Source organism: Desulfosporosinus sp. OT, from assembly GCF_000224515.1.
Lineage (GTDB): Bacteria > Bacillota > Desulfitobacteriia > Desulfitobacteriales > Desulfitobacteriaceae > Desulfosporosinus.
Map to the genome: position 1 here is coordinate 1 of NZ_AGAF01000008.1, position 49,414 is coordinate 49,414.

Below are 49,414 nucleotides of genomic sequence, written 5' to 3' on the forward strand. Positions count from 1 at the left end.
ATTGTTAATATTGGTCTAATACTAATACCATCCGTAGGGATATGGGGCATAGGCGTAAGGGTACGAGGATGGGTAATAGCGAGGTCTCGCAATAGTAGCCCCTAAACCTAAACCCAGAGCAAAGGGAAAAAATCCAAAACCAAACATGAGATCAACTCCTTTCATACGTTATACTCCATAATATGGAAAATACATATATCTAGTGCATGAAGAAATTGTTGATCTCTACTTTGGGCCAAATGCAAAAATCCTCGAAAACAAAAAACCTGCCGCTGGCATCGGCCCCTTAAACAACCCCCATATTGTCGCTCAAAAAGGAGTTTTCACAGTATTTCCTCATGACAAAGTGATTGTCCCGCTGAATCTTTTCCCGTATGCATCAAACTATCTCGTTGAGATCTGTGTTGCCGCTGAAAAAATTCCTGAAATCCTTATGGAACTTGAGCGTTATGACGTGACAAGATTCTCACTCTACCCGGATATCACTCAAGTTAAGGAGCAAATTAACTTGGAAGTCCAAGAGGAAGGCCAGTTGCCTTCGGTTACCCCCAGTTCGATTGTGAAAGTTCCAAAGTCACTGTAAATTTATCCAATTAACCACCTAATAACAATGCACCCCTTTGTTTCGCGAGGGGGTGCATTGCAATAATTTGTCATTAAGTAGGTTCCTAATTATTAACAAAAAGCATCCTGTCGTTATCCAGTGTGTTTTTGCTCTGCTGGGAAAACAACTCCATCAGGCGGGGAACAGTCATATCTGCCCGCTCTTGTCCTGAAATATCCAGAATTATTTTTCCGCGGTCCAGCATAATGGTTCGCGATCCAGTTTTAAGCGCGGACTGGATATTGTGGGTGATCATCATAGTGGTGATACTTTCCTGACTGACTATGTTTTTGGTGATCAGCATAATCTTTTCGGCAGATGCAGGATCTAAGGCTGCAGTATGTTCATCAAGCAATAAAAGCCGCGGAGTACTAATGGTAGCCATGAGCAGGGACAACGCCTGCCTCTGACCACCGGAAAGTAGACCAACTTTGGTTTTCATGCGGTTTTCGAGTCCCATGTTAAGTTGCGCGATTTTCTCGCGGAAAATTTGCACGTCTTTGTGATGCACACCGATACGCAGGACGTTTTTGCTTTTGCGGTTATAGGCCAGAGCTAGATTCTCCTCAATCGTCATGTCCGGGGCTGTACCTTTCACAGGATCTTGAAACAACCGGCCGATCATAGATGCCCGCTTATGCTCAGCCATGTAGGTGATGTCATCTCCCTGCAGCAGGATTTTGCCTCTATCCAGCCAAAAGGTGCCTCCAATAGCGTTAAACAGCGTGGACTTGCCAGCACCGTTGGAACCAATGATCGTGACAAATTCGCCTTTGGTAAGGGAGAGGTTTACATTATTCAGCGCTACATGTGCGTTAGGTGTGCCCTCTAAAAAGGTTTTGCTCGCGTGTATGATTTCAAGTATTTTACTGCACCCTCTTTCTCATGCCGCTCAACTGAATGCGCTTTTGAATTACGGGGATGGACAAAGCAATGACGACAATCACCGCTGAGACAACCCTGAGCATATAGGCGGGGAAAATGCTTGATTTAAGCGCTGCTGCAATGATAAAACGGTAAAGAAGGGAGCCGAATATAGCAGAGAACAGGCCTATTGTCAAGGATCGGCGGCCAAAAATAGCTTCGCCGATGATAGCAGAAGCCAGACCTACCACCATGATGCCGATACCTGAACTGATGTCGGCATAGCCCTGATATTGGGCAAGCACCGCACCGGACAACCCGATACAGGCGTTCGATATAGCTAAAGCTATGATTTTCATGGCATTTACATTGATAGAGGAAGCCCTGACCATATCCTCATTATTGCCGGTGGCGCGAATGCACAGGCCCAGATGGGTCTTGAAAAACCAGATTAGAATAACTGTGCACAAAAAGCAGTAGATGAGCGGTATTAGGGTTTTCAGCAGTTCCTTGTTGACAGTGAGCCAGGCCAATTGATTAAAAATACTGTCACTACCGATCAACGACAGGTTGGAGCGGCTGCCAAGAATATAGAGATTAATACTGTACAAGCTACTCATAGTCAGGATACCTGCCAGTATGGGATGAATCTCCATCTTGGTTTGTAGAAGACCAGTAACTGTTCCCGCTGCAGCTCCGGCCGCGATGGCAAGCAGAATGCCGAGAAATGGGTAACCCGCTACTGTCATGACGGCTGATACTGAAAGTCCCAGTGTAAAACTCCCGTCAGCGGTCAGATCGGGTATATTGAGTATTCGGAATGAAATATAGATTCCCAGCGCCAGCATACCGTAAATCAATCCGAGCTGAGCAGAGCCTATCATTAGAGTCATAAATCCTGCCTCCTGCGAGAAAAACGATCATTATTATTGGATAATCTTGGCGCTATTCAGCACGTCTTGTGGGACTGTCACTTTAATTGCCTCCGCGGTGGTCTTATTGATAACGGTTGTAAAATTAGACACTGTAATAGACGGAATCTTGGCCATGGGAGTACCCTTTAAGAACTTATACGCCATCTCTGCCGTCATGCCGCCGATGGTAGTGTCGTCAATACTGATTGTAGCAAACGCACCGGATTGAACCATGACTGCAGAGCTGCCGTACACCGGAATCTTAGCATTTTTGGCAATTTCAGCGACCTGTGGCATGGCGCTTTGCACCATGCTGTCATTAGGGATGAAAAAAGCATCCACTTTTCCCACCAGGGACTGAGCAGCCTGTTGCACTTCGGAAGAGGCGGTCACTACGGCTTCCTTATACTTTAACCCGTTTTGATCCATATACGCTTTAGCATTCTTAATAGTGGTGACGGAATTTATTTCGCCGGTATTGTAAATCAGACCGTAAGTTTTGCGGTCGGGTGTCAGCTTATCGGACAATTTGAACATCTCGCTGACGGGAATGGCATTAGAGGTGCCGGTGGCATTTTTATCCGGCACATTCATATTGGAGATGATAGCAGCTCCTACGGGGTTTGAAACTGAGATAAAAAATACGGGGATACCGCTATTCATATTAACAATGGCTTGTGACGCCGGAGTTCCAATCGTAACTATAAAGTCCTTTTTGGCGTCTACCATGGTCTGACAGATGGAATTAAGAGTAGCTGTGTCACCATTGGCATTTTTGTAGTCAAAAACCATTTTATCTTCCGAATAACCAAGCGAGCGCATTTTGTTGATGAAGCCCTCGCGCATGTCGGTAAAGGCGCCGTTGTCGGCAAGCTGGATGACACCTACTTGAGTCACGTGGGATGAAGCATCGCCATTTGAAGTTTTTTCTGTGCTGCAACCGACAGTAACCAGAAGCATCATAAAGACTAGTAAACTCGCAAATAATTTTTTCATTTTTTAATCCTTCCTCTCATAAAATTTTGATTGGCTTGATTTTTTAAGATGACACGCAGAGTTACCAAAAACAAATAAAATGGCCTGTCCTGATACGGATATCCGTAATCAAGGACAGACCATACGTCTGCGGTGCCACCTTGCTTGGTAATATAATACTACCCACTTTAAAGAGTGCCAACATACTCTTAGCCCGATAACGCTGGCCTTGCGTCGCGACATACTAAAAAGCCTAAGCTTTCGTTCCCTGCGCCCTCCGTAGTCCATTTGCCGTACCGCTTTCTGCCGGACTTACAGCCCCTCCGACTCTCTGAAAGTGCGCTTACGGTTTGATCTCTACATTATCGGTTTCCATTTCACGGTATCATGCCCTCAATAAATTGTCAAGATTTTAGTGAGAGACGTACATATTTTATCGTTATAGAGAATTTTAGATGAACGTATTACGATTAGAGGATTTTTATAGAAGACGTCGAAATCGATAAATTATTAGTTTTGACTATATTGTTAAGTAGAGATTCGGGAGGGCAAAACACCCTAAAAAGTGAGTGGTAAGAGATGATGCATTGTCAACTACGAAGTGGACAGGTTCTTAATATTCGTAAGGCAAAAGATGAAGATGCCTCAATTATTTTAGACTACATTAATAAGGTAGGAACAGAGACAGATAATCTAACGTTTGGTGAAGGTGAATTTGGTGTTTCCGAAGACGAAGAGGCGACGATTATTAAAACTATTACGAAATCAGATAATCAGCTCATGCTTTGCGCGTTCATAAATGGTAAGCTGGTAGGGCAATTGGTATTTAGAGGAGGCTTAAGACCACGCATAAGGCATGCAGGAGAGTTCGGGATTACGGTTTTAAAGGAGCATTGGGGTAAAGGAGTAGGTAATGAATTAATAACTTGCCTGATTACTTGGGCGAGAGAGTCGCACATAATTAAGAAGATCAATTTAAGGGTCCGCAGCGACCATCATAATGCGATTAATTTGTATAAGAAATTAGGTTTTGTCGTTGAAGGAACAAGTAGTCGGGAGTTCTTAATTAGCGGTCAGTATTTGGATTCCATCCATATGGGGCTAGAGATTGATTAAGTTAAGATATTATATGAAGTAATTAATCCGTGCTTTAGTGCCAGAGTTAATGTAATACTAAAAAGAGGTTTGATAGATGGAGATAAGATTAGAGATTCTTACAATAGACAGTTTGTTCCAACTTCAAATGTTGATGGAAAAATCGAATGATTATCTAACATTTCAAGATGAGGGACCAGTAAAACCGAGCGCAGCTCAAGATTTATTTAAGGCAAGCCCAGATGGAATTGAGGATAAGGACAAAGTTATACTGGGCGTATGCAATGTACAAGAGCAAATGGTAGGCGTATTTCATTTAATCAAAGGTTATCCTAATCCAAAAACATTAACTTTAGGCTTAATGCTACTTGAGCCTAACAGCCGTGGTAAAGGAATTGGAAAGAAGGCTTATGATGTTTTGGAAGAATGGGTTGTTAGTCAGCGATTTAATAAGATCCGTTTAGGAGTCTTATTTGGCAATGAAAAAGGTTTGATTTTTTGGAAAAAAATGGGATTTACTGAAACGGGAGAAGTTAAACAATATTTATCCAAAAAAGTTTTTGTACTGGAGAAACACATTGGGGCGTGAAAAATATGGTCATAAATTCATGATCTTTAAGCAATCAATGACGCCTAATCGTGGTGATAAAACGAGCGGACAATGCCTTGTACAAGGACAAGAGTATGGGAAGAAACTGGGTGAAGGCTGCCTGAAGGAAGTGCCATCCATTTGTTGGTATGGCAAAGTGTACCATACGATTTTTATAAATAAAAATATTTCGAATAGGACGTTCAAAACTATAGGAGTGATCCAAAATCCACAATATTTATTTCTCTTTTGAAAGATTCTATCGGCAAGTTAATTCTATTGATTCCTGATATCATTGTGTTAACAGTCTGAGAAATTTCGGTAATAAAGTTGTGTAGTCTGTGCCTTGTAAAATCCTGGTCATATATCAGTTTACTATTTAAGAGATTATTTAACTGATATTCCTTACTTGAAAAGTATTCATCAAATTTTTCTTCTATGATGGCTGGGCCAAAGATAGCTGCTTGGCGACATATATATAATCGGCACAGAGGAGGCAGGGCATCTTTTGGCAAGACACAACCAATGTCACAAACGAAGGGACATTGGTTTAGACCAGTCTTCATTTCTAACATGATTCCGTTATAACCCTTAATTATTTGACCGTTTTTCAATATTAACTCATAAATATCAGGGTAATAGAGATATAAAAAAGCTAAGTCGAAAAGACAAAATTCTGGCTCATAAGAACAGCAGCCAATTTTTTTATGTTCATTATTTCGGTAACATACTGAACATAGATTAGTGCAAATACTAGGACGCAAGGGGTCATTAATAATTGTAAACTCCGCTAACACTGCAGAATACCTCCTTTTACTGCCTAAAATTCTTTGTGTGTAGATCTATATCCTCTAATTATTTTACTGCATGCAAAATTTAAAATTAATAGCTAATGTTAATCGACGTCGGTATTAACTTCGAGTAGTAAAATGCTAAAAGGAATATGCTCGGATCGGAAAAAGGACTTCGAAGTTCATCTTCGGAGTCCTTTTTGCTCTAATTGGGCCTACAGGTACGTCCCCTTGCAGGTGCAAGGGCTTTGTACAGATTAGGGCAAGATCAGGTTGTGATGAGACGATACTTAATTTTGATGTAAGCATACAATGCTTAAGAATGTGCCTGTAATAGTTGACATATAAATTTATATTACATATAATAATCGTAGATGATCTATATAAATAAAGACCTTCAGGGGTGTGAAATGGAAAGAAAAATTAATTTAATAGGTTGTTTTTCTATGGATTGGATAAGGTACAGTGATTATGAATATGAGATTGACTCTGAAGGAAGTCTGTACGTTAAGCCCAAAGAAAATGCTAGTTTTTCAATGTATAATCCCTTTAACGTTGCCAATGATCTCTTAATTGATTTCCTGAAGATAGGTGAGGCAGCTAGAGTATATTTCAAAAACAAAGACCAAGCAGTCTATGAAGAATTAAAAAGATTGGTTTTTCTTTATGCAAAGAAATATGGGCTATTGGGATTAATCAGCGCTAGTACCTATAACTATAATGTTATTGGTGATGAAGATGTATTGCTTATGAAAAACAATTTTATTCAACAAACAGAAAGAAGTATTGATGTATTAACCTACATGAAATTATTTACTCCTTTTGCTGATAAAGACGATCTAAGTGTTATGGTTTATAAAAACAGTGTTGACTTGGTTAAAGGTGAGGATTCGCCTAAATTTTACGGTAAAAGGCCTCTGGTCATGGACTTGATTTTCTCAAAATTCTATGCTGAAAAGTTAGATTGGATTATTAACTTTGCTGGAATGCTTGCAGAGCATTTTAATCAACTTTTAGTTTATAGAGCTTCGGCCAATTATCTTACAGAACATGTGACGATTCTAGCAGATACATTTAAGGCCAATAAGATCGGATTTACCATTAATCAGCTAGACAAAACCACGATTTCATGGAACTTTGATTCATTAAAAACGACCATAGAAGTTATATATGCATTTGCTGTAACCGATGAGAACATTTTATTAAGCCGCTGTGAGCATTGTGGAGATTTTTATATTGCTTTGTCAAATAGGGAGAAATATTGTAATCCTGCTTGCCGAAACAGGGCAAATGTCCAAAAAAGCAGACAAAGAAAAAGCGAACTTGAAGCTCAGTAAAAGAAAGGATATAGAAAATGAGGATTTTGATTTTAAACGGTAATCCTAAAGCTGATTACGTAGAATTTGATTCATATATTGAGGACTTGAAGCAATCCTTAGAGTATAAGAGTCATAAGGTAAAGAATATTATGCTGCGTAACCTTCAATTACATGACTGTATTGGATGCTACACTTGCTGGCTAAAAACGCCAGGGGTTTGTTGCTTTAATGATGGAATAGAGGATATTTTAAAAGAATATCTTGCTGCGGACGTTGTAATATTATCTTCACCGATAATCATGTACTATGTTAGCGCCTTACTAAAGCGAGTTAATGATAGATTACTTCCACTTGGACACCCTTTTTTGGTCCTAAGAGATCATCGTATGTCCCATGTGCAGCGTTACAACCGTTACCCAAAAACAACATTGCTATTAGATAACCAGAAAGAATTTGATAGAGAAAGCTTTCAATTAATTGAATTGGTATATAAAAAATCGGTTCGGGGTTTGGCAAAAATTTGGAGTACCAAGCAAAATGTGGAGGAGATAACTGATGAAGTTGTCAATATTTAATGGGTCGCCTAAATTAGGTATCAATAACACAGGAATTTTGCTGGAGAGTTTTATTACTGGCTTTCAAGAAACACCTGATAATGAAGTTGAAATGATTCGTATGAACAATGAACAAAGCTATAAGGATGCGGCAATACGTTTTGAAGCGGCTGAGGCTGTCTTAATAGCTTTCCCGCTATATAGCTATGCGATGCCAGCTGGGGTAAAAACTTTTCTCGAACAATTAGAACCATTATTGGGAAAGTGTACGGGGAAGAAGGTGGGGTTCCTTGTTCAGTTTGGGTTTGTTGAAGCTATACATGCTCGAGGACTTGAAAAGTATTTAGAGCATTTAACCAAGGCCCTGGACTGTGATTATGAAGGAATAATTATCAAAGGCGGTTGTGATGGTATATCAAGAAACAAAAAAGGTGCTAAGAAGATACTGATGGGTGCATATGAAATAGGCAAAACCTATGGTATAGAAAAGGTTTTTAATAAAGAGCAATTAGATAAATATTCCGCGCCAGAAATACAAAAAAAACAAAATCCATTTGTGATGAAAATCCTGTTCAGACTAATAAATAAATTATACTGGGAGAAATCATTTAAGAAGAATGGTGTCACCTATGAAAGCAGCTTTGCCCGACCCTATGAGAATTAATTTGCAGGGACATCCACTTCTCAAAGTGGGTGTTCCTTATTCTGCTACGTATTCATAGAAATAATCATGTTCCCAGGCAGAAGCACTGAAATGAAAAAGAAATTAATTGAAAGAGTCTTTTTTTAATACATACTTATCTCGGCAATTGACGGAAGAGATATAAAGGGTGACTAAACCTGTGGCGTCTTTATTGGGTGCCCTAAGGTCTAACACCTCAAAACACTACTGGACATAAGTGATGATCAGGAAATTCAACAAGGTATAGAAACAAGAATAATATTCATGATACCAATACCACCAACCAGCAAAGCAATCCCTGCCAAAGCACCGAAAACCGATGTGATAATGGTAAGGATTGAACTGAACTGCTCCATCATCTGTTCATTGGTCTGAGCCTGATATCCTTTCTTCACCGCATGCCGCATCTCTAGAATACTAACGCTCTGAACTGTATCAGCTTTTAATTGATCGTCTTTCTTTACACGTAACTCTGTTACTGAACGTACATGGGAAATTGGACTGCGGATGGCTATTGGAGCGCAGCGCAGTGACATTCTGATTCAGTTCCTCGTGAAATCGGCTACCATTGCCGCACTGGGGGGTGGTATAGGCAGTTTGTTGGGTATTGGTATAGGAGCAGTTATTTCTTGGATATTGAAAATGCCCATCGTTATATCATTTGGAACGATTCTGTTTGCCTTTTGTTTTTCTTCGGGTATTGGTATTATATTTGGTCTTTACCCGGCCAACCGAGCCGCTAAACTCGATCCCATCGATGCCCTGCGCTACGAATAATAATATCAATTGCTTGAATAATACATCCTAATGATGATCCAAGCATGAGCCCCTTCTTAAGAGTATGCTTTCTGCCAGTTTTTACGATACATAAAGAAAAGTTGTAGCTCCGGTAAAACTTATCATAAGACTTAATATTTGTCCTAATATTGCTTCCTTCAAGAGAAGTAGCCGCCCTTTTTAAACCAACAAAAATTCCTAATGAGCTTTCACGATACGATCGTTTGGATATTTTTTTGTCATCAAAGGAGCTTGGAGGTTTTTCCTTAAAACAAGTATGGGAGTCTAAATCAGTTAAATACTGATATAGACCCCCATACTTGTTTAGAAAGCTGTATTAGATAATTTCTCGCTTACTTGAACCGAGAAATTGCCTTCTCGATTGAATCTTTCAGCTCATTCCACGATTTTTCGGTTCCCTCTTTTACATCTTCCCAGCTGTGTTCACTGTTTTCTTTGAGCTGTTCGTATTTAACCATGAACTCATCTCTTTTTCTTTCCAGGTTATCCATTTGATTAAGGTACTCTAATTTCAAATCTGCCTTGGCTAAAGCAATCTCAGCTTTCATCTGACCTAATTTGGCATTATATTGTTTTAGGTTAGCCTCAATCTTGTCCATATAGACTTTGCGTTTTTCCACTTTAATTCCTCCCTTTCTATTTATCCAAATCAAGGGTCATTACGCAATATCCCACTACCAAATCTCGCAATATGTTTTACCTACTAAAAATCATACCATTTCTAGCATACTTCAACAAGACATACCTTTGTTGATCCTAATAATTATTTAGCTGTGTTAGAAACTAAGTGAACTCTTACAGAGCTCTCCTGCCGAAGTGGTTGGAGGGCTTTGTTTATGAGTAATTCACAACTTGAAGGCGATCTTTGTGAACGAGTTCACTGGCGGACCTTTATTGTTAAGAAATTCTTAATAAATATGACCATATAGCTGTAAGATTTGGTTGATATTATAGCCTGGAAAGAAAACGTAAAGGGTGTGATATAATTTGTTCTACTTAATAAATGGGAGGGATACGTCATAAAGATACTAGTCTGCGATGACGATCAAGAAATATTAGAAGCTATAAAGATCTATTTAACAAATGAAGGCTATGATGTATTTAAAGCTTCCAATGGATTAGAAGCCTTGCAAATAGTCGATGAAAATGACATTCAGCTTATTATTATGGATGTTATGATGCCGCAAATGGATGGCTTAAAAGCCACTATCAAGATTCGAGAAGATAAAAATATTCCGGTTATCATGCTGTCAGCCAAATCAGAGGATACTGATAAAATAATGGGATTAAATATGGGCGCTGATGACTATATAACCAAGCCTTTTAACCCTCTGGAATTAATCGCCAGGGTAAAGTCCCAGCTGAGAAGATATACCAGCCTAGGTAGTCAAGAAACCAAAAGCTATGTCTATAAAAGCGGCGGACTAGTCATAGATGATGAGAGTAAGCAAGTAATTGTTGATGGCGAGGAAGTGAAACTTACTCCGGTACAATATAAAATATTAAAGCTCTTGACAGCTAACGCGAGCAAGGTATTTTCAATCGATGAGATATATGAACGAGTATGGAAAGAAACTGCCTTTAGTGCGGAAAATACGGTAGCAGTCCATATCAGAAGGATACGAGAAAAGATTGAAATAAACCCGAAGGATCCGAAATACTTGAAGGTGGTATGGGGAATTGGATATAAAGTGGAAAAGATATAGCTATTCACTGACGGCAAAGTTAGTCGCTTTTGTCATTGCAATAGTATGCATCACTAGTGCTATAACCATATTTATAAATGTTGTGGGCTTGCACAATAGTGATTTCGGAATTGCTTTTGAAGACAGCTATTTTCTGGGTAAAGATTATATGACTGACAGCAGTGATGTGATTCAGAGTTTAAAAGCGATAACCGAGAAATATAAAAGCGAGGAAAATATCCTGAACGGCGGATCAATCAATGCAGATGTTTTGGAAAGTCAAGAACAAGAATTATATTATAGAGATTTTGAGTATAGTTCAAAGAGCTATAATCCAAATTTAACCACTGAAGAGAATTATAAGGTGTTCAAGGAAGTTTATGCTGATAAGATTTCCAAAGTAAAGGATCAATTAATTCAGGAGGACCTCCGCGAATATAGAGAATCCTTACAAAGATTAGCTGAATATAAAGGTCTCGTCTATTATGCTAAAAGTGGTACCAATGAAATTTCTAAAACGCCTAATAAAGCTAAAGACTATTTTAAATCATTTCCGTCCTATATGATATCGGATAGCTCTGAACAGAAGGTGTTTCCAGAAGAAGTTAAAGACAATTTTCATGCGAACGACCTCAATCAATTAGGACCACAGGACGTTATGTATGTGGCCTTTACAGATGAGTTTTTAAACCCCAGAATTGCAACATGGAATGCCAACAAGTTATTGGTTAGAAACTATTTATATCAAATGGCAGGTTTTACTTTAGCACTAGCAGTAGCTTTTATATATATATTATTAGTTATAGGCAGAAAACCAGAGGAGCAGCAAGGTGTCCCTTTAAACTCTATTGATAGGATCTATAATGATATCAAGATCGTGATTGGCATTGTACTTATCACAATATGGCTTGGGACTATAATTAAATTGGACCGTGCTAGGATCTATGAACTTATATTTCCGATTACTCTGTTGACAGCTACCTCGGTACTTACACTGGTTCTATCTATTGTCAAGCATTTAAAATACAGAACCCTGATAAAACATTCCTTAGTCTATAGCATCTTCAACAAACTTTTTGATTTTGTCAAAGAAATCTATAATAGCGGTAGTGTAGCTGTAAAAGTGGTTTTATTAGCACTAGGCTATCCTGTAATAGTCGCTTTAACTTTCTTCATGTTCCCCATAACTTTAGGCGCAGCGGCATGGCTAGCGCTCAAGAAAGTGAAGGACTTAAATGCCATAAAAGCAGGTGTCAAGCAAGTAAAAGAAGGGGATACCCACTTCACAATAAATGTTTCTGGGGATGGAGAATTTGCCAGACTGGCTGCTGATATAAACTCTATAACTGAAGGTTTGAATAAAGCCGTTGACAATGAGATCAAAAGTGAACGTTTAAAGAGTGAATTAATTACGAATGTATCGCACGATATTAGGACGCCCCTAACCTCCATTATTACCTACGTTGATTTATTGAAATATGAAAAAGACCAGACCAAGGCCTCAGAATATATAGAAATAATCGAACAGAAATCTCAACGGTTAAAAGTACTCACCGAGGATTTATTTGAAGCAACTAAGGCTGCTAGCGGCAACATTCCTGTGAACTTTGAAACGATTGATTTGGTATCGTTAATCACTCAGGGCTTGGGCGAATTTGATGATAAGATCCAAGCATGTGCTTTAGATTTTAAAATTAGCTCTCGCGAAAAAGAGTTTATTTACGCAGACGGGAAATTATTATGGAGAGCTATTGAGAATCTGTTATTAAACATCTTTAAATATGCCCTGGCAGGTTCAAGGGTATATATCAATATTATTGATTCAGGATCTGTGGTAATTCTGACGATTAAAAACATCTCTGCCTATGAACTAAATATATCTGCTGACGAGCTCATGGAACGTTTTAAGAGAGGAGATGAATCGCGCAGCAGTCAGGGCAGCGGTTTAGGTTTATCCATTGCCAAGAGTCTCATAGAAATTCAGAAAGGATGTTTTAATATTGAAATAGATGGGGATTTATTCAAGGCGATAATCCAGATGAACAAAGCAGAGTAGTAAATTGCTAGAGGAGAATAGCAATTTACTAGATCTGAGAAGCCACATGCTTCGCTAGAAATAGACATTTAGAAGATATTCTAAATGTCTATTGTCTTTTTGCCTCAGATGTACTACAATTTCATTTAGAAGATCATCTAAATGAAAGGAGGGGGAGCATGGGGTTTCATGAATCACTCAAAGCGATGTCAGACAAAACTCGAAGAGAAATCCTTAATCTGCTCAAAAATGGTGATATGACTGCGGGAGATATTGCCGCCAGCTTTTCTATGACTCAAGCGACGGTATCCCACCACCTTTCCGTTTTAAAAGATGGTGGACTTGTATCGGATCGACGAGAGGGTAAGTACATTTTCTATGAGCTGAATACATCAGTGATTGAGGAAATTATGGCCTGGTTAATTGATTTGAGAGGGGTTGATCAAAATGAAAAATGAAAAGATGCTGTTGAGATTAATGTGGGCAATTGCCATGCTTCCGGTGATTGTTACGGTTTTTGTGTTTGATAGGCTACCAGAGCAAATACCAATGCACTGGAATATATATGGTCAGGTTAATGCTTGGCACCCCAAATTTCCATGGATTTTTTTGATGCCGGTAATTGGAATTTTAATCACTATCATGGCAACTGTTTTGCCCAGAATTGATCCCAAAAAAGAAAACTATGAACGATTTAAACCACAATACTTTATCATAAGACTAATTTTAGTTGTGTTTTTTGCAATCATGCATATGGTGATTATCTCGATAAGTTTGGGAGCTACTTTTATCAAAGTGGATACAATCATTAAATTAATGGTAGGTATTCTTTTTATCGTTCTCGGAAACTTGATGCCGAAATTTAAACAGAACTATTTTGTAGGTATTAAAACCCCCTGGACTCTTGCCAATGAGGTAGTATGGGCAAAGTCTCACCGCCATGGTGGATTCGTATGGTTTATTACGGGTTTTGTGCTGAGTGTTCTGGCATTTCTGCCGGGCAAAGGAAGTGCAATTGCCTATTTTGTTTTAATACTCCTTGCTTCAATCGAGCCTATTTTATATTCTTGGATTCAGTTTAGGAAACAAAAATTGGGATGAAATTCCCCAACTTGACTACAACCGCGGCTGGAAGCGTGACCTGAAAAGACAACGTTTTTATGTATGTCGATTTGGAGGTATTTAACAACTTATGGAGAACTCTTAAGAAATTGACTGAATATTAATTCTAAAGGAGTGACAATGTAATGGTTAAAATAACAGAACTTGCAGCCCAAAAAGTTAAAGAAATACAAAAAGTTAAGAACAAAGAAAACGCATTTCTTCGGATTTATCTTGTGAGTGAAGGCTGTGGTATTCCGAATTTCGGCTTGACTCTTGAGGAATCTAAAACTGATGACGATATTGTTGATGAAGAATATGGCATTTCTATACTCACAGATATAGAACTGGCTGCTACTTTAGAGGGCACCATTGTTGACTATATCGAATGCAAGACCGGCGGAGGTTTTGAAATACGCAAGCCAAAGATGGACCATGCCGAAGGTTGTGGTGGAACTTGCGGAAGTTGCAGTGGTAGTTGCTAATATGATAGGAGAGAACATTGCCACAACAAATGCCCTGCAAGACAAAATGAGCAGACAGACTTGACCTGAATGAAATTAACTAATGATGGGGCATTTATAAGATGGACTTGAAATGTCAGATCGTTTCTTTTGAACGGTCTGGTATTTTTTTCTTTTTATAGGAATACTTCTGTAATATTGGGAGGAATTGTTGTATAGATGTAGAATTTTAGTTTAAAAGTTTTCAAATAAAAGAGCATCTCAATTTTTACCGATGATGTGAACTAGACGGCCGAAATGGGTGGTCGTTTTTACGATTATTGATTAACATAAAGTGCAAATTTGAAGTTAGAAGGGGGTAGAATGATGCCATTTGGCTACATGGGAAAAATACTTTGGGTAGGCCTAACGACGGGAAGCATACAGGAAGAGGAAATACAAGATAACCTTTATAAGAAATTTTTGACAGGTTATGGCTTAGGAGCAAAGATAATATTTGACAGACTCCAGCCTGGGGTAGATCCGTTGAATCCAGAAAATATATTCGGTATGATGAGCGGCCTCTTAACAGGCTCTGGTGCATTTTTCTCAGGACGCTGGATGATTATGGGGAAAAGTCCGTTAACAAATACTTGGGGCGACGCTAATTGTGGAGGATATTTTGCTCCAGCAATTAAGTCTGCTGGATATGACGGTATATTTTTTGTGGGTAAAAGTAAAAAACCTGTTTACTTACTGATCGATGGTGATAAGAAATCGCTCATAGATGCCACCGATTTATGGGGAAAGGATTCCAATGATACGATTGATTGCTTAACAAACAGGTATGGCGCTCACTTTAAAACAGCTTGCATCGGACCGGGCGGTGAAAAAATGTCAAGGATTTCCGGGGTTGTAACTGATAAAGGAAGGCTGGCGGCAAGAAGCGGATTAGGTGCTATAATGGGCTCTAAAAACTTGAAAGCAGTATGCCTTGGTGGTAACAAGAACGTCAATATCTTTGACCAACAGACCATATCAAAATTGGTCGAGGATTTTGCCCAGCAGTTCTATATCTATAGACATCCATTGAAAGATAAAATCTTAAATGAAGCGACAAATATGCCAATATTATCGGGCGCTATACGGTTTTTAAGTGAACATGAAATGATGCCATCCATAAGTGGAGAAATAGAAAAATACGCTATGAAGACATGGGGAACATCCGGCACAGTAGCCTATTCTGCCAACACTGGTGATTCGCCGGTTAAAAATTGGAAAGGTGTCGGTTATATCGATTTTCCAGGTAGGTTAACCCAAGAAATTTCCAATGATTCGGTAACTAAATACGAAACAGACAAGTATGGATGTTACAATTGTCCACTTTGTTGTGGTGGGAAAGTAGCTGTTAAGGAAGGATCCTATCCTATTTCAGAAACTCATAAGCCCGAGTACGAGACGATTTGTGGTTTTGGGACCATGCTGCTTTGCAATGATATGCCCAGTATAATCAAAATTAATGACCTGTTGAACCGTGCTGGTATTGATACAATCAGCTGTGCGGATACTGTTGCTTGGGCTTTTGAAGCCTATGAAAACAAGGTAATCAACTCCACCGATACGGAGGGTTTGGAGTTAACTTGGGGTAATGAAGAAGCGGTAGTAAAACTGGTAGGAAAAATTGCCAACGGGGAAGGAATTGGAAAATATCTTATGAACGGTGTTAAATTAGCATCCGAACATTTTGGAAAAGGCTCAGAAGCATATGCTATGCATGTGAGAGGACAAGAATTACCGATGCATGACCCACGCAATCCCGATGGTACGAGTCTAGGGGTTGGATATGAAGCAGAGCCAACACCAGGTAGACATACTAGTACTCTGGACTGTTGCAGTTTATATAGACAAGCACCGAGTAAGAAGTTAACAGACAAGAACCTTCATCCTATGAAGAATAAGTGCACGGATGCAGCTCCGGGTGATAGTTTAAGGGATGCCAGCTGCTTTATGGATCTTATCAACGGTTTTGGACTTTGTGCTTTTGCTTTTGACGAAGGAGTTACACCACCTATTATTGAATGGGCTAATGCTATGACAGGATGGAACCTAAGTTTTGAAGAATACTTGCACATAGCACGAAGAATAAAAACTCTTCGCCATTCATTCAATATTCGAGAAGGCCTAAACCCTATGGAATTTAAGATGCCAGATAGGGCAAGGGGCATCCCGCCTTTAGAGAAAGGTCCCAACGCAAAGATTGAAAATGATTTTGATAAAGGAAAGATAAACTATTTTAACGCCATGGGATATGACTTAAACACTGGCAAACCGCTTGTTGAAACACTTGATATGCTGGATTTACCTGAGGTTAAGAAAGCCTTGTACAAGTAATACATATTTGCCTAGACAGATACTCTATACCAAATTAGTACCTGGAGGTGTGTATGTTTCCACAAATTCTAATAGTAATAGTCTTTATCATAGATTTTATCATTAACTTGTATGCCGATAGAAAGAGAAAAGAAACACTTAAAGTGCTGACCAAACCCCTGTTAGTGCCCTTAATTATTCTTTTCTATTTGACAAGTGCAGAGGATATTAACTGGTTTATTGTAACTGCTTTATTTTTCGGTTTTCTTGGTGACGTCTCATTGTTATGGGGATCAAAAAGAATATTCTTTGCAATTGGTTTGTTCTCATTTCTTGTTGGTCATCTGCTTTACATCCTGGCTTTTCTACAGTCAATACCACATTTTGAAGTTATTCCAATCTGGTTCTTAATATTTTTAATCCCATATATTCTATATGGCTGTGCACTTCTGAGAATACTTAGGCCAAACCTGAACAAAATGATAGTTCCGGTTTCTATTTATATGAGTATCATCCTGATGATGAGTTTCACCAGTTTATGCTGTATTTGGAACGGGTTTACACTACAATTCATATTACCATTCATAGGTTCCTTATTATTCATAGTCTCTGATACAGTACTTGCATATAATAACTTCAATGCACCTTTAAAAAATTACGAGACACTTATCATGGGTACTTATATTTTCGCACAGGTTTTAATTGTTGCTGGCTTTTTATATTAATAACTGAAGTCAAAATTTACTAAACATTTTTTTACATTTGCGTGATTGATTGTTTAAAGTACGGTTATATTCGGTAGTGGTCGTCAATTAATAAATGGGAAGAAACTGCATAATCACTGCCTGAAGTAAGCGATAATGGATCATGGTTCGAAGGTTCCTACATGAATATTTATATAAAAGTCATTTGCTTTATAGACAAAGCAAATGGCTTTTTGTGTTAAAAAATATAATAATAATCAACTTAAGAATCAGATCAAATGGATTGATAGATCTTGTAATAGCAAATTGAGAAATGGAAATAGTAGATATAGAAGGGAGTTTTTAGCGTGCTGAAACTGTTTAAGTTTTTAAAACCATACTCAGCAATGATAGCAGGTGCTTTAGTTTTAATATTTTTACAAACGCTGGGAGATCTTTATCTTCCTACATTGATGTCAGATATTATAAATGACGGGGTTATGCAAGGCGACACCAGTAAGATTCTAAACATTGGAGGATTTATGCTCTTAGTTGCTGGTGGAGGGGCGCTGTGTTCCATTTTAGCCAGTTACTTGTCATCGAGATCCGCTGTGGGCTTAGGTACAATTTTACGAAGTAAGGTATTTGGGATCGTTGAAAGCTATTCACTGCACGAATTTGATAAATTAGGTACTTCAACACTAATAACCAGAACAACTAATGACATCAACCAGGTTCAAATGGTGGCTGTGATGATCTTACGAATGATGGTTAGTGCCCCGATGATGGCAATTGGAGGTATCGTTATGGCCTTACAGGAAGACAGAGAGCTGACATGGGTGCTTGCGGTTGCCATACCTATTCTGGCTGCTGTTATTGCCTTAATTGCCTCAAGGATGATCCCACTCTTTCGATTAGTTCAAGTTAAAATTGATAAAATGAACCTTGTACTCCGCGAAAAGCTCACAGGGATTCGAGTCATTCGTGCTTTTAATACCGTGGAACTGGAATTGAATCGCTTTGATAAGGCTAATGTTGACCTGACAGATAATTATATTAAAGTCAATAAGATCATGGCATTTATGATGCCCTCCATTATGCTGGTTATGAACTTTACTTCCTTGGCTGTGCTCTGGTTTGGTGGAATCCGCATAAGTAATGGCGACATGGATCTGGGGGCACTTGCAGCATTCACCCAATATGCTATGCAGATTATGTTTTCGATGCTGATGTTATCATTGATGTTTATTATGGTCCCTCGCGCCCAAGCCGCTGCAGTAAGAATTAATGAGGTCCTAGATACTATCCCTGAAATTACCGATCCAGATGAAACAAAGGACGTCTTTACTGAGAAAGGTAACTTAGAATTCAAGGATGTAACCTTTTCTTATCATGGAGCTGAAGAACCTGCCTTACGTAACATATCCTTTTTGGCTCGGCCAGGGAAAGTAACAGCAATTATTGGTAGTACCGGTTCCGGCAAATCAACTTTGATCAATTTAATTCCAAGATTTTATGATGTGGACGGTGGGAGTATCTTGATTGATGGCGTCGATGTGCGGGAGATGTCACAGGAAACCTTACGCTCTAAAATTGGTTTTGTACCGCAAAAAGCGCAGCTATTTTCCGGAACGATTAGTGAGAATATTAGATTTGGCAACGACCAGGTCACAGATGAAGAAATCAAGCATGCCGCGGAAATTGCTCAAGCAAGTGAATTTATCGCTAATTTTGAAGGCGGTTTTGAACACCAAATAACTCAAGGTGGTACCAATGTATCGGGTGGACAGAAACAACGTCTCTCCATTGCCCGGGCCTTGGCCAGAAAACCCGAAGTATATATCTTTGATGACAGTTTCTCTGCTCTGGATTTCAAAACAGATGCCCGACTAAGAGCAGCTCTAAAAAAGGAAATTGCAGTAGCAACGGTTATTATTGTTGCCCAACGAGTAGGTACAGTGATGGATGCCGACAATATTATTGTTTTGGATAAAGGACAGCTTTCTGGAACGGGAACTCATAAGGAACTATTAGCCACCAGCGAGGTATATCGTGAGATTGTAGCATCGCAGTTGTTGGAGGAGGAAATTGCATGAGTGAGCAAGATAGGCCACAAAAACCTGCTCCAAGACCTGCGGGTGGAGGATTTGGCGGTGGCTTTGGCGCACCTGTCCAAAAAGCTAAGAACTTTAAAGTAAGTTTAAAAAGGCTCTTAAGATATTTAAGTCCCCATAAAATTAACCTAATAGTTGTCGTTGTATTTGCAATTGCCAGTACGATCTTTACCATAGTTGCGCCTAAAGTGGCCGGCAAGGCAATGAATAAGCTACAGGATGGCTATATGGCTAAGATGATGATTCAACAAATGTCAGAAGCACAAACTAAGGCTGTTCAGCAAATCAACGTGCAAATGAGGCAAAAGCAAACTCCAGGAGTAGGGTTAAGTCAACAGGTACCTACAGACCCAGATGCTCTTAAAGCCGTGCAAGAGTTCATGCAGCTGCCTATGCTAAGTACGGTGACAGACCCTAACCAAAAGGCTGACATAGTCCAGAAAATAATGGACTTAGGTAAGAAAATGCCGGGTAATGCCCAAACTGGAGAAGAGAATGTGAAACTGACCCAGGATCAAATTAATGGGGTAATTCGGGCTATTCGCGAAACCAATGGAGAGTATGATTTTCATTACATTGGGATGATTGTCCTAATTCTCTTTGGAATGTATGTTATCAGCGCCCTATTTAGTTTAATTATGGGCCTAGTGATGTCGGGGGTAGCACAGAAAACTGTACGGGATATGCGCCGGCAGATTGATTTAAAACTGAACAAATTGCCCCTAAAATATTTTGATAAACATCCCCATGGCGATATATTAAGCCGGGTCACCAATGATATTGATACTATCGCAACCACTTTGCAACAAAGCATCACCCAAGTCATTACCTCATTAATCACTATTATTGGCTACATTATTATGATGTTAACCATTAGCCCTGTACTCACTCTCATAGTCATTGTAACATTACCGTTATATATTATTTCAACTGCCACAATCGCCAAGAAATCGCAGAAATATTTCGCAGCCCAGCAGAAAGAGTTGGGTCAACTCAGCGGTCATGTAGAAGAGATGTATACTGGGCATAAAATCGTAAAGGTCTTTGGCCGAGAGAAAGATTCCATTGAAATATTTGAATCAATTAATGACAGGCTGAACACAGCTGGCTGGAAAGCTCAATTTATTTCTGGTATTATGTACCCACTTATGAATTTCATTAGCAATCTAGGTTATGTAGGAATCAGTATTGTGGGTGGAATCTGGATTATTCGGAACCTTCTTGGGTTAGGTGATATTTTAGCCTTTATTCAATATTCAAGGTCTTTTACGATGCCCATTGCGCAAACTGCCAATATTGCTAACATCATTCAGTCTACTGTAGCTTGTGCGGAACGAGTTTTCGAGATTCTTGACGAAGAGGAAGAGGTACCTGAAAAGTCCGATGCCCAAGTCATCGAATTCTCGAAAGGTCGGGTTTGTTTTGAACACGTCGATTTCCGTTATGAAGAGGATGTACCGTTGATTGAAGATATGAACCTTAATGTAGAGCCGGGGCACACCGTAGCCATTGTAGGTCCGACCGGGGCGGGTAAAACCACCCTAGTAAACCTTCTGATGCGATTCTACGAAATCAATGCAGGCATAATAAGGATTGACGGGGTAGACATAAGAGATATAAAACGCAGCGAACTGAGGCAAATGTTTGGCATGGTATTGCAGGACACTTGGTTGTTTAATGGAACCATTAAAGATAATATAGCCTATGGTAAACAAGGAGCAACGATGGATGAAATAGTACAGGCAGCAAAGGCAGCCCATGCAGATCATTTTATCAGAACGTTGCCTGATGGCTACAATACAGTGCTCAACGAAGAGGGAACAAATATTTCTCAGGGGCAAAAACAATTGCTTACCATAGCCCGAGCTATTCTGGCCGACCCGATTATTCTGATTCTTGACGAAGCTACCAGTAGTGTTGATACAAGAACAGAGGTCCTAATTCAAAAGGCTATGGCCAATTTAATGCAAGACAGAACTAATTTTGTCATTGCCCACAGGTTGTCTACTATCCGCGAATCAGAACTTATCTTGGTGATGAATAAAGGAAGAATTATTGAAATGGGGAATCATCAAGATCTGCTCGCTAAGGCTGGCTTCTATGCAGATCTCTATTATAGTCAATTTTCTGATCAAGACTCAGAAGCGGAAGTTGGATAAAACTATTTACACCGCTGGCATAGAAATGAAAAATATCAGGAGCAGACTCATCATGGATAGACATATGATGGTTCTGCTCCTAAAGGTTTAAAGTGATATGCATCTTATTTAGTGAATTACACTCCGTTTGAGAGATAAATTATCGATAAAACTTAGCGTTATTCCTCAGTAATTCTCAAATTCCTTAGCCTTTCAACATTATTTCGAGCACAAGTGCTTGTAATGATTTAGACTAATAGCCTAAAACCCTTCGTTCATCAGCCTTTTCTGCATTTTTTGCGAGCTACCGAATTTATTACGATTTCGACATAGGACATATCGTATAATGACAAAACCGGCGTGGCAATATACTACAAAAATTTGATCCGGAATACTGTTAAGGCGGGATGTTTGCTGAATGAGTAAAGAAGTTAAAATTATTATCGCGGATGATAACCGTAATTTTTGTCAATTATTACAGAATTATCTTCAAGGCCAGGTAGATCTTAACATAGTTGGTGTGGCCAACAACGGTTTAGAAGCCTGGGAGTCTATTCAAACCCAGCAACCAGATTTGATTATTCTAGACTTGGTGATGCCTCATTTAGACGGTTTAGGTGTATTAGAACGCATTAATTCCCAAACTACCATGACGCGACCTAAAATTATCATGCAAACGGCTTTTGGTCAGGAATTCCTAACGCATCAAGCGATGATGCTTGGTGTTGACTACTTTATTTTAAAACCATTTGACATGGATATTTTGTGTAACCGTATTCGCTCTTTGGTTCAGAATATCCCGTCAGATCAACCGTCTCAGTTTTCCGCTCCTGCTTCTCCAATCGTGACAACAGTAAGGAGCGATCATAATTTGGTCTCCGAGGTGACTGCGATCATGCATCAAATAGGGATTCCTGCTCATGTCAAAGGATACCAATATATTCGAGACGCCATTTCGATGGTCGTAGAAGATGTCTCATTGTTAGGCGCGGTAACCAAGGAACTCTATCCAGGTATTGCGAAGAAATATCAAACGGCACCCAGTAGGGTAGAACGGGGAATACGGCACGCGATAGAGTTAGCATGGGAGCGTGGACAAACAGATACCTTAAAAAGGATTTTTGGCTATTCAATGAATATTGAGCGCCAGAAGCCAACAAACTCTGAATTTATTGCCCTACTTGCTGATAAATTTAGGGTAATGAGTAATGTTAGCTAAGCTTTCCGAGCAATTTTATGCAATCATGTGAATTACCTATTGAAAGGATGGAGGCGGATAATTCACGCAATTTTAAAGGAGTGCTTTAGGATGCCAAATCTATTAAATACTGCTCTCAATTTTATGGGCTTTCTTGATATAGATGAAGAAGATAGTTTTGAAACAGAAACTACGTCTAGAAAAAACAATAAGAAAATCGTTTCCTTGCCCCCTAAAACGTTACAACCAACAATAGTACATATTACGCCTAATGCCTTTGATGATGTAATGGAGATCGCCAAAAGGCTGCGGGACAAAATGATTGTGACGATTAATCTGGAATTGGTGGACGTGAAACTTAGTAAGCGGATCATCGATTTTGTTAGTGGTACGGTTTATGCGTTAGATGGAGGGATTATGAAATTGGCCGATAACGTGTATTTGGTTGCTGGCCACGGAGTGACATTGCAAGAGGGAGATTCCTCAAATCTTCTGTGGAAAAGAACCTAAATAAATAGCAAGGCCCTGGTGTTACACCGGGGCTAATTCTAGCAATTTTTGGTTATTTAAGTTAACGCATTTCCCACTGGGTTATGGGAATAATGCCTCCTGAGCCTGAACTCTGGACACTTTTGGACTAAAAAATCAGCTCTCTTTTCAAAGAGCTGATGAGTGTGAGGGAGACGCTTAAAACGCTATATCGCTAAATCGACATGTTGAACAGTTCCCGCAGTACCGTCCTCTCTAAGGAAAATACCAGTTTTTTGCACTTGGGCATCCATCTGGTTGTTGGTATCTTTTAGGGCAAAACTTGTATTGACGTTTCCTAAATAAATTGCTCCTATTCCTTTTTCACCCAGTGCAAATAATTGGTCGTTGCCCTCAGCGTCTTTTGTCCAAATTCGTAGTTTTTCATAGATAGAATCGTTTTCATCAATCCAACCATTTTTGTCCGTGTCATAATTTGCAAGATCTGAGAAGCCGTTTCCACTATTAGGTCCAAAGAGTTCTTTTCCATCGTTAATGATGCCATCATTATTGAGGTCTAAGGATAGGAATCCACTGCCGGGACCAGCAAAGGAAATTTGATCTAATGTACCATTGGCGTCAATGTCAAATTGATATTTTTCCTGGGTAACGGATGCACTTGAGGCGCTGTAATTGACAACCAGGGGATCGACTTTTAATATATCGGTATTCATATTGATCTCATTCTTCGTAATGAATTCTCTGCTAAGGTTTAATTGAAGGTCTACATTAATATCTCGGCCATCTTCTGTTTTAATGGCTGCCTGTGCACTAAAAGAGGTACTTTCAGATTCGGTATGGGTGATACTTTTGTTAAAAACAAATCTCCATCCAACGCTTTGAGGCTGTTGTAATCGATGAATGTCGGCAATATTTATTAGGTGTTTAATGTTGAGATTGATGTTCGGATTATTGATTTCATTTTTTTCTGGAATAAAGAGCTTAATCTTTTTACCGGTTAGACGCTTAATGATGTTTTCAATGAGCTCAATCTTTCTTTTATCCGACTCGCTTAGCTGCGCAATCGAATCCTCTTGATAATTGAGTTTGCCGACACTGCCATTCTGAGACAAAGACATTTGAAGAGACTTCGCTTGGTCAGATATTTCAAACGTATCGATCTCCAACTTTGAAAAGCTAATTTGGTTAACATCCGTGTTTCCCTTATCAACTCTTAACTTAAATGATTCCAAACTTACAGTTGCTTCGGTAAAGCTATACTGACTGGTCATTGCTACATCGGCACTTGCAATTTTCATTAATCTCACCTCCATGTGTTATGAATGAAATTGGTCGTTATTCAAAATCCATCCATATTTAATATCGGCATAAATATTGAAGTAGATAATAGGCAAATTGAAAATTCAAATAAAAGATTGCCTTTTTATGTAGCCTCGAATTGCTAGTTAAGTACAATTTTGTACGTTCGCACACACTGAGAAGAAATAGACATTTAGAAAATCTTCTAAACGTCTATCTGTTTTTTGCCCAAGATGAACTACTATTTGCTTCACGGCAATTCGAATAAAAGGAATTAAAAAGGAAAATATCCTTTGCGTTCCAATGGATAAGAGGGCTTCCTGCGGGCTCTGGTGCAGATCAATGTGTGTCTTGTGGAATCTGTACAGGAAATTACCCACAGAGTTTAGAAATTCCAGAGCTATTAAAAAATGTGCATGAAGAATTCATGAACACTACTTACCCAACACAAAAATAATATGAACCATTTAATATATCTGGAGGAAAATGTGACTGCCGAGTCCGTACAGTTTGATGTTGCGCAGATAAAGTTTGATGACGCTACAAGCTTGGCCGTATTAAGTATAAGAAATCGCAGAGAGAGTACCTACAAATCTCTCCTACTGCCAACAGGCATAGGAGAGATTTCTAATTATTGGAGGGCGTTGTTGGTGGAGGTCCAGTTGTTAGCTTGTTAAATCCGGAAGGAATTCGCCGAAAAATGTGGAATTGTATTAGAGTTAGGTAAATATTGCAAAATTCGCAGAAATAGAATAATATAAAAGACATTATGAAAAGACATTTATGAAAGTGGTGATCAGATAAGTGGCAACGAGTAGAGTGAATAGCATCGAAGTTAGAAAAATTAATCGTAATGCTATTTATAGATTTTTATATAAGCATGACCCTATTTCTATTCAAGAAATAGCTCAGACTTTAAATATGAGTTTACCTACCGTTACTCAAAATCTTAAAGAATTACAAGAAAGAGATTTAATCATTGAATCAGGTTTATTTGAATCTACCGGAGGCAGAAAAGCAAAGGCGATTACCTATAATAGCCTTAAATACGCTATTGGATTAGACATAACGCGTAATCATGTCGGGATCGTATTGATTGATTTGAGCGGTAAACTGTTGAATAATGTACGAAAGCAGTATCCTTTTGTGAACTCTAAAACCTATTTTGCAGGTGTTGGTAATTTAGTTAAACTATTTATTGAGGAATGCAAAATAGAAAGTCGGAGAATATTGGGAGTTGGCATCGCTTTGCCTGCCATATTATCAGAAGATAAACAACTCGTTAATTATGCTACAGTGATTGATTTCCAAGGGGGAAACGTCAAGGCTTTCTCAGAGTTTATCCCCTATCCATGCATCTTGAGTAACGATGCTAATGCCGCAGGATTTGCAGAATTATGGGATGAAAATAATATCCAAAATGTCGTATATCTCTCGCTTAATAACAGTGTTGGTGGATCGATCATCATTGGTAAAAATATCTATTCTGGACAAAATCAACGTAGTGGTGAATTTGGACATATGACAATTGTCAGAGATGGTCGTACTTGTTACTGCGGACAAAAAGGTTGTGTTGACGCTTACTGCTCAGCTAAAATTCTATCCGATAGTACCAACGGAAATATAGCTGAGTTCTTTAGGCTCTTAAGACTAGAAAGTGGACCACAGAAAGCTCTTTGGGATGAATATCTTACTCATTTAATAGTCATAATTAATAATTTGAGAATGCTTTATGACTGCAATGTTATCCTAGGAGGATATGCTGGAGCGTACATGGACGAATACTTGGAGTATTTAAGAGAATTAGTGTCAAGAAGGAATTCGTTTGAAGTTGATGGCAGTTATCTGCATGTCTGTAAGTATAAGCTAGAGGCAACAGCTGTTGGCGCTGCTCTACAACATGTTGAAAGTTTCATTAATAATGTCTAATTTCAAACCTAGCAAAATTCTACAATGATGACATCATCCTTACTTAATGATTTTTCTATTAGCAAGGATGATTTTTCATGCCCAACTTACCAACATTTATAGCTCATCTTTCGATGCTAAAGAAGAGCTTGACATCTCGTCACTTGAAATTCCCGCGAAGTTGAGTATGTGAACAATGCTTCGCAATTCTTAATTTCAGGTGAATTCTGAATATATATTTTTTTTATTATATAACTTGTTGACTTAAGTTAAAAAAGCGTTATAATCTTATTAAAACCAATTTACAAAAGTGGTTACATAAATCACGGTGATCAATATAATTACTACAACAAATTGGTTAAATGTGACCAAATATGTGAAGTCTCTAAAGGTAAGGTTCTAAACTGATTCTAGAATCAGGCATGAGACATATTAAAATCAAAAAATCTCATGGGGGAAGAAAATGAACGATAAAATTAAGTTAAGAGTAGCGAAGATTGAGAAATCATTTCCAGGTGTTAAAGCTCTTGATAGAATTGACTTCACTGTAAAAAAAGGTTCCGTTCATGTGTTGTGTGGGGAAAATGGGGCAGGAAAATCTACATTAATGAAAATCATCAATGGAATTTATCAACCAGATAGTGGTCAGATTTTTATTGATGAAAAACCTGTAAAAATCAATAATCCTATCCAAGCAAGAACGTTAGGGATTTCAATGATCTTTCAAGAGATGAGTTACGTTCCAGAAATGACGGTTGAAGAGAATCTATTTCTCGGCAACCTCCCCGTCAATAGGTTTGGGAATGTTAATTGGAAGGAGGTAAGACAACGCACAACAGAGCTTTTAAGGGCTGAAAATTTACCGTATTCTCCTATCACACCACTCAAAGATTTGACGATATCCGATATTCAAATGCTGGAAATCATTAAAGCGATTTCTTACAACTCAGACATCATAATCATGGATGAGCCGACCTCAGCGATCACTCTGAAGGAAGTAGAAAAACTATTTGTTAAAATAAGAGAGCTGAAAGCTAGAGGGGTAAGTATTATTTATATATCCCACAAATTAGATGAAGTTTTCCAGATTGCTGATGAAATAACGGTGTTAAGAGATGGTGCGGTTGTTGAGAGTCATCCGAAGGAAGAGTTAGACATTGAAACGGTGATTGCTCTGATGGTCGGTCGGAAACTTACAACGACATATCCTAAGGAACACGTTCAGATCGGAGAAGATATGCTTCAGGTTGAAAACATGAATTGCGGTAACGTGTTTCATGACGTCAGTTTCCATGTTAGAAAAGGCGAAATTCTGGGATTCGCAGGGCTAATGGGTGCTGGACGAACCGAGGTTATGCGTTCTCTATATGGTCTGGACGATAAAACATCAGGTGTAGTGAAAATTAAAGGTAAGGAAGTTACCATTACAAACGTGCGACAGAGCATTGATAATGGTATGGTAATGCTTTCAGAGGATAGAAGAAGATACGGAATAATTCCGATGCGCTCCGTTAAGGAAAACACAACCTTATCCTACTTAAAAAGTGTTTTTTATGGTTTTAGGAACCATAAAAAAGTAGAGAAGAAAATTGTCTCTGACATTCTTACTAAAATGAGAATTAAAACACCAACAATTGAAACACCGATCGCCTCATTGAGCGGAGGTAATCAACAAAAGGTCGTTCTCGCCAAATGGATGATCAGAAATCCAGATATTCTAATATTGGATGAACCGACACGTGGTATTGATGTCGGTGCCAAATTTGAAATTTATAAGCTCATGACTGATCTGGCCAAAGATGGTAAAGTTGTGATCATCGTCTCCTCTGAACTACCTGAAGTAATTGGTATGTGTGACCGAATTTATGTCATGGCCAAAGGGACTATTACTGGGGAGATAAGTCGAGAAGATTTTTCCCAAGAACTTATTATGAAGTATGCCACTGGAACTTTAACATCTGACGGGGTGAACTAATATGAAAATAGGAACTAATTTTTGGAGTACCGCAAAAAAGAAATATAGCATTTATCTGATTCTAATAGCGCTATTTATTGTCTGTTCATTAGCAAATCCCAACTTTTTATCGGTTAATAACTTAACGAATATTTCTAGGCAGTTGGCAGTAACCACTATTCTAGCCCTCAGTGCAACGATGCTTATCATTAGTGGAATGTTGGATTTGTCGTCCGGGTCCGTCCTTGCACTCTCAGGAGTCTTTGCTGTATCGGCTTATAAAGCGACAGGGTCTTTGCTAATCGCAATCGCTGTTGGTATTCTGACTGGGATTATCTGTAATCTGCTCAATGCCATGATGATTAGTACGTTTAAAGCACCTCCTTTTATTGCTACGTTGGCAATGCTCACAGTAGCTCGTGGTGTGGCTCTCCTATTCACGAAAGGGCAGAATATCCTCCAGCTTGGAAAGTTTACAGATTTAGGACAGGGATCGATCGGTGTTATTCCAATACCAATTATTTTTCTAGTAGTTATCGCAATTGTCACTTGGTATTTGTTAAATCATACCCGTTTTGGGCGTTCCCTATATGCTGTTGGGGGTAACGAAGAAGCATCAATTGCCTCAGGGATCAACGTCCATAAGACTAAGTATACCGCATTTATTATCAATGGTATTTTTGTAGGAATTGCTGGTGTCCTATTTATGTCCCGTGTCAATGCTGGGCTGCCGAATGGTGCTGTCAATTATGAATTTACAGCTCTAACAGCAGCAATTATTGGTGGAACGAGTTTTTCCGGCGGGGTTGGTACAGTGGGCGGCACGCTTGCCGGTGCGTTCATTGTAGGATTTCTCGACAATATTATGAACTTGACCAATGTAGATTCCTATATGCAACAAATTGTCCGTGGCACAATTATTGCGCTTGCTGTCATCTACGATATTCACACAAGGAACCGAAGAGCAAACAGTATGTTAGGCAAACTAGAGGATAAAAAATAAAAACATCAGATAAGGCTTATAATGACAGAAATTTAAGTTGAGAGGTAGTCATTTACCAACCAACTACAGAATTACAAAGCCTTACTGTTTAAAATAAAAATTAACTAGAGAGAAGGATGGAGAAAAGAATGAAAAAAACTCTATTAAGCGTCTTTTCAATGTTACTAGTAATCGTTTTATTAGCTGGATGTTCATCAACAAAGCCTACAACACCTGCTCAGAGTAATACGGATAGCAGCCAGAAAACATATAAGGTTGCCTATATTGCACGTGCCCAATCAGATTCATTTGCAGCTTGGCTCGCTAATTCAGTCCAAGAGGAAGCGAAAAAATATCCAAATATTAAACTCGACGTTTTCGATGGTCAAGCTAACGATGATAAAGAAAATTCGATGATCGAAAACGCTATCACTAACAAATATGATCTCGTTATTGTGCAACCAAATAGTGGCGAATCCCAAAGACCTTACGTAGAAAAGGTTGTTAATGCCGGTATCTTTGCCATCACGACAAACGCACGTATTTCTGGTATCAAAGGTGCCTCTTCAGTTGATGCTCAGCCTTACGAGCAAGCAGCAGTTAATGCTCGTGCAGCTTTAACCCAAGTTCCACAGAATGCTAAGGTTGTTGTTTTACAAGGACCTTCAGGTAACTTCCATGCTGATGAACGACGTAAGAGCTGGCAAAAAGAGTTCTTTGATAAACGCCCTGATGTTAAAATTGTCGGTGAGCAAATTGCTAACTGGAACAAAGATGAAGCTATGAAGCTCATGGAAGACTGGGTTCAAGCCAACGATAAAATTGATGCTGTTATTTCCATGAATGACAACATGGCCGCTGGAGCCCTCGAAGTAGTAAAAGACAATCCGAAATATGCCCATATGCTTGCCTATGGTGTTGATGGAACTGCGGAAGCAATGCTTCTTATTAAAGACGGTAGAATGACCTCGACCTGTTTACAAAATGCCAATGAACTCGCAGAAAAATTACTCGATTCCAGTAACAAACTCTTAACTGGAGCAGAAAAAGAAATTAATACTGACATCGGTAACCCACTTGTTAACAAGGATAATGTGGATCAATACATCGAAATTCTCAAGAAATCGGGAACAATTAAATAATAAAGTATGGCTTTCTGGAGTCGCAGGGCATTCTCCCTCAGGGATGAATGTCCTGTTGACAAAAGGCGGCATTATTTCTATTAGCTTGTACCTTTTTTAACTTATTCAACCGAGGAGGGAATACCCCATGAAAAATAGAGCAGCATACATGACGGGTCTCAACAAATTAGAAATCAGGGAAATCGAAGTCCCTGTACCGAAAGAAAAACAAGTTCTTGTCAAACTTGAATATGTAGGAATCTGTGGCTCTGATGTACATTACTTGGAGCATGGAAAAATAGGCGATTTCATTGTCAATGGTGATTTTATCTTGGGTCATGAATGTGCAGGCACAATAGTAGCCGTTGGATCAAGTGTTGAAAAACTAAAGGTCGGAGATAGGGTTGCCTTAGAGCCGGGATGTACTTGTGGGCAATGCGAATTTTGCAAGACTGGCCGATACAATCTTTGTCCCGATGTCGAGTTTTTAGCAACACCACCTTATCACGGTTGTCTCATGAACTATATTGCGTTTCCCGAAACTATGGCCTTTAAGCTGCCCGATATGATTTCCACCAAAGAAGGCGCGCTGGTTGAACCTTTAGCAGTGGGCATGCATGCCGCAAAGCAAGGAAATGTGAAGTTAGGAGATTCCGTCGTGATCCTTGGCTCAGGTACTATCGGGCTGGTAACGCTGCTGGCCTGCAAAGCATTTGGTGCCACGGATATTACTGTAGTTGACGTTATTCCTAAAAGGCTTGAATATGCCAAGAAACTGGGCGCTACGACAGTTATAAATGCCGCAGAAGTAGATGTTCTTGCGGAAATTGACAAACTAACGAACCAAGAAGGCGTCGATATTGTCATTGAGACAGCAGGCGCTGCCAAAACGATTGCTCAAACTCCTTATCTTGTAAAAAATGGCGGGTGTATCGTTCTTGTCGGTATGGCACCCCAAGATATAATTGAATTTAACTTTGCCAAAATCATGGCTAAAGAAGCAGAAATTAAATCAGTATTCCGTTACAGAAATATTTACCCCCAAGCGATAAAAGCTATTTCTAAGGGCATTATTGATATATCAGGAATTATTACGCATGAATTTGCTTTCGATGACGTTGCTCAAGCCTTTGATTTTGTAATTAACCATAAAGAAGAGGTAGTTAAAGCAGTTATTAAAATTGATTAGCTTTGCTTAGTTTACTATCAATATGTGTATTAATAGCCAGGAGGGGTGCGCGATGCAATATTTACTTGGCGTTGATTTAGGAACTTCGGGTACAAAAACCGTATTATTTGATCTGGAAGGCAACGCAATTTGTGCAAAGACGATTGAATACCCATTATATCAGCCAGCTAATGGTTGGGCGGAGCAAGACCCTGCTGATTGGTGGAATGCCACATGTGATGGTATCAAATATGTGATCACTCAGAGTGGAATTGATGCCTCGGAAATTTCTGGGGTAGGTCTCTCAGGTCAGATGCACGGACTTGTCATGCTCGATCAAGACGGGGTGGTTTTAAGAAAGTCAATTATTTGGTGCGATCAGCGCACAGCCAATGAATGTGACCAAATGAATAGAGTAATCGGTGAAAAAAAGCTGATTGAAATTACCGCAAATCCGGCACTTACAGGTTTTACGGCGTCTAAAATCCTTTGGGTTCAAAACAATGAACCTGAAATCTATGAGAAGTGTGCCCATATTTTGTTGCCTAAGGATTATATTCGCTACATGCTTACGGGCGAATATGCTACAGAAATGTCAGATGCTTCAGGAATGCAGCTCATGAATATTGCTAAACGGGCATGGTCAGATCAGATATTATCTAAATTTAATATTGATAAGTCTATGTTAGGGAAACTATATGAATCACCGGACGTCACAGGTAAGATTCACAGGAAGGCAGCTGAACTGACGGGGCTTCGTGCGGGCACAATTGTTGTGGGCGGCGCAGCTGACAACTCTGCAGCTGCCGTGGGCACCGGGGTTGTCAGGGCCGGCAGTGCTTTTACTACGCTTGGCACTTCCGGTGTCATCTACGCAATTTCCGATGACGTATCCATTGACCTTAAAGGAAGGGTGCATACACTTTGCAGTGCAGTACCAGGAAAATGGACGGTCATGAGCTGCACTTTAGGTGCCGGCTTATCGTTAAAATGGTTAAGAGACACCTGTTGCTCTGAGGAAATGATTGAGGCGAAAAAGTTAGGTGTTGACCCTTATGTTGTCATGGATAGGCTTGCTGAACAAGTGATGCCTGGAGCAGGTGGACTTATTTATCTGCCTTACTTGATGGGTGAACGCTCTCCGCATCCAGACCCTTATTGTAGAGGGGTATTCTTCGGATTGTCAGCTTCGCATAGCAGGGCTAACATGATTCGTTCCGTGATGGAGGGGGTTGCCTTTTCCCAGCGCGAATGTGTTGACGTTTTTAAAGAGATGCGCGTAAACGTTGAAGATATGATCGCTTGCGGTGGCGGTGGAAGAAGCTCAGTCTGGAGACAAATGCTTGCAGATATGTACGGTTGTCCTGTAAGTACCATCAAAGCTGATGAAGGACCTGCCTTAGGTGTGGCAATCCTGGCGGGAGTTGGGGCCGGTATCTATGATTCTGTAGAAAACGCCTGTGACCATCTCGTTGTCAAGAAAAGCATTCAGAATCCAAATCTATTAACTCGTAAAGTGTATGAAGATTATTATGAACTATATAAAAAACTTTACCTTGATTTACAGGAGTCTTTTAAGACTTTGGCGAAGCTGCCTAACTAGCAATAGAGAAGTTTCCGGAAAGATGTATAAATTAAACATACTGAAGTTTATTATTTCCATATCCTCCATGCTTAAGATAAGCGGCTTTATAGTCTCTTATTTTAATTATGGAGGTTTTTTATACTACTAAAAATGCATAACTTTTTGCTTCCGTCTATGTGGAAGGTCCCTTCTCGCCATCACGGCGCTTTGCTATCTTTGGCAGCACTCCAACCTCAAACGTCCTGTTTGAGTCATGGCTACAGGGACACTCCGCCATCCATGGCCAACGCAGGTAACTGGGGCATCCGCCTTCACCAAGGCTAACAAGAAGTCTAACCTGTGTAAAGACAGTGTCTGCAAGAAGGGTTAATACGTGCGAAGACAGTGTCTTCGTGGGCGCAAGCCAAGTTTTCTTAATGTGCAGAAACTCTCTTAACGACTTGGTTTATGCGATAAAACCATTGTAATATCGTAAGATAGCGAAGCTGAATAAATACTCTGTAATTAACTAAAACTAAGGGTTGAATATTCTTATTGGCGTAAATACCTCAAGGTGAGAGGAGACCACTATGCAAAAGATTATCCCACACTTATGGTTTGACAAAGCAGCCGATGAGGCGGCAAAATTCTATATGTCCTTGTTTGAAGGATCAAAACTGAACAACAAAACCAGCTTACATAACACACCATCCGGTTCTGTGGATATGATCACAGTTGAGCTCGCAGGACAGGAATTCATGTTGCTTTCAGCAGGCCCATTTTTCAAATTTACACCAGCTGTATCATTTCTCATCGCCTGTAGTTCTGTTGAAGAGGTAGAAGGGATATGGGGGAAACTTATCGAAAATGGTGCAGCACTTATGCCTTTAGAAGTCTATCCGTTTAGCGAAAAATATGGCTGGGTGATTGACAAATACGGCCTTTCTTGGCAAGTAATGTACATGCGTGATTTCGAGATTAAGCAGAAAATAACCCCAACACTCATGTTTGTCGGGGATCAATGTGGCAATGCAGAAGAAGCAATCCGATTCTACACAACACTATTTGAACATTCGAGAATTGGTGAGATTCTTAGATACGGTGAGAATGCTGCCCCAAATAAATCCAACATGATACAACATGTCGATTTCATACTTGAAAACCAAGTATTTGCAGCTATGGACAGCGCCTATGAGCACGGCTTTACTTTTAATGAGGCTATTTCATTTATTGTAAAGTGCGATACCCAAAAAGAGATTGACGATTATTGGGATAAGCTATCTGCATTTCCCTCAGCTGAACAATGTGGTTGGTTAAAGGACAGATTTGGACTTTCATGGCAGATTGTACCCAGCATTATGGATGAGATGATGCAGGATAAGAATGCAGAAAAATTGGCACGAGTGACTGAAGCATTTCTGCAAATGAAAAAATTTGATATAGAATTATTAATTAAGGCATATGAGAAATGATGAGTTATAAGTTATAAGTTATAAGTTATAAGTTATAAGTTATAAGTTATAAGTAAAGGCTCTATGTATAAGAAAACTACGGATGTAAGGCCATATATAACCTGTGTTCTGAACTGTTATTGAGTGGTGCTTTCTCTAAACTTCGTATATAAAGCCCTCCCTCAGTAGATTTATTCTACCTTGGGAAGGCTCTTAATTGTTGTGTCCCGGATATAGGTCTCACTTCATTTCTAGGGGCTATTGTATGCGAAGAACGATTAATTTAATCCTCTAATATTCTCCCATCTGTAGATATTGTAACAACATTCCAAGGGATCATTTTCCCGCTGTTGGAAAGGGCTTTCTTTGCAGCTTGAAGAATTCCACCGCAACATGGTACCTCCATTTTTATAATTGTCACGCTTTTGATTTCGTGTTGTTGTAACATAGCCGTCAGTTTTTCCGAATAATCAATGTTATCCAGTTTCGGGCAAGCAATCAGTGTGATTTTATTCCGCATGAACTTCTGATGAATATGGGGGTAGGCAAAGGCCGTACAGTCAGCAGCTATCAGCAAATGAGCGTTATCCAGGTAAGGTGCCGTTACCGGCACTAATTTTAATTGGCAAGGCCACTGCCCCAGTTGAGATTGAACGTTTTCACCGGATAGAACCGGCACGACTTCTTGTTTCTTCTCAAGCAGTTTTGCATGAGTGCCTGGACAACTACAGGCAAGTGTAGGTTCGGGCTGTGTCTTGCTTTTGTTCATATGTTTCAGGACTGCCTCTTCGTCATAAGCGACAGTTTCTCTCTCCTCAAGGACTATGGCACGGGTCGGGCACTCGGGCAGACAGTCACCAAGACCATCACAATAACTTTCAGAAACAAGCCGCGCTTTTCCGTCGATCAATTGCAGGGCCCCTTCGTGACAAGCATTGACACAAAGGCCACATCCGTTACATTTTTCTTCATCTATTTTGATAATGTTGCGTTTCATGATAATAACCCCTTTCAGATATCTTTTATAACAGGTTCATTAATAAGTGCAGGATTAAATCCAATATTTGAGCCTATACTCAGTATATATCGAATCTGACCGTAGTGCTGTTATTAAAGTAGCACTTTTGATGTGATTTAAATCACACTACCACCGTCTGAGGTTTTAGTAAATAAAAGGTCTTATTGATGACTTAAAAGGGATAATTGCCTCTGCCGAAAACGCTTACAATTCTGGAGTACAAGGAGAAGGCATCTTCGCGTTAATTGAGAAAGCTTAATAATTAACCAATTGCTTGAGTCCTGTGCTTTAGTTATAATAATTTCAGGCACCCAGGGTAACGTACCTCAGACTTATAATGAAGGGGATTTAAAAATTGGTTGAGGATTTATTTGAACAAGCTTGTGAGCGTTTACATAATAATGATTATAAGGTTACACGTCAACGGGAAATAATTTTATACACCTTCATGGCCAACTCCGCTAGACATCTTAGTGCCGAGGATGTTTTCTTATTGCTCAAAGACCAACACTCGGATATCGGATTAGCCACGGTCTATCGTACCCTTGATATCCTATCCGAGTTAGGTGTTATTCACAGAAACGATTTTGGTGACGGTAAATACCGATATGAAATTACCAATGAAGATGCGCATCCCCACCATCATCATCTAATTTGCTTGGATTGTGGAAGTGTCGCGGAATTTGATGATTACTTATTGGAAAGTCTTGAAGCACAAATTTCGAAAAAAAATAACTTCAAAGTCAAATACCACAATCTCAAATTCTATGGATATTGCCAGAAATGCTCAGAAAAAACTTAAAAGGTAATGACTATAGGACTGAGTAGAAAATAGCCGAATAATTGCCAGACTACGACAATTATTCGGCTTTATATTGCCCAAAAACAGGGGACTAATAATTCTAAATATTTAAATGTCACGAGATTTGGGCTAGGCCATGAAAATTATCGTAAGAAAAATTTTAATACGTAATTAGTCGCTCAATCTTAAACGCTCCAGTTCCAATGAGAAAATTTTCTCCGTTAATTCTTGATTCTTAGTCCTGAAATTGTCGTTTTTATCTAATAGATCTTCGATCTTCTGTCCGTGCTCCTCTTTAAGCCTTTGAATGGTTTCTAAAATTTGGCGTTTAGACTCAAGGAGTGTTTTGTCTAATTCCAGCTTATGAACATCTCGCAGCTGCTGAATGTCCTTTTCGTAAGTGGTCTTCAGTTCTTTTACTTGCTTGTGAGCAACTTCTTCCGCCTCAGTCCGATGTTGCTCGAGGTTGGCAACAGTTTGCTGAGCTGACCTTAATTCTGAATGGAGTTGGGTAAGCTCTTGCTGGTAGGAGAAGGTTTTATTTTGAAGGTCTGTAATCTCAACCTTCAGTGGATCCAGTGCGGCAGCTTTTAATTCAAGTTCTTGTATCTTTTGACTTAATAAATCCAAGGTCATTCGGTTGCCTCGATTGGTTTCCTCCAATTCTTGATTGCGTTCAGTGGTTTCTTTAAATCGGGCTTCAGCAGCTAAAAGAGCAATTGATAGTTTTTCAAGTTCTTTTGCCAAATGGGTGTTTTTCTTCTGGAGATCTTCCTGAGTTTCTTTATGTTGTGCCTTTTGAACTTCTAGGCGTTTCGAGTAATCTTTTTTTAGGTCCTGTACCTTTTGCAAAGACCCTAGAAAGATGTTTTCTGCTCGGTTAAGATGATACCGGATTTGTTGCATATCATCACTGCGATCAATCTCGCTTCCAGCTTCAAGCTCAGTGTAATACCGGGTCACCATTGCAGCGAATAAATCTTTATGATTCAGTCCGGTCTTCTTGGTTAACTCTTGAATCCTCTCGGTAACATCTGAGGTTGTTTTGACGGAATAAGAATCAGGTCTTACGATATTCATTTCTTCGCTCATTTGTAGATACTCCTCGACTTTCATATAGTATACCTCGACATGCCACTAATACAAATTCGCATGGGTATACCTGAATACATATAGTATACCATTGGAGTAATCTGGTATAAAGATAAATTTATAAACAATGCTTTCAGATCAAAAGCGATGAATTACTATTGATTTTCAGCATATTTCCCGAATGTTACACAAGGAGAGTGTGTAACATTCGGGAAATATGCTGAAACCCATGCGTACCAATGGGTTTCAGCTCTTTTCTTTGCTTGGAAATTTCAGAGCTAAGGCTTCAATGTGTCACAATTAAGTGTTATACTGGTTTATGGCACATTAGGCTAAAACTCGTTTTTAAGACCGATTGAACTTGGGTTTGCATGCGTTGAATTAAAGCAAAAGAGGGAGGAGCGCTTTGGATGGAATTTGTCGAACCCATACGTGATCGAAAAAAAATCGAAGCAATGAAAAAGGTCCTCCGAGGAAGCAACCTGAGAGATCATGTGCTTTTTACCTTAGGTATCAATTCTGGACTTAGAGTTAGTGATCTCTTAAAGCTCAAGGTATCTGACGTCACGGATGAAAAGGGGAGAGTTAAAGATCGGATTACAATCCGAGAGAAGAAAACAGGAAAGACTAAGACATTTCCATTTAGCGATACAGTAATCAAAGCGTTAAAAGAATATCTCTTGGGTACTCTTCCTGAAATGGCCTTATTTCCTTCGCGCAAAGGCGGTGGGCCGATAACGCGGCAACAAGCATATCGTATCATCAATGACGCGGCAAAAATGGTCGGAATTAAGGACAACATTGGTACTCATACGTTACGGAAAACTTTTGGTTACCATGCTTACATAGCTGGAGTGGATGTAACCCGAATTCAGTCGCTGTTAAATCACTCTTCTCAGAAAGAAACCTTACGATACATAGGAATAACCCAAGACGAGCTGGATGATGTGTATTTGAATCTTAATCTCTGATTAGTGGCAATCTAAGGATATCTAAATATTTTCTAGTTTCTCAATAATTAATTTTGCACCAGGAGAAGAACCTAATCAGGTTACTATTAAGGGTGCTCCTAAAGTTAATCCGAAAGAAGATTGATGCCGGTCACCCCAAAGACAAGAATAAATTAGAACAATGAGGAAGAGGTACGATTTAATGAACTACGATTTTGACCAGTTAATCGACAGGCAACAAACAGGGTGCATAAAATGGGATTTTAATCAACGAACGTTTGGCCGCGCCGACATACTGCCACTCTGGGTTGCAGATATGGATTTTAAAGCTCCGGAAGCCGTAGTTGAGGCCTTAGTGAAGCGTGCGCAGCATGGGATATATGGTTATTCAAGCGGAACGGAGAGTTATTACCAAGCAATTATCGACTGGATGCAGAAGCGTCATAGTTGGACGATCCAACGAGAGTGGATTGCATTCAGTCCAGGAATTGTGCCTGCTCTAAATGAATTGATCCGGAGTTTAACGAAACCAGGCGAGAAGATTCTCATTCAGTCCCCAGTTTATCCGCCCTTCTTTCATGCCATACAGAATCATGGGCGTGAGGTTGTTAACAGCCAACTTACCTTGGCAAACGGTCGCTATACGATGGATTTTGCGGATTTGGAGGAGAAATTTGCGAGTGGTGTTAAGATGATGATTCTTTGCAACCCTCATAATCCTGTCGGAAGAGTTTGGGAACGAGGGGAACTCGAACGCTTAGGACAGCTCTGCCGGGCCCATGATATCATAGTTATCTCAGACGAAATTCACGGTGATCTTATCTATGAGGGATATCAACATCTTCCTTTTGCTTCTCTTTCTCCAGAGTTAGCTGCTCAATCGATAGTTTGTACAGCCCCGAGCAAGACCTTTAATTTAGCTGGTTTGCAAAACTCTAATTTAATCATTCCTAATGCTAAGTATCGTCAAGCATTCCAAGCATCACTTAGCTTGACAGGTGTTCATAACCCGAATGTTTTTGGGATAACGGCGCTGGAAGCGGCTTATCAGTATGGGTCGGATTGGCTCGACCAGTTAATGAAGTACTTAAAGGGAAATGTGGAATTTCTAATGTCGTTCCTCGATCAAGAGCTACCGCAGATTCGGGCGATTCAACCTGAAGGCACCTATTTGATCTGGCTCGATTTTAGAGCATTAGGGATGGAACCGAAAGAGTTACATAAATTCTTGGTGCATAAGGCGGGCGTAGGTCTAAATGCCGGTTATTCATTTGGACTCGGTGGAGAAGGCTTCGAACGGCTCAATTTAGGCTGCCCTCGTTCGGTGCTGGAAGATGGGTTACAGCGCATTAAAAAAGCAGTTATGGGTTTGGATGCTTCTCTCATCCATTCTTATGATTAGTATTAATTGGTATTATCGAGGAAAATAAGCGAGAAATTAACTATTATCTTTTGCGTAGAGAATCCATCATCACGCTATGATCAAAGACTTTTGCCGAGAGTTCTTGCTTTGAAATAGAAGTGTTCATCTTAGGTATATTAAATTCTTCGCCCATAGGCTGAAGGCGTTTGTTTTCTTGAGGGTCTTTATCGAGATACCCTGAGTTTTTCAGAACAGTGTACGCTGCTCTAAGTTTTTGAGGTAGAAAATAAAGACCGTTAATCCTTACAGGCTTTCCTTCACCCCTCAGGTTTTTAAATTCACCGCGGGCTATAGCTTCCTGAATTCTGCGTTCGGCAAGCGTATCAAAGTTATCTCTCATGTTGCTATCCCCTCACAATTACATATGATTTTATGATTTGCATAATATTATATGTTGAGGAGGATTAACGGTTGACAGACTTAACTAAAACTTGGCAGCGCCTGTCTTTATGGAATGAAAAGTTGTGAACATCTTATATGAATGAGTACGCCAAAGGTTATGGTGTTTTCGGTAATATTTGTTTTAGGCTGATAAAACATGTTCTAATTTATTGTGGAAAGTCCCTACCTCTTCCCTCCGAGCTGTCGGAAATGATCTACAGTTCTTGGGATCAGGGGAGAAGACCGGATTTATACGATAGGTTAGAGAAGATTAAGTAGTTTAGTGCGTCGATATGTTTCAGTGGACAGGGCATGAGGAGTCTTTCGCACTGAGCCATAATACGCGGTGGGGTATTGTCCACCGGTTTCAAAACGGGAAAGTTGTAGTTAATGCCAAGCGATTTTTAGGCTCGATAAAGATGAAAATGGCGAGCTCATCATCGTACCGGAGCAGACCTAAATTGTTAAACGTATTTATAGAGAATTTTTAGAGGGGAAAAGTACCAGACAAATCGCTAAGGGTTTAACGGGGGACGGTCTAAAAAATGGTGCCGGTAAAACCAAGTGGTATGAAAGTAACATTATTACCATTTTAAAGAACGAGAAATATATGGGTGATGCAAGGCTGCAAAAGACTTATACGGCGGATTTTCTGACTAAAAAGCGGGTAAAAAACACTGGAATCGTTCAAAGTTATTATGTTGCCAATAGCCATGAACCCATTGTTTCTAGCGAGGACTTTGCAGCGATTCAAGCCGAGTTTAAAAGACGAACTTCAATTCGTGGTTATTCAACAACGGGAAAAAATCAGTATGGGAATAAAACAGGTAGAGCAGGGAATTACCGTTGAAGAGTTAAATGAAAGGCTAGAAGAATTAGGCCAAGAGATTATGGGTCTTGTGCGATTAAATGCACGTGCTGGCACAGGAACTTCAGCGTATGAGACTGAGTATTTAAGGGTCTCAGAAGAAATGGAGCAAATACGCGAGAGAAAAGGAGCACTAGAGCAAGCTGAGTTGTCAGAGATTATGAGGCAAAAAAGAATTCAGGAAATGAAGAAATTCCTGAATTCTAAAGAAACACCACTTGCTAAATTTAATGCCGCTTTATTTAGGAAGCTGGTTGAGAAGATAGTGATTCAATCCTTTGTAGAAGCAACTTTTGTTTTTAGATGTGGCATTGAATTGCGTGAGGTATTGTCATAGGTAAGAATGTTAATTGATAAGGTCTCCTAAGTAGTATTTTAATAATCAGTACCCACAGGGTGGCAAGTGCCTACTCTATGGGTTTTTTGCGTTAAAAGAAGCAACTTTATATTTGTATAATAATGGGAAGGAAAGAGGGTCCAAATAGACTGGAGGTGAAACAGATGGCAAAATATACGGACAAAGGTATTAGAGAATTCCCAATAGATTTTAATTGAAAAAAACCTTTGGTTTTTCCAGTATTCTAGTACTTGATTTTCGAAAATTAATATCCATACTTAAATTATAAGAGTTTTATCCCACAACTATCATCGACGGCTAACGTAATTTGATGCATATTTTGGAGGAGATGTTTGTGCAGATTACCAGACAGCGCAACCCGTTTATTTTATAACCAAAGAGAGCAGGACTTACGCGATTTTTTCAATGAGACGCTCGGTCCGGTTCTCAACTACGACCAACATCATGATGGCAACCTGCTCTTAACTCTTTGGCATTATTTTATTTCAGGGGGAGATATCTCGACCGCGATAAAAAAGATGTATATTCATGCTAATACCCTTCGATATCGTTTGCGCAAAGTGGAAGAACTTATCGGCTACAGCCTTGATGCTCAGGAAGTAAAGTTTAATGTTTATGCTGCGTTAAAAGTAGGGATTATACTGGGAATTATTAAGGAAAAAGAAAATTGAGACTGCTCAGACTCAAGTCATTTAGCATTTTCCCACGATTGCATAAGTTGTATTGCGAGTTGTCCACATGACGCAAAACATAAAATCAATTCCGGGAGTCATCGCAGGGATACATACTTTTGAAGCTCGAATGAACTTTAATCCTTATATCTATATGCTTGTAACAATGGGAGGAATGTGCACGTAGAGAGTGTGGCGGCCAGTTCAAGTGCTCAAATTCGCAGCGATTTGGTTACTATATTGTTGCCTTACTGATAGGAAGGAAATATTTCACCGAGTATTAACATTATATTACCACTAACCACCATATTTGCACCCCCCCTTTTTAAAAGCGGAGGTGCATAGTTAATTTGTATCAATTATTGAGTTATTAACAGTAGAGACGAGAGGACTCGAACCCTTCGTCTAATTTTTTTGTGTTTTCTGTCGAGTCCTACAGAGCTATCCAGGCAGATAGAGCATTATACTTCCTACATCGAAAGTCATCCAGATTGGGTTCTTACCGGGATTTATACTGATGATGGTATTTCCGGTATGAACACAAAGAAGCGTGATGAGTTCCACCGAATGATTAACGACTGCAATAACGGTAAGATAGATAGGATTCTAATGGAGAATATTTAGAAGGAAAAGTGTTGATTGAAAGGTTGAGTAATCCTGAGGTGCTGGGTAGTATAGATGCCCTATTGGAAAGTAAGCCAGAATTGCTGGAGGAGTGGGAAACGATGGCACTTTCCGATATTCTCGGCAGAAGCCTTTTCATGGATGGACAATTTATTCCAATTGAGAGTGACAGTTTTAAGGATGCACTTACGATAAGTAGATAAAGGGGTATGGCAGCAAAATGGAAACAGAAGAAAAAGAACCAAATAGTATATAGAACTGCCTGCCAATATTTGCATGAGATAAGGCCAGACCAGATAACAAGTGATGAATTACAAAAATATTTTGTGGGAGACCGCAGAGATTTATATTTGTATGCTGAAAAGCAAGTGGTCTTTTGTGAAAAAAGTTCTTGCAATTGTCGTTTTAACTTTGGCTTTTGAGATATCACAATACATTTTCGTAATCGGAAGAGCCGATATTACCGATGTGCTTAGTAATACTCTTGGGGGGTAATCGGGATTGGCATTTATGCCTTGCTGTCCAAGGTTCTGAAAGGCAGGACAAATAAGGTTATTAATGTACTTGCCGCGGTATTACCATTTTGGCATTATTACTTGTCGCTTTGTTATTGGTGAGTCAACAATGGGTGTGTATCAAATAGTTTATCAGCGACACAATAACAAGGAGCGTGGGTGGAATGTGGAAATGCCCGAAATGTGGTCGTGAGTTCAAAAACACATAACAAGACCACTTTTGCGTGAAGCCGAACAGCATTGACGAATACATAGCTGCACAACCGGAAGATGTGCGACCTCTGTTGCAAAGCATCAGAGAAACCATCCGCGCCGCTGCGCCGGAAGCCACAGAGAAAATCTCGTGGCAGATGCCGACGTTCTGGCAGGGTGAGAACCTTCATCCATTTCGCGGCGTTCAAAAAACACATCGGGCTGTACCCCGGCGGCGAAGCTACGTCTGAATTTGCGGAGCGGCTCGCTGGATATAAGACCAGTAAAGGAACGATTCAGCTACCTTGGCAAACCGATAGATTATGAACTTATCACCGATATCGTGCGGTGGAGAGTAAATCGGGAAGCAAAAGGGAGTGACACTTTATGACAAACGAGCGCGTGTACAAGATGGCATTTTCAAAAGTCTACCCGCTACTCGTCCAAAAGGCGGAGCGCAAAGGGCGCACCAAATCCGAGGTTAATGCAGGGATTTTTTGGCTCACAGGGTATGACGATTCTGGTTTGCAAGAGCAAATAATGAAGAATATTGATTATGAAATTTTTTTAGTCAAGCCCCGCAGATAAACCCTAACGCCGCAAAAATTTCAGGTGTGATTTGCGGGCATCGCGTCGAGGAAATCGAAGACCCGCTTATGCAGAAAATAAGGTGGCTTTGACAAACTGGTTGATGAATTGGCAAAAGGCAAGCCAATGGAGAAGGTTTTGAGGAGTTAAATTTCTGGGTTTACTCATAATAACAATCAATTAATTAGGAGGTAAGATTAGATGAGTGTAAAATTTGATCCAAATAACGTCGTTATTAAACTCTGTATGAGTGGGATGAACTTGGCAGCTAGTGGAAACATTGAAGATGCAACCACGATGTTTCATAAAGCATGGCATGAATCAACAGATGACTATGAAAGGTTTATTGCAGCTTATCATTTAGCTCGTCAACAAAAGAGTATTACAGACAAATTGAAATGGATGGAAACATCTTTACAGCGTGCACTAAATATAAATGATGATAATGTTAAGAGTGCATACCCAACGTTATATTTAAATATTGCCAAATGTTATGAGGAGTTGTGTGATTCAGATAATGCAAAAAGAAATTATGAATTGTCAAATTCATATAAGGGTGCACCTTCTGATGAAGGACCATTTTATCATGGGACAAAGGCAGATTTGCAGGTTGGTGATTTATTGACAGCGGGTGGAAATTCAAATTACAAACCTGAGCTTAAAATGAACCACATTTACTTCACTGCTAATGCAAATGGCGCAGGACTTGCAGCAGCATTAGCAAAAGGAGAAGCAAGAGAACGCGTTTATATAATAGAACCAACAGGTGAATTCGAAAACGACCCAAATGTTACTGATAAAAAATTCCCGGGTAACTTAACACGTTCTTATCGATAAAAAGAACCTTTAAGAATTATTGGTGAAGAAACAGAGTGGGCGAAACTGACAACTACGGAGAGACGTGAATGGCGCGAAAAATTAGACAAAAACAAGGGCGAAATTATTAACTGAACATATTTTAAATAGGTAATAGTTACTTTCAAGTTAGTCGGTAGGCTTTCACATAAAATAAAGCAGGCACCCTACGTTGCAATTTGGTTGGGTGCGGCCTTGGGGCTGGCCAGCTTCAAAAGCTGCGTTTGCAGTTCTTCACAGTATCACCTCCACAGCAAAACCCACTACGAAGAAGGGTGAATTCCGCCAGAAGATTAGTATATGGTGTTGATATGTTCCCAAGAACCTCAAAACCGTTGACATGTTTCCACATACCGCTAAAACGCTAAAAAACGATTGACCTATTCCCGAGAACCCCGACATCAATATTGGCAACTCGGGCCATACAGAATGCTGCTGCTTTACTTTTTCATGACCCTGATGTTTTTTGTATCAGGCGTTGCATCCTATTATTCCTTTAATAAAAGAGGCGCCGGATTGTATATAGGAGAACGGATGCTAAATACGGCTAGAGACATAGCAAGAAATCAAAAATCAGAAGTAGTCATATACCACCCTAACGGGCAGATTAGAGTATACGCATGAGGGGAGAGGGAAGTCAGATGAAAGGGATGAAGAAAACCCTGGGGGTACTGGTTTGCATCTGCTGTACCAGTCTGCTGTGGCTGACGGCCTGCGGGGGAAAGACCGACACAAACCGTCTGCAGACGGGAGAAAGCCCGGCCGGCATGTCGGCAGGAATGAATGCTGATGAGAGAAGCGGACAAGGGGACAAAGCGGAGGCTGCAGAGGAAGGCTATATATTTAAGGACAGCGATTCAACCCGGCTGACAGAGGAAAATGTCCGTAACCTGGATTACCGCCTGCTATATCTTGCCAGAAATGAAATTTTCGCCAGACATGGCTATATCTTTAAGGATGAGGGATTGCAAAAGTATTTCGGAGCTAAAAGCTGGTATACGAAAAATGCAGCTTTCAATAATGAAATCTCGGACATTGAAAAAGACAATGTGGACTTGATTGAAAGATATGAAGCAGTACGGAAGGAACCTGCCAAAAGCCAGGGACTGCCCCTGGGGAAATATGCCCGCTTTGACCTGGATGGGGATGGGAAGACGGAAGAAATCCAGTACAGCCTGTCGGAAGGAAGCGATTTCACCCTGACCATTAACGGTGCCGCCGTCCATGGCAGCGGTACGAATGTGGAAGAGGGTTTTTCCATTGTCGACCTGGACATTATGGACGGCGTAAAGGAAATTGCGGTCCAGGAGTATGGCCCCAGTGAAGATTATAGAACTACCTTTTATGCCAATGGGGGCAGGAAGATCATCGAGATGGGCCAGGTTCAGGGCCTGTGCGGAACTTACAGCCGCTTGCCCGGAGACGGGAAAGTAATGGCCCAGACGCGTTTTCAGATACTTCAAACATGGTTTTACGACGATGAATACCGCATCAATGAGCAGCATGTGCTAGAACACGTGGCAAAACCGCTTTATCTGTCAACCTTCAAGGAACAATACGTAACAGTCAAAAAAGCGCTGACCCTCTACACGGCTCCGGGCAGTCAAGAGGTGGCGGTTCGTGTGGTACCCGGAGATAAATTGCTGCTGGTGGGCAGTGATGACAAGGAATGGTGTTATGCAACTACCGCGAACGGCGTAAAAGGATGGTTTTCTGTCGAAGGATTCCAACAGGTACGGGAACTGGGTATTCCGGCCGGTGAGGTGTTCGACGGGCTATACTTTACAGACTAAGGCCATAATCGAACTGAAATATTTTAAAAAGTCTTCGGTTCATAAATAAAATTAGTGCCAGGCCATGGTAGACTTTAAATCATTTTGAAAAACGGTGGATCGCTAATCCACCGTTTTTTGGGTCTTGACGGCATCTTTTTTGTATCCTCAGAGCACGTTGGTGTTAGGAACGGCATTTAGGGTGACATTTCCAATCAATGAGTTAGCATAAAATCGGTATGCAAAAGCGGCGGAGGACTAGTCTTTCCGCTGCTTTGGTGTTCTAAAATTTTTAGAAATATTATATCCGTTTAAACTCCGTTTAATTTTCTCCTCTAAGATGAGCTTATCAAATAAACGGAGGCGTATTATATGAATCACAATGTTACAACGGATCAGACTACTGCCATTACCAACGCAAAGATTTTTGACGGTGAGCGTGTTATCGATAATCAGACAGTGGTAATCAAAGGGGCACTCATCCATGCAGTGGGTGGTGCGGTGCCAGCCGGGGCAACAGTCATTGATGGTCGAGGCAAAACACTAATTCCCGGCCTCATCGACTCCCATGTGCATACCGACATGGACGGCCTGCATGATGCGCTGAAATTTGGCATCACCACAGAGCTTGAGATGCAGGGTCGTTGGTCGTCCAAACAGCGCAAAGAAATATCTGAACGGAATGATATCGCTGATTTACGTTCCCCCGGAATGGGCGTTACCCCTAAAGGTGGACACCCATCTGAATATATTAGTTCAAGCAGCAGCCTGCTAATACGCTTATTCTGTCGTTTACCGTTTGTCTTTCGGTCTGTCCGGACTCCTGATGAGGCAGTCAAATTCGTCGACGATCAGATCGCCGGAGGTGCTGATTACATTAAAATTTTTATCGAGGATGGTAGCTGTATCGGTTTCCCCGGACTTCCTGTACTGGATGATAAGACTCTCTATGCGGCTGTTAATGAAGCGCATCGCCGTGATAAGCTTACTATCGTCCATGTCACGACCGCCGAGGCTACAAAGCGAGCAACCGATGCTGGCGTGGATGGATTGGGCCACCTGTTTTTTGACCGTTTACCTATCCCATCGCTTATTTCTGATATTGCATTATCCGGTGCATTTATCATACCAACATTGGTGACACTCTCCACAGCTTTTGGCAATAGCGCAGCCTGGCTGGCCGCCGACGAACGAGTGTGTTCAAGACTGAGCAAGAAGTGGCTCGACTCACTCTCTCGAAGCATGAATGTCTATCCGCAAGGAAAGCTCAAAGATGCTTATGCCACGATCCGAGCTCTCCGCGACTCCGGTGTGGACATATTAGCAGGCTCCGATGTATCGGAACCGATACCGATCCTTGGCGGTCTTGCCCACGGCGCAAGCCTACACCATGAACTGAGACTGCTGGTCGCTGCAGGATTGACACCTATAGAAGCGCTGCGGGCAGCCACCTCTACTCCAGCACGTCGTTTTGGCCTCACCGACCGGGGGCGGATCGTCCCTGGAGCACTTGCTGATCTACTGCTGGTAGACGGCGACCCGCTTACTAACATCGCGGACACACTATCTATCCGCGGCGTGTGGCATCGTGGTGAACAACTCGCATCTTAAGAGGAATAAGTACCAGTTGCTGAATTATTATATGGACGTATCATTACAAACGTGTTCCAGCAGGGAGATTAATCTTCCTGCTGGTTTTTTATAAGATACTACCGCTCAATTTCATCAAATCAAGGGAACAATCGGACAATGCATGTCCTGATATTTTTCTACAACCCAAGTGCAAACCTTCGCTTGGGTCGGCGGGAAAGGCGTCCGAAACGGGACCATTGAAACCGGCGCTATAATGGCGGCAATCAGTTATTCAATTCAAATCCTGATGCGCTTCGGAATGCTTACCAATGTCATTTTAGGTATCCCGCGAGGACAGATTTCAGCAAAGGGAATCTATGAAGTGCTCGACATGCCCTTAAGCGTCAAGGAACCGGATCAAGCGGCAATCGCTGGCGATTATCGGCAGTATCGGCGACGGCAAAAGAAGCTGTTCGGAATTTTGAGAATTCGTATAATAAGAACAGTCATGTAAACATAAAGATACATGTATTGCATTGTTTACATAAGCACTTAAGCCATCATTCATAGTGCTTTTATTCACTTATTAACTAGATGAATGTAAATTTTCGTGTACATTTTTAGTGGAGTTTAAGATGCAATAACTTCTTTGTACAAAAGGCACAAAGCCCTAGAGTCTGTTATAACTGCCTATTATAACAAACAGAAAATTAATGGTATGGAAATTGCATGAAAATATAGTCGATATTTGTTTTTTTATGCATTTAAGCCCATATGCTTAGCGAGTCAGTTAGCTCAGAAAACGCTTTTTAATCGCACAATATTATTGGGACGTAATAATGGGT

The 49,414-nt window shown here is 40.1% G+C and carries 49 protein-coding genes and 3 pseudogenes; 42 read left to right on the forward strand and 10 right to left on the reverse strand.

Features of this window, described 5'->3' with window-relative positions:
- Positions 1-202 precede the first annotated feature (202 nt).
- Positions 203-583, forward strand: coding sequence for a hypothetical protein (locus tag DOT_RS00405; protein ID WP_009612789.1), 381 nt, complete (start codon positions 203-205; stop codon positions 581-583).
- Positions 584-668: 85 nt separating this feature from the next.
- Here DOT_RS00405 and DOT_RS00410 read toward each other — a convergent pair whose 3' ends face one another.
- From DOT_RS00410 to DOT_RS00420, 3 genes are read right to left on the reverse strand one after another with little or no spacing between them, the layout of a single operon-like run.
- Complete coding sequence (locus DOT_RS00410) at positions 669-1,469, reverse strand: ATP-binding cassette domain-containing protein (RefSeq protein WP_040410837.1); 801 nt, start codon at positions 1,467-1,469, stop codon at positions 669-671.
- A 1-nt stretch (position 1,470) separates the two neighbouring features.
- Positions 1,471-2,361, reverse strand: coding sequence for an ABC transporter permease (locus DOT_RS00415; RefSeq protein WP_009612791.1), 891 nt, complete (start codon positions 2,359-2,361; stop codon positions 1,471-1,473).
- Positions 2,362-2,394: 33 nt separating this feature from the next.
- Positions 2,395-3,378: an ABC transporter substrate-binding protein gene (locus DOT_RS00420; RefSeq protein WP_009612792.1), complete on the reverse strand. Its 984-nt coding sequence runs from the start codon at positions 3,376-3,378 to the stop codon at positions 2,395-2,397.
- Between the two features lie 558 nt (positions 3,379-3,936).
- On the opposite strand from DOT_RS00420, the gene DOT_RS00425 reads away from it, so the two are divergent.
- Together DOT_RS00425 and DOT_RS00430 are read left to right on the forward strand one after the other, a co-directional pair.
- Positions 3,937-4,473 carry a GNAT family protein gene (locus DOT_RS00425; RefSeq protein ID WP_009612793.1) on the forward strand — a complete coding sequence of 179 codons (537 nt, stop codon included), beginning with the start codon at positions 3,937-3,939 and terminating at the stop codon, positions 4,471-4,473.
- Positions 4,474-4,549: 76 nt separating this feature from the next.
- Positions 4,550-5,041 carry a GNAT family N-acetyltransferase gene (locus DOT_RS00430; RefSeq protein WP_009612794.1) on the forward strand — a complete coding sequence of 164 codons (492 nt, stop codon included), beginning with the start codon at positions 4,550-4,552 and terminating at the stop codon, positions 5,039-5,041.
- A 209-nt stretch (positions 5,042-5,250) separates the two neighbouring features.
- On the opposite strand, the gene DOT_RS00440 is transcribed toward DOT_RS00430, so the two are convergent.
- The gene (locus DOT_RS00440; protein WP_009612795.1) at positions 5,251-5,838 is read right to left on the reverse strand and encodes a hypothetical protein; all 588 of its coding nucleotides are present in this window, start codon (positions 5,836-5,838) and stop codon (positions 5,251-5,253) included.
- Positions 5,839-6,242: 404 nt separating this feature from the next.
- Between DOT_RS00440 and DOT_RS00445 the strand changes: the two genes are divergently transcribed.
- From DOT_RS00445 to DOT_RS00455, 3 genes are read left to right on the forward strand one after another with little or no spacing between them, the layout of a single operon-like run.
- Positions 6,243-7,169, forward strand: a complete 927-nt coding sequence (locus DOT_RS00445; protein ID WP_009612796.1) for a CGNR zinc finger domain-containing protein — start codon at positions 6,243-6,245, stop codon at positions 7,167-7,169.
- Positions 7,170-7,186: 17 nt separating this feature from the next.
- On the forward strand, positions 7,187-7,726 hold the full coding sequence (locus DOT_RS00450; RefSeq protein WP_040410839.1) for a flavodoxin family protein: 540 nt from the start codon (positions 7,187-7,189) through the stop codon (positions 7,724-7,726).
- Positions 7,707-8,369 carry an NAD(P)H-dependent oxidoreductase gene (locus DOT_RS00455; RefSeq protein ID WP_009612798.1) on the forward strand — a complete coding sequence of 221 codons (663 nt, stop codon included), beginning with the start codon at positions 7,707-7,709 and terminating at the stop codon, positions 8,367-8,369. Before DOT_RS00450 ends, DOT_RS00455 begins: the two co-directional genes overlap by 20 nt.
- A 251-nt stretch (positions 8,370-8,620) precedes the next feature.
- On the opposite strand, the gene DOT_RS00460 is transcribed toward DOT_RS00455, so the two are convergent.
- Entirely contained in the window at positions 8,621-8,923 is a 303-nt protein-coding gene (locus tag DOT_RS00460; protein WP_040410840.1) for a hypothetical protein, read from the reverse strand.
- Here DOT_RS00460 and DOT_RS00465 point away from each other — a divergent pair.
- A complete protein-coding gene (locus DOT_RS00465) occupies positions 8,895-9,164 on the forward strand; it encodes an FtsX-like permease family protein (RefSeq protein WP_009612800.1) in 270 nt (89 codons plus the stop codon). The two genes, DOT_RS00460 and DOT_RS00465, sit on opposite strands and share 29 nt — an antisense overlap.
- 353 nt (positions 9,165-9,517) lie before the next feature.
- Here DOT_RS00465 and DOT_RS00470 read toward each other — a convergent pair whose 3' ends face one another.
- Complete coding sequence (locus DOT_RS00470) at positions 9,518-9,805, reverse strand: hypothetical protein (protein WP_009612801.1); 288 nt, start codon at positions 9,803-9,805, stop codon at positions 9,518-9,520.
- A gap of 399 nt (positions 9,806-10,204) precedes the next feature.
- On the opposite strand from DOT_RS00470, the gene DOT_RS00475 reads away from it, so the two are divergent.
- The 11 genes from DOT_RS00475 to DOT_RS27595 all read left to right on the forward strand — a co-directional run bounded on the left by DOT_RS00475 (position 10,205) and on the right by DOT_RS27595 (position 23,462).
- A complete protein-coding gene (locus DOT_RS00475; RefSeq protein WP_040410841.1) occupies positions 10,205-10,891 on the forward strand; it encodes a response regulator transcription factor in 687 nt (228 codons plus the stop codon).
- Positions 10,866-12,926 carry a HAMP domain-containing sensor histidine kinase gene (locus DOT_RS00480; protein WP_009612803.1) on the forward strand — a complete coding sequence of 687 codons (2,061 nt, stop codon included), beginning with the start codon at positions 10,866-10,868 and terminating at the stop codon, positions 12,924-12,926. The genes DOT_RS00475 and DOT_RS00480 overlap by 26 nt, the downstream gene beginning before the upstream one ends.
- A gap of 158 nt (positions 12,927-13,084) precedes the next feature.
- The gene (locus DOT_RS00485; RefSeq protein WP_009612804.1) at positions 13,085-13,363 is read left to right on the forward strand and encodes an autorepressor SdpR family transcription factor; all 279 of its coding nucleotides are present in this window, start codon (positions 13,085-13,087) and stop codon (positions 13,361-13,363) included.
- Complete coding sequence (locus DOT_RS00490) at positions 13,353-14,006, forward strand: SdpI family protein (protein ID WP_009612805.1); 654 nt, start codon at positions 13,353-13,355, stop codon at positions 14,004-14,006. Before DOT_RS00485 ends, DOT_RS00490 begins: the two co-directional genes overlap by 11 nt.
- Before the next feature lie 146 nt (positions 14,007-14,152).
- Positions 14,153-14,491: an iron-sulfur cluster assembly accessory protein gene (locus tag DOT_RS00495; RefSeq protein ID WP_009612806.1), complete on the forward strand. Its 339-nt coding sequence runs from the start codon at positions 14,153-14,155 to the stop codon at positions 14,489-14,491.
- Positions 14,492-14,836: 345 nt separating this feature from the next.
- Positions 14,837-16,840 (forward strand): aldehyde ferredoxin oxidoreductase family protein, encoded by a 2,004-nt coding sequence (locus tag DOT_RS00500; protein WP_040410842.1) that lies wholly within the window; start codon positions 14,837-14,839, stop codon positions 16,838-16,840.
- Between the two features lie 53 nt (positions 16,841-16,893).
- Positions 16,894-17,544, forward strand: coding sequence for a lysoplasmalogenase (locus DOT_RS00505; protein ID WP_009612809.1), 651 nt, complete (start codon positions 16,894-16,896; stop codon positions 17,542-17,544).
- A 326-nt stretch (positions 17,545-17,870) separates the two neighbouring features.
- Positions 17,871-19,598: an ABC transporter ATP-binding protein gene (locus DOT_RS00510; RefSeq protein ID WP_009612810.1), complete on the forward strand. Its 1,728-nt coding sequence runs from the start codon at positions 17,871-17,873 to the stop codon at positions 19,596-19,598.
- Entirely contained in the window at positions 19,595-21,775 is a 2,181-nt protein-coding gene (locus tag DOT_RS00515; protein WP_009612811.1) for an ABC transporter ATP-binding protein, read from the forward strand. The genes DOT_RS00510 and DOT_RS00515 overlap by 4 nt, the downstream gene beginning before the upstream one ends.
- Positions 21,776-22,172: 397 nt before the next feature.
- A complete protein-coding gene (spo0A, locus tag DOT_RS00520) occupies positions 22,173-22,973 on the forward strand; it encodes a sporulation transcription factor Spo0A (RefSeq protein ID WP_009612812.1) in 801 nt (266 codons plus the stop codon).
- A 90-nt stretch (positions 22,974-23,063) separates the two neighbouring features.
- A complete protein-coding gene (locus DOT_RS27595) occupies positions 23,064-23,462 on the forward strand; it encodes a cell division protein SepF (protein WP_009612813.1) in 399 nt (132 codons plus the stop codon).
- Between the two features lie 185 nt (positions 23,463-23,647).
- Here the strand turns inward: DOT_RS27595 and DOT_RS00530 are convergent, their stop codons facing one another.
- A complete protein-coding gene (locus DOT_RS00530; protein WP_009612814.1) occupies positions 23,648-24,739 on the reverse strand; it encodes a hypothetical protein in 1,092 nt (363 codons plus the stop codon).
- Between the two features lie 317 nt (positions 24,740-25,056).
- Between DOT_RS00530 and DOT_RS31530 the strand changes: the two are divergent.
- From DOT_RS31530 to DOT_RS00570, 9 genes and pseudogenes are all read left to right on the forward strand, one after another.
- Positions 25,057-25,197, forward strand: a pseudogene (locus DOT_RS31530) (aldo/keto reductase); the annotation flags it as partial.
- A gap of 1 nt (position 25,198) precedes the next feature.
- Entirely contained in the window at positions 25,199-25,417 is a 219-nt protein-coding gene (locus DOT_RS00535; protein WP_157998384.1) for a hypothetical protein, read from the forward strand.
- 127 nt (positions 25,418-25,544) lie between these two features.
- Positions 25,545-26,669, forward strand: a complete 1,125-nt coding sequence (locus DOT_RS00540; RefSeq protein ID WP_040410845.1) for an ROK family transcriptional regulator — start codon at positions 25,545-25,547, stop codon at positions 26,667-26,669.
- Positions 26,670-27,111: 442 nt separating this feature from the next.
- Entirely contained in the window at positions 27,112-28,623 is a 1,512-nt protein-coding gene (locus tag DOT_RS00545) for a sugar ABC transporter ATP-binding protein (RefSeq protein WP_009612817.1), read from the forward strand.
- Between the two features lies 1 nt (position 28,624).
- A complete protein-coding gene (locus DOT_RS00550) occupies positions 28,625-29,605 on the forward strand; it encodes an ABC transporter permease (protein ID WP_009612818.1) in 981 nt (326 codons plus the stop codon).
- 128 nt (positions 29,606-29,733) lie between these two features.
- On the forward strand, positions 29,734-30,726 hold the full coding sequence (locus DOT_RS00555; protein WP_009612819.1) for a sugar ABC transporter substrate-binding protein: 993 nt from the start codon (positions 29,734-29,736) through the stop codon (positions 30,724-30,726).
- 127 nt (positions 30,727-30,853) lie between these two features.
- The gene (locus DOT_RS00560) at positions 30,854-31,894 is read left to right on the forward strand and encodes an NAD(P)-dependent alcohol dehydrogenase (protein ID WP_009612820.1); all 1,041 of its coding nucleotides are present in this window, start codon (positions 30,854-30,856) and stop codon (positions 31,892-31,894) included.
- Between the two features lie 52 nt (positions 31,895-31,946).
- Positions 31,947-33,476: a xylulokinase gene (gene xylB / locus DOT_RS00565; RefSeq protein ID WP_009612821.1), complete on the forward strand. Its 1,530-nt coding sequence runs from the start codon at positions 31,947-31,949 to the stop codon at positions 33,474-33,476.
- 551 nt (positions 33,477-34,027) lie between these two features.
- Positions 34,028-34,909 carry a VOC family protein gene (locus DOT_RS00570; RefSeq protein WP_009612823.1) on the forward strand — a complete coding sequence of 294 codons (882 nt, stop codon included), beginning with the start codon at positions 34,028-34,030 and terminating at the stop codon, positions 34,907-34,909.
- Between the two features lie 262 nt (positions 34,910-35,171).
- Here the strand turns inward: DOT_RS00570 and DOT_RS00575 are convergent, their stop codons facing one another.
- Positions 35,172-35,885: a 4Fe-4S binding protein gene (locus tag DOT_RS00575; RefSeq protein ID WP_009612824.1), complete on the reverse strand. Its 714-nt coding sequence runs from the start codon at positions 35,883-35,885 to the stop codon at positions 35,172-35,174.
- Positions 35,886-36,261: 376 nt separating this feature from the next.
- Between DOT_RS00575 and DOT_RS00580 the strand changes: the two genes are divergently transcribed.
- Positions 36,262-36,708, forward strand: coding sequence for a Fur family transcriptional regulator (locus DOT_RS00580; RefSeq protein ID WP_009612825.1), 447 nt, complete (start codon positions 36,262-36,264; stop codon positions 36,706-36,708).
- 171 nt (positions 36,709-36,879) lie between these two features.
- Here DOT_RS00580 and DOT_RS00585 read toward each other — a convergent pair whose 3' ends face one another.
- Positions 36,880-37,800 (reverse strand): hypothetical protein, encoded by a 921-nt coding sequence (locus DOT_RS00585; RefSeq protein ID WP_009612826.1) that lies wholly within the window; start codon positions 37,798-37,800, stop codon positions 36,880-36,882.
- A gap of 410 nt (positions 37,801-38,210) precedes the next feature.
- Here DOT_RS00585 and DOT_RS00590 point away from each other — a divergent pair, with 410 nt between their 5' ends.
- Together DOT_RS00590 and DOT_RS00595 are read left to right on the forward strand one after the other, a co-directional pair.
- Complete coding sequence (locus tag DOT_RS00590; protein ID WP_009612827.1) at positions 38,211-38,771, forward strand: site-specific integrase; 561 nt, start codon at positions 38,211-38,213, stop codon at positions 38,769-38,771.
- A 181-nt stretch (positions 38,772-38,952) separates the two neighbouring features.
- A complete protein-coding gene (locus DOT_RS00595; RefSeq protein ID WP_009612828.1) occupies positions 38,953-40,152 on the forward strand; it encodes a pyridoxal phosphate-dependent aminotransferase in 1,200 nt (399 codons plus the stop codon).
- A 43-nt stretch (positions 40,153-40,195) separates the two neighbouring features.
- Here DOT_RS00595 and DOT_RS27600 read toward each other — a convergent pair whose 3' ends face one another.
- On the reverse strand, positions 40,196-40,513 hold the full coding sequence (locus tag DOT_RS27600; RefSeq protein ID WP_009612829.1) for a DnaJ family domain-containing protein: 318 nt from the start codon (positions 40,511-40,513) through the stop codon (positions 40,196-40,198).
- A 552-nt stretch (positions 40,514-41,065) separates the two neighbouring features.
- Between DOT_RS27600 and DOT_RS31535 the strand changes: the two genes are divergently transcribed.
- From DOT_RS31535 to DOT_RS00650, 12 genes and pseudogenes are all read left to right on the forward strand, one after another.
- Positions 41,066-41,404 carry a recombinase family protein gene (locus DOT_RS31535; RefSeq protein ID WP_242833731.1) on the forward strand — a complete coding sequence of 113 codons (339 nt, stop codon included), beginning with the start codon at positions 41,066-41,068 and terminating at the stop codon, positions 41,402-41,404.
- On the forward strand, positions 41,367-41,759 hold the full coding sequence (locus DOT_RS00610; RefSeq protein WP_040410847.1) for a hypothetical protein: 393 nt from the start codon (positions 41,367-41,369) through the stop codon (positions 41,757-41,759). The genes DOT_RS31535 and DOT_RS00610 overlap by 38 nt, the downstream gene beginning before the upstream one ends.
- Positions 41,760-42,112: 353 nt before the next feature.
- Positions 42,113-42,451, forward strand: coding sequence for a helix-turn-helix domain-containing protein (locus DOT_RS00615; protein ID WP_040410849.1), 339 nt, complete (start codon positions 42,113-42,115; stop codon positions 42,449-42,451).
- A 414-nt stretch (positions 42,452-42,865) separates the two neighbouring features.
- Positions 42,866-43,075 carry a recombinase family protein gene (locus tag DOT_RS28125; RefSeq protein WP_242833730.1) on the forward strand — a complete coding sequence of 70 codons (210 nt, stop codon included), beginning with the start codon at positions 42,866-42,868 and terminating at the stop codon, positions 43,073-43,075.
- Between the two features lie 11 nt (positions 43,076-43,086).
- Positions 43,087-43,278, forward strand: coding sequence for a hypothetical protein (locus DOT_RS00620; RefSeq protein ID WP_009612833.1), 192 nt, complete (start codon positions 43,087-43,089; stop codon positions 43,276-43,278).
- A 6-nt stretch (positions 43,279-43,284) separates the two neighbouring features.
- Positions 43,285-43,497: a hypothetical protein gene (locus DOT_RS30100; protein ID WP_040410850.1), complete on the forward strand. Its 213-nt coding sequence runs from the start codon at positions 43,285-43,287 to the stop codon at positions 43,495-43,497.
- 317 nt (positions 43,498-43,814) lie between these two features.
- Positions 43,815-44,173: pseudogene (locus tag DOT_RS28130) on the forward strand (DUF1801 domain-containing protein).
- Positions 44,170-44,520 (forward strand): annotated as a pseudogene (locus DOT_RS00630) (DUF2200 domain-containing protein). The pseudogenes DOT_RS28130 and DOT_RS00630 overlap by 4 nt, the downstream one beginning before the upstream one ends.
- Before the next feature lie 51 nt (positions 44,521-44,571).
- Positions 44,572-45,207, forward strand: coding sequence for an NAD(+)--rifampin ADP-ribosyltransferase (locus tag DOT_RS00635; protein ID WP_009612837.1), 636 nt, complete (start codon positions 44,572-44,574; stop codon positions 45,205-45,207).
- Positions 45,208-45,866: 659 nt separating this feature from the next.
- Positions 45,867-47,018: a YARHG domain-containing protein gene (locus DOT_RS00640; protein WP_009612839.1), complete on the forward strand. Its 1,152-nt coding sequence runs from the start codon at positions 45,867-45,869 to the stop codon at positions 47,016-47,018.
- A gap of 351 nt (positions 47,019-47,369) precedes the next feature.
- Entirely contained in the window at positions 47,370-48,608 is a 1,239-nt protein-coding gene (locus DOT_RS00645; RefSeq protein WP_009612840.1) for an amidohydrolase family protein, read from the forward strand.
- Positions 48,609-48,777: 169 nt separating this feature from the next.
- Positions 48,778-49,083 (forward strand): ABC transporter ATP-binding protein, encoded by a 306-nt coding sequence (locus DOT_RS00650; protein WP_009612841.1) that lies wholly within the window; start codon positions 48,778-48,780, stop codon positions 49,081-49,083.
- Positions 49,084-49,414: the final 331 nt, after the last annotated feature.

What these genes read in the sequence shown, in the direction of transcription:
- DOT_RS00415 (WP_009612791.1), bottom strand. Translation starts at nt 2,361, where the DNA reads ATGACTCTAATGATAGGCTCTGCTCAGCTCGGATTGATTTACGGTATG.
- DOT_RS00420 (WP_009612792.1), bottom strand. Translation starts at nt 3,378, where the DNA reads ATGAAAAAATTATTTGCGAGTTTACTAGTCTTTATGATGCTTCTGGTT.
- DOT_RS00425 (WP_009612793.1), top strand. Translation starts at nt 3,937, where the DNA reads ATGATGCATTGTCAACTACGAAGTGGACAGGTTCTTAATATTCGTAAG.
- DOT_RS00430 (WP_009612794.1), top strand. Translation starts at nt 4,550, where the DNA reads ATGGAGATAAGATTAGAGATTCTTACAATAGACAGTTTGTTCCAACTT.
- DOT_RS00445 (WP_009612796.1), top strand. Translation starts at nt 6,243, where the DNA reads ATGGAAAGAAAAATTAATTTAATAGGTTGTTTTTCTATGGATTGGATA.
- DOT_RS00450 (WP_040410839.1), top strand. Translation starts at nt 7,187, where the DNA reads ATGAGGATTTTGATTTTAAACGGTAATCCTAAAGCTGATTACGTAGAA.
- DOT_RS00455 (WP_009612798.1), top strand. Translation starts at nt 7,707, where the DNA reads ATGAAGTTGTCAATATTTAATGGGTCGCCTAAATTAGGTATCAATAAC.
- DOT_RS00465 (WP_009612800.1), top strand. Translation starts at nt 8,895, where the DNA reads ATGGCTATTGGAGCGCAGCGCAGTGACATTCTGATTCAGTTCCTCGTG.
- DOT_RS00460 (WP_040410840.1), bottom strand. Translation starts at nt 8,923, where the DNA reads ATGTCACTGCGCTGCGCTCCAATAGCCATCCGCAGTCCAATTTCCCAT.
- DOT_RS00485 (WP_009612804.1), top strand. Translation starts at nt 13,085, where the DNA reads ATGGGGTTTCATGAATCACTCAAAGCGATGTCAGACAAAACTCGAAGA.
- DOT_RS00490 (WP_009612805.1), top strand. Translation starts at nt 13,353, where the DNA reads ATGAAAAATGAAAAGATGCTGTTGAGATTAATGTGGGCAATTGCCATG.
- DOT_RS00495 (WP_009612806.1), top strand. Translation starts at nt 14,153, where the DNA reads ATGGTTAAAATAACAGAACTTGCAGCCCAAAAAGTTAAAGAAATACAA.
- DOT_RS00500 (WP_040410842.1), top strand. Translation starts at nt 14,837, where the DNA reads ATGCCATTTGGCTACATGGGAAAAATACTTTGGGTAGGCCTAACGACG.
- DOT_RS00505 (WP_009612809.1), top strand. Translation starts at nt 16,894, where the DNA reads ATGTTTCCACAAATTCTAATAGTAATAGTCTTTATCATAGATTTTATC.
- DOT_RS00515 (WP_009612811.1), top strand. Translation starts at nt 19,595, where the DNA reads ATGAGTGAGCAAGATAGGCCACAAAAACCTGCTCCAAGACCTGCGGGT.
- spo0A (WP_009612812.1), top strand. Translation starts at nt 22,173, where the DNA reads ATGAGTAAAGAAGTTAAAATTATTATCGCGGATGATAACCGTAATTTT.
- DOT_RS27595 (WP_009612813.1), top strand. Translation starts at nt 23,064, where the DNA reads ATGCCAAATCTATTAAATACTGCTCTCAATTTTATGGGCTTTCTTGAT.
- DOT_RS00530 (WP_009612814.1), bottom strand. Translation starts at nt 24,739, where the DNA reads ATGAAAATTGCAAGTGCCGATGTAGCAATGACCAGTCAGTATAGCTTT.
- DOT_RS00535 (WP_157998384.1), top strand. Translation starts at nt 25,199, where the DNA reads ATGAACCATTTAATATATCTGGAGGAAAATGTGACTGCCGAGTCCGTA.
- DOT_RS00545 (WP_009612817.1), top strand. Translation starts at nt 27,112, where the DNA reads ATGAACGATAAAATTAAGTTAAGAGTAGCGAAGATTGAGAAATCATTT.
- DOT_RS00550 (WP_009612818.1), top strand. Translation starts at nt 28,625, where the DNA reads ATGAAAATAGGAACTAATTTTTGGAGTACCGCAAAAAAGAAATATAGC.
- DOT_RS00555 (WP_009612819.1), top strand. Translation starts at nt 29,734, where the DNA reads ATGAAAAAAACTCTATTAAGCGTCTTTTCAATGTTACTAGTAATCGTT.
- DOT_RS00560 (WP_009612820.1), top strand. Translation starts at nt 30,854, where the DNA reads ATGAAAAATAGAGCAGCATACATGACGGGTCTCAACAAATTAGAAATC.
- xylB (WP_009612821.1), top strand. Translation starts at nt 31,947, where the DNA reads ATGCAATATTTACTTGGCGTTGATTTAGGAACTTCGGGTACAAAAACC.
- DOT_RS00570 (WP_009612823.1), top strand. Translation starts at nt 34,028, where the DNA reads ATGCAAAAGATTATCCCACACTTATGGTTTGACAAAGCAGCCGATGAG.
- DOT_RS00575 (WP_009612824.1), bottom strand. Translation starts at nt 35,885, where the DNA reads ATGAAACGCAACATTATCAAAATAGATGAAGAAAAATGTAACGGATGT.
- DOT_RS00585 (WP_009612826.1), bottom strand. Translation starts at nt 37,800, where the DNA reads ATGAGCGAAGAAATGAATATCGTAAGACCTGATTCTTATTCCGTCAAA.
- DOT_RS00590 (WP_009612827.1), top strand. Translation starts at nt 38,211, where the DNA reads ATGGAATTTGTCGAACCCATACGTGATCGAAAAAAAATCGAAGCAATG.
- DOT_RS00595 (WP_009612828.1), top strand. Translation starts at nt 38,953, where the DNA reads ATGAACTACGATTTTGACCAGTTAATCGACAGGCAACAAACAGGGTGC.
- DOT_RS27600 (WP_009612829.1), bottom strand. Translation starts at nt 40,513, where the DNA reads ATGAGAGATAACTTTGATACGCTTGCCGAACGCAGAATTCAGGAAGCT.
- DOT_RS00610 (WP_040410847.1), top strand. Translation starts at nt 41,367, where the DNA reads ATGGGAATAAAACAGGTAGAGCAGGGAATTACCGTTGAAGAGTTAAAT.
- DOT_RS30100 (WP_040410850.1), top strand. Translation starts at nt 43,285, where the DNA reads ATGGCAGCAAAATGGAAACAGAAGAAAAAGAACCAAATAGTATATAGA.
- DOT_RS00635 (WP_009612837.1), top strand. Translation starts at nt 44,572, where the DNA reads ATGAGTGTAAAATTTGATCCAAATAACGTCGTTATTAAACTCTGTATG.
- DOT_RS00640 (WP_009612839.1), top strand. Translation starts at nt 45,867, where the DNA reads ATGAAAGGGATGAAGAAAACCCTGGGGGTACTGGTTTGCATCTGCTGT.
- DOT_RS00645 (WP_009612840.1), top strand. Translation starts at nt 47,370, where the DNA reads ATGAATCACAATGTTACAACGGATCAGACTACTGCCATTACCAACGCA.